Consider the following 57,671-nt stretch of genomic DNA (forward strand, 5'->3'; position numbering starts at 1 on the left):
TGATCCACTTGCCGTTTTTGTTCATCCACCCCGGCGTGACGACCTGAATTTCCGTAACGACAAACTCGCTGGTTTGTTGGGAAAGTATTTCTTCGAGCATATCGATGTCACTAATCATCATGGTGCGTGGCCACACCTTGCCATCCAAGCACTCTTCAAGAACGACGTGATACCAAGGATGAGCCAAGTGGCGTTCAAATATCCGCCAGTTTGAATACCCATCCCCAAAGATATTAGGGGTGCCCTCGGCAAAGGCTTCATGACTTCTAAACATTTCACATTCCCGTGGATCTACAGACCGCAATTGCAGCTGACATCATTGATAAAGAGACAGTATCGCGGCGAGACTGGCTGACTTTTCGTCGCCGTCTCCCATCAAAACGTACACAGTGTTTTTGGTTTCAAAGAGAAAGCCATCTTGGAATGAAATGGCCATGGTGCTGCGCACCCAATTTCCGAAATCGAAGCGTCCTCGGCTGTCCAGGATGACTTTTTCGGCGAAAACGAAGAGCGGCAGGTGACCATGAACGTGGATTTTGGTGAGATCCCCATCGCTCGCTATCGCGCGCACGATTGTCCACTGCTGGACGCTGCAAAAGCCTTTGTTGGGGAAGCGTGCATGGACGATACGTATTAACGCCTCTTGGTTTTCACCGGATCCAGATCGTGGTTCTTTTGGGGTGGAGATGAACTCGCTGGCTGCTTGGATTTCTTCGAATTCCATGCTTCATTCCCGTCAATACATGTCATATGTTTGAGCGCATCACCGCTAAGAACGCTTACGGAAGCGACGCGACCTCGGGCATTGCCTTCTCATGATCGAGGAAACCAACCAACCCATAACGAGGATTATATGACGTGTTATGGGTCGACGCAATGTGGCTTTATCCTCTGTTTTGTAGAGGATCATAAATGTCTCTCACCGAAGCATTTGCGGCCGTTGTTCGGGCCTTGAGACAGAAATCAGGAATGTCCCAGGACGATCTATCTTTGCTTGATCGCTCTTATCTGAGTCGCGTAGAGCGCGGCAAGGGGAACGTTTCGATCGAAATGCTCTTCAAAATTTCAAAAATGCTGGACGCTGAGCCCACTGTCCTAATGCTCCTAACAACCTCTTTGCTTTCTGAGGAGTCGACAGATGTGGCATTGGAGCGAATCTCGGGGAAGTTAGAGGCTCTAAAAGAGACTGGTGTGATCGAGCTGATCTCCAGCGGTGGTAGACCACGCCAACATGGACGACCTTCCAACCTCGCTGCGAGTGAAAGACTAAAACTTGCTCCACAGCTGAAGCAAAAAGGCCTATCTAATTCAGAAATAGCTCGAGAATTGGACGTTTCTAAATCAACGGTACAAAGATTTCTAGCCAAGACTCCTCATTAACGGTAGACACTGAAGCTACAGAGTAAGCGAACGGTGAACACACCTACCGACCTCCCAAATTAAGGGCGATGGTGTCCGCCTATTTTGATCTGACCCCGAAATGTTGGACACCATGGCCTTCAGCAGCACTGCGAGGAAGATGTGTTTGCCGGACGGTTACGCTTCTGGCCCTTGAGGAGATTCCCTATGCATTCGGCGGGATCAGGCAGCCGCAGTCAGTCCGGCAATAAGCTCCTCCGGAGTAACGATCTTTACGTTGTATTTTTGCGCGTAAAGCGTGCGATTTGAGGGGTGCAAGATCGAGCTAGTACCCGCCCCTACACCTGCGTCGTTTGTGCAGAAGTACTCGAAACCGTAACCGTAAGTCGCAGCCAGTGCATCACCATCCATCCATTCGGCGACTCCTTTTGCGAGTTTCTTTTCAGCAATCGGATCGCCTTGGATCGCGGGTACTAAGCCGTTCTGCGGATCATCAAGCATCGCCATCAGTGCCTCCTTGCCGCAACCAAGGGATTCGATGTATCTCACGCACTCGAAGCTCCTATCAAGACGGTCTTGAAGCTCCAGGAGCTCTGATGCCTTGTGTTGGTTTGCCAATGGATGCCTTGGGGCTCCAATGCGAGGGAGGTGGACGAAGCGAAAGCCAAGCGCTGCTGCCTTCTCAACAGTCGCCTCAAGATACTCCGGGATATCTGAAGCAGGAGTACCCCGAGATTGGCTTTCTACCTCCTCGTCGACGGTCATCGTAATAGAAGGCCGGTAACCCTGGAGGTAGGCTTTCCGCGCCTTCTTTGGAATTGCCTCCAAGTTCACGATCCCCTCGAAGAAAAAAGGCGTGATCGCTTGGGTGGTGATCTGGGTGTAGAGGGCCTGGACAGCCGGGGACGCGACTGCTCGCTTGGCTTCGTCCGCGATCTGTTCCCAGACGTTGGAGTCAAAAACAACGGGGGTGCTCATGATGCTTCATTCCTTGGGGCGGGAGGGCGAGAGCTTTCTATGGGGGCATCACATCAACTATCAAGCTTGCTTCAGCTGTGTTTTTTGAAGCTGCAGGCAAGTGCCTCGCCGGTTCTGCATCGCCTTCCTGGGCACATATCCGCGAACGGCGCAGCCTCAGCGCTCGCCGCTCATACAGGAATCTGACCAAGGTTGTCTTCAACAACTCGGGTAGTGAAGCGGTGCACCTGGCATGCCGCATTGCCCGCGCCTACAAAGGCAAAGGCAAAGGCAAGATCGCCATGGTGGCGGCTGGCTTCGTTGGCTGGTTCGACGACGTCGCGCTCGGCAACGTGTCGGCGCACGAAGCAGCCTTCAAAGACGGTGAGCGTCCAACCACCCCACGTAGACCATTGCGAAGGGCTTTAAATAGCCCGGCGCATCATACCGCAAGATTAAACCCGCTTCAGAAATGGCCATAGTGGCCGACAAATTGCTATCCACTTTGACTCCGTACAATCGGGGGAGGCAGGAAGATGATATTGAACCGGAGAGAAAACATGGACTTTGTTGAAAACCCAGATCACTACACAAAAGATTTTATAGCTCACCAACGGCATCTTCGAGAACTTGGAGAGCTCCAAAGGAAAATCTCTGAGACTCTTTATGAAGTCAATCTCGATGAAAAAGGCGATTTCAAGCTAAGCACGAAAGTTTGCTGCTATAAGGTGGCGAATGTGGTGACAGACTTAAACAACGGAATTCTACAAAGTTTGAAAATCAAAAGTTATAGCGCAGCTGAAGCTTTATCAAGGACATCCTTAGAAAACTCAATCAACTTAATGCTGTTTAGTGATGACAAATCATCGGCGCGACCTAAGAGCTTTTTGCTGGGATACCTCAACAAAACATTAGATAACGCACGAAAATGGCATAAATACGGAGTGAACAACGATCACCCAGACTCAGCTAAACGAGGGCTAGAACTGGAGAAATCATTCTTAGTCCTAAAATCCATGTTCGGCGACCTAGAACAAGGCACCAAGGGCTGGCCCGACGCTTACAGCCGTTTTGAACAAGCCGGCCACGCCCTTTTTTATCATGTGCTATTCTCAAGCGCCTCCGACTCTACGCACGGCTTTGGCAGCGATGTATTCAATCAGCTTCTAGGCGAACTCGTACCTTGCCAAGATGACGAAAAACTAGCCTACTTCAAAAGAACAAAAGCTGAAAAAATCTCTTTCGCTTATTACTTGGCTACTAACGCGGTACTTTTTAATTGCGCAGCCGCATCGCGTATAGCTGCACGCGCAGAGGATCTCGCTGCCTTTGATAAATTTGTGATTATCGCAAGTGCATTGGAAAGCATGCTTTCAGAGCATGAGCATCTTGCTATCACTTGCCTGGACAGTCTTGCGCAAGCTAGGAAGCGCCTAGAAGAGATCAAGAACAGCGAAAGCGCATAAGCCAGCGATATCGCTCATGCCCATACGTTGCAGGATCAGGTTCGAATTCCCGATAAGCCGAGCCACCACGCAAACGGAAAATTTCTGGAGAGAAATCTTCATGATCGAAATCTCAAGGAAGTTGGAATAGCTAAATGTATATATTTAAGTATTACAGACCTAACCTGTACTTTGACAAGGCTATAAGATATAACGAGCTTTATTTTGCGGCCAATCATGAGCTAAATGACCCGAATGATCTGAAGGCTATATATTATTTTGAAGACAACCCAGAGCTTTGGGGTAGATTATTACAGCTACCAGGAGTCAGCAGTCCTTGGAACTTGTCAGAAATAATAAATGCGGACTGCCGGCTTCTTGCTGGCAGTCTCAACGATATTTTCAAAGGCAAGGAAATAAACTCCATTGATAGTTTCGGCTCTCTAAAAGTGGTGCTTGATCTCTGCAGCGGACAGATTATTGCTGCATTTGAAAGGGCATTGCTTAAAAAGGAGAATGAATCGAATAGCCCAGCTGTTAGGGCGGATCAATGTAAACTCATAATGACAGAGCTTTTGAGCAGGTCTATCAATCACGAGTTCTATAGTGTTTCGTTTTCGAAAGATGCTCTTAGCTCAATGATGTGGGCCCACTACGCAGAGGGCTTCAAGGGGTGTGTAGTTATCTACGCCTCGAAAAACCATGGATTTTCATTAGCTCAAAACCCTTTCTCCAAAAACGAGGATAGATATAAGTTGGCGCCTGTTGAATATATGGATTCTGATAAAAGAATCCCTATCTTAGAATGCGTAACATCTGGGAAAAATAAGACCATAGCAACTTTTCTGCAGAAAAATTCTTTCTGGAAATATGAGAATGAACTGAGGTCTTTTACATTTAAAAATTTAAACACCAATATGATGGCGATGGCTTCTCATGCTGCGCAAAAGCTAAAAACGACAGAGCGTAAGCGAATTCTATATCATGATGCCAGCCTTATAGCTGGAGTGATATTCGGCCCCAGAGTTAAGGAGGAGTATCAGAAAGGGGTCGAGTTTGTACTTCATGATAATCGCTATCATAGAGGACGGGAGCCATTCTTTTCGCTGAACACTGTTTTGAATGACAGCGGAAATATTGAGATTAGTAAAGCATCCAAATTTTCATGTGTAGGTGAAAATCCTATGTACTCACCATTCGAAGGTGAAAAGCTAAAAGAGTTATTGCACCATCTCAACATATTTAGCAGTTCTCGCTAACATCGGCGCTCAAACAATAAATCCATGCCGGATAAAGCCAAGGGCGCTGAAACTTTAAGCGCTAATGCATTTAGGCTTACTGCGCCCGTTCTTTGAGTTTCAGGAGTAACACAGCAGCAGAGGTTATGATCACGACGCTGTTTGGCTGGTGGCATTGGGCCGTGAGTCCGTGTCGAATGCAATTTTTCCACATAACTGAAGTGGTATTTGCACGATGATGAATAGCTAGTTCTATCACTTCACCCTGTTTTACCGCGGCCAGCGCAAAGTAGGCGCCAAGCATTGGTGTAGGGTCATGTACGATTTCCTCCCTTCATCTTCAGTGTCATGCTAAGACTTTGGACGGGGGGAACGTCGATAAGCTCAGTCTCCTGTTACGCTTAGATACCTGCTTCAAGTTGCCCTAGGATAAACCTAAACCTAAGCCTACGCAGGAGCTCGTCATAGGTCACGATGTCTGCGATGTGCTTGTAGTGTCGGCGAGTGACTTCGAGATCACGCAGCTGCGCGCTCGTAAGACCTTTCTCCCGCCCCATGATGATCACGCCACAAGGGTTCGTGATCTTGATCTGGAAATCTGGCGGTAGCTTGTCACCAATGTGCTTCCGCAGTGCCGCCTCTCCTCTCGCCCCCCACCGGTTAAGATGGCGTAGATATTTCTCAATCTGCATGACGGTGCCAGAGAGGTCTCGCGAAGCGATGTGGTTGTCCCGGTAGGTCGTCGACGTTATCAGACCTCTGGCGAACGACCTCTTGATCTCTATTACATCAACGTTTCCAGAGGCATCGACCAACAGAAAATCGAGGAATCGTTTGGTTTCACTATCAGTATCTGGTATTTCGACTTCGGGGAAGGCCGCAATGTATTTGGGGTTCAGTAGGCATACAATCTGAAGAATTTCTTTTTGCCATGCCGCTTCAGAATATCCATCTTCGCTGTCACGCATTTTTTGGAGTTGTTCTAGTAGAAACGCATACTTGGGAATCTCCGCCTGGCGCACTGGTTTGATTAGATCCTTAGCCTTGGCGAGCACACGCTTGTTTACGTAAGCATTGAGCTTGGCTACTGCATCTACCTTGGCGTCCGAGTACAGTCGGATCGCCTGCGAGAAAATGTAAACCATGAGCCTCCCTAGAGGCCCTGGGTTTACATAATTTATGGTATAGCGGGTGTAAACTCCTGCCTGGCTTACTGGAGAGGCCTGACTGCAGGGCTTTCCGGATGATCCGAGTGTGTTTACACACCTCCCCTAGCGGCAGAGCCAGCAAACACTACGCATGCTTGATTCCCCGTACCTGATCTACCCCACGGTTGGCCAACTGGTCAGCGCGCTCGTTGCCAGGATGGCCAATGTGTCCGCGCACCCACTGCCACTTCACGGTATGACGGTTGACCTGCTCATCGAGCAGCTTCCACAGATCGGCGTTCTTCACCGGTTCCTTGGAAGCCGTTTTCCATCCGCGTTTTTTCCAGTTGACCATCCATTCGGTGATGCCTTTCATCACGTACTGGGAGTCGGTCACCAGCAACACTTCACACGGACGCTTGAGCTCTTCAAGCCCGCGAATGGCGGCCATCAGTTCCATGCGGTTATTGGTGGTATTGGCTTCGCCGCCCCAGAGCTCTTTTTCAACGCCCTGACAGACCAGCAAGGCCCCCCAGCCACCCGGGCCAGGATTACCCTTGCAGGCACCATCGGTGAACATTTCAACGCTATCGATCATTACAAACTATCCAGAAAAGGCTGCTTATGGCCTGACCATCAGCAATGGTCAGTACCTGAGCCGGGCTAACCCGGCCCAACATAAATTAAGATTCGGTGTGGGGCCGATTAACCTTGGCCATCTGCAGGGGAATCAGCTTGCCCATCGGTTCCCGACGCAAAGGATTGACCGGGCGCAAGCCCACCACCATTTTGCGTGCGACCAGTACATAGAAGCCGCCACCGGCCAATTGCCAGCTGCCAGCCTTGCGCTCCCAGCCTGAAAAACGGCTCTGCCACGCTTTGGATGCAAGCGGCGGACGATAGCATCCGAAGCGGCGTTTCTCCAGCGCAAAGCCCAGTAGATTCAGCCAGTCGGCGACGCGTGAAGGTGAAATGCAACGCGCCTTGCGCAGGGCATCCTTGGCGAACACATGGCGTAATCCCCAACTGCTCCAGGGGTTGATCCCGACAATCAACAAATGCCCGCCGGGCCGCACGCTGCTGGCTGCTTCGCGCAACAAACCATGGGGCGAGAGGCAAAAATCCAGGCCGTGCTGCAGCACCACCACATCCGCTGCGTGCTCACACAACGGCCAGGCCTGCTCTTCACAAATGATTTCAACCCCCGGCAGAGGCGCTCCAAGACGCACACTGCGGCGTACTTGCGCAGCCTGAGGCGGGGGTTCGGCGCCAGGGCCGTAATGCACCAGATAGCCGCCGAAAAAGCGTCCCAGCTCGTCCTCAAGCACACGCTGCTCATCTTCGAGCAACAACTGCCCAAGGGGCCCGGACAGCCATTCGCGCGCAGAACTGATCAGCGCCAGCCACTCAGGGTCTGCCTGAGCCAATGCTTTATCGATCATCGCTCCTCCAACTCGCCATCTACCTATCACAAGTCCTAAGATGCGCCATTGTTTCGCACTTGGGAATTGCACCATGTTACAGATCGACGCCCTGCCCGCCTTCAACGACAACTACATCTGGCTGTTACAGGACACCATACAAAAGCGCTGCGCCGTGGTCGATCCGGGTGATGCCGCGCCTGTTATGGACTGGCTGGCCCGGCACCCGGACTGGGTACTGAGCGACATTCTGGTCACCCATCACCACTTCGATCATGTGGGGGGTGTTGCGCAATTGCACGAGCACACTGGCGCCAAGGTCTGGGGCCCGGCACTTGAGACCATCCCGGCCCGACAAGTGGCACTCAACGACGGCGACCGTATCGACGTGCTGGGCCTTGAGTTCCTGGTATCGCTGGTACCCGGCCACACGCTCGGGCACATCGCCTACTATCACGGCGACCCGGCCGGACCCGTGCTGTTTTGCGGCGATACCCTGTTCGCCGCCGGATGTGGCCGACTGTTTGAAGGCACTCCCGAACAAATGCACCATTCCTTGAGCCGCCTGGCTGCGCTGCCTGCAAACACCGCTGTGTATTGCACCCACGAATACACCCTGAGCAATTTACGCTTCGCCCAAGCGGTCGAACCCGCCAATGCGGATATTGCCGCGCGAGTCGAACAAGTCACGCAATGGCGTGCCGAAGGTCGTATCAGCTTGCCATCATCCATAGGCCTCGAATTACTCACAAATCCCTTTTTAAGGGTTAATGAAACATCTGTTAAAGAAAAAGCTGACGAGTGGAACTCCCTCGACAACGACTCGCCCAGTGCTGTCTTTGCCAGTCTGCGCAGCTGGAAAGACACGTTCTAAAACGGGCTGCGGTTGGCACAAAAATTCTGAACAGTTGACCGCACCCCCCCTGCTTTCTAGAATCCCCCGACATTTTTTCCTGAAACTATCCCTCAGCCAATGTCGTCATTTAAAGGTTACTCCATCAATTCAGACGCATTGACGCGCTTGGTTAAAGCCATCGCGGTGGCTGTGTCCGCCACTCTCGCGGGCTGCCAATCCATGGATCATTCGGCGCAAACCACCGAACGGGCCAGCCTTAAAATCGCCAAACGCATCCCTCAAGAGCCGCTCTGGCTCAGCGAAAAGCCTAGCCCCGTTGCCCCGCAAGATGTCTGGGAGCGGATGCGCCAGGGCTTCAAGTTGCAGGACGGCCAGAACGTTAACCCCCGCATTGAACAACAGCGCTTGTGGTTCGCCAGCAACCCGTCATTCCTCGAAAACGCGGGTGAGCGCGGCAGCCTTTACATCCACTACATCGTGGAACGCCTTGAAGAGCGCAACATGCCGCTGGAACTGGCCCTGTTGCCAGCCATCGAAAGCGCCTACAACCCAATGGCGTATTCACACGCCAATGCGGTCGGCCTCTGGCAATTTATTCCTTCGACAGGCCGCTATTTCAATTTGCGTCAAACCCGTGCCTACGATGGCCGCCGTGACATCACCGCTTCGACCCTGGCAGCCCTGAACTACCTGAACCGCCTGCACGACATGTTCAACGGTGACTGGCTGCTGGCGCTGGCGGCTTATAACGCCGGCGAAGGCACCGTAAGCCGGGCCATTGAGCGCAATGAAAAGCTCGGCTTGCCGACCGACTACTGGAACCTGCCACTGCCGCAGGAAACCAAAGACTACGTCCCGAAACTGCTGGCCCTGTCCCAGGTGGTGCTGGCCCCTGAAGCCTACGGCATCAACCTGAACCCGATCGCCAACGAACCCTACTTCGAAATGGTCGAAATCAAACAGTCCATGGATTTGTCCCGCGTGGCAGCCCTGGCCGAGATCGACGAAGACGAGATGTTCCAGCTGAACCCGGCTTACAAGCAGCGTGCCACCACCGACGGTCCGCAACACCTGCTTGTACCCACCTCCAAAGCGCAATTGCTGACCGCCAGCCTTTCCAACCTCAAGCCTGAAGAACTCGTTAGCCTGCGCCCTAAAAAGCCTGTATTTGACACCATTGCGAGCACCAAGCCCGCACAGCTGAACCGCAAGTACCGGGTTAAAAGTGGCGACAACCTGACGTTGATCGCCAAGGCCAACAAGGTTGATGTCAAAGACTTGCAGCACTGGAACAAACTGAGCGGCAATAACCTCAAGGCCGGCCAGATCCTGGTCATGCAGGACTCGCGCAAACCTTCTGGCAGAAAACCTACGCAATACAAGGTCCAGAAAGGCGATTCGCTGTACATGGTTGCCAAGCGTTTCAACGTTGAAATGCAACATCTCAAGCGCTGGAATCCAAACAGCGCTAAAGCCCTCAAACCCGGGCAGATGCTGACAGTCTCCAAACCGCGTTAAGCACAAGGCTGGCCCTGTTGCGGGCAAGTTGTTTCCTACACAAAAGTAGGGCACAACTTGCCCGCAGTGCTTTCCAGAGTGGCCTTTTTCCTACAGATACAAGCTGTTACTGTACGGAAACCTAAGCCCAATGCCTGGATCGGATCTCTGACTTGATGCGTCCCCTCCTCACGCTATTTATGAGCCTGGCCTTGAGCTCCCCCGCAAGCGCATCCCTGAGCGAAAGCCACGGTTATGCGCAGTTCGGCACACTCAAGTACCCGGCCACGTTCACCCACTTCGATTGGGTAAACCCTGACGCGCCTAAAGGCGGGACCTTGAAGGTCATGGCCTTCGGTACCTTTGACACCCTCAACCCCTATACCTTCAAAGGCACCAGCCCGGTATCGACGCCTAATTTTTTGCAATACGGGGTCAATGAGCTCAACGAAACCCTGATGGCCGGCACTGGCCAGTACGCGCCATCCGGCGATGAGCCAACATCCAGTTATGGCTTGATCGCACAATCAGTGGAATACAACGAAGACCGCAGCTGGGTCGTATTTAACCTACGACCAGAAGCCCGTTTTCACGATGGAAAGCCGATCACTGCCTACGACGTTGCGTTCTCTTACAACCTGTTGCTCAAAGAGGGCCATCCGCAGTACCGGACCAATCTCCAGGAAGTCCAGCGGGTCGACATACTGGGGCCCAAACGCATTCGCTTTGTGTTCAAGCGCGCGAACAACCCCTTGCTGATTTTGCGTCTGGGCGAGTTGCCAGTCCTGCCCCAACACTACTGGGCAAAGCGCGATTTCAAAGCCACGACCTTTGAACCACCTCTGGGCAGCGGACCCTATCGCATCACTAAAGTTACCCCCGGTCGGCAACTGGTCTTCGAGCATGTGAAAAACTGGTGGGGGGCCAACTTGCCGGTCAATCGCGGCAAATACAATTTCGACCGGGTTGAAGTGGAGTTCTACCGCGACAGCGGCGTCGCTTTCGAAGCCTTCAAAGCCCGTGAATTCGACATCTATATCGAACACCAGGCCAAGAACTGGGCCAATGGCTATAACTTCCCCGCGGTCCGCCGGGGAGATGTAGTCAAGGCTGAAATCACGCACCAGATTCCGACTCAAACCCAGGGGCTGTTCATGAACAGCCGCCGCGCCAGCTTTGAGCAGGACAAAGTTCGTGAAGCCCTGGGGTTGATGTTCGACTTTGAATGGACCAATCGAACGCTGTTCAACGGTGCCTACAAGCGCGCGTCGAGTTTTTATCCCAACAGCGAGTTTTCGGCCAGTGGCATTCCCCAAGGGCATGAATGGCTGATGCTTTCGCCCTGGCGTAATCAACTGCCGCCCGAACTGTTCAGCCAGGCCTTTGCCCTGCCTCAAACCGACGGCCGCGGCATCCCCCGTGAAACCATGCGCCAGGCGCTGGGCTTACTGGCCGAAAGCGGCTGGAAGCTGTCCGGGCAACGCCTGCTCAACAGCGAAGGCAAGCCGCTGCGCTTCGAGATATTGCTGGTCAACCCCAACCTTGAGCGCATCCTGCAACCCTATGTGGAAAACCTCGCCAGCATCGGCATCGACGCCCGACTGCGCACAGTAGATCGCGCGCAATACAAACAACGGCTGGATCAGTTCGACTTCGACATGATCCTGATGACCCTCGACCAGACCCTTAGCCCAGGCCTTGAGCAGTGGCAGTACTTCCACTCCAGTCAGGTCAACGTCAAGGGCAGCAAAAACTATGCAGGCGTTGCCAGCCCGATAGTGGATCAATTGCTCGAACGCTTGCTGGCCGCCCAAAACCGTGACGAGCAATTGTCGGCCGGGAGAGCGCTTGACCGCGTACTGCTGTGGCAGCACTACATCATTCCTAACTGGTATCTGAACTATCACCGCCTGGCGTACCGCAACCGGTTCGCCTTTGTGACTACGCCGCCCTACACCCTGGGCCTTAGCGCGTGGTGGCTTAAGCCTACGGAGAAAAAACAATGATGCCTTTGCGTACGTTGCTCAACCCCATCGCTGGCTTACTGTTGACCGGCTTTGCCTGCGTGGCGCTGGCAGCCCCTCAACACGCGTTGACCCTCTATGACGAGCCGCCGAAATACCCGGCCAATTTCAAGCATGTCGATTACGTCAACCCGGACGCGCCCAAGGGCGGGACGTTTCGCAAATCCTCGCTTGGCAGCTTTGACAGCCTCAACCCTTTTATCAATAAAGGCGTTCCGGCCGACGATATAGATCTGACCTTCGATACCCTGGCCCGGCAGACCCTGGATGAACCCTTCACTTCCTACGGCCTGATCGCCGAGAAAATCGAAAAAGCCCCCGACAACAGCTGGGTGCGCTTTTACCTGCGACCCCAGGCAAAATTCAGTGATGGTCATCCGATTCGTGCCGAAGACGTTGTGTTCAGCTTCGATACCCTGATGAAAAACGGCTCACCGCTGTACAAGGGCTATTACAGCGATGTCGACCAGGCCATCGCGGAAAACCCGCTGCAGGTGAAATTCACCTTCAAGCACAACAAGAATCGCGAGCTGCCACTCATTCTTGGCCAACTCCCGGTTCTGCCCAAGCATTGGTGGGAAACACGAGAATTCGGCAAGGGCAATCTGGAAGTACCTCCCGGGAGCGGGCCTTACACCATCACCGAAATCAAGCCCGGGCGCTCAATCCGTTACGAACGCAACAAGGACTACTGGGGCAAGGACCTGCCGATCAACAAGGGGCTGTACAACTTCGACACCATTACCGTCGATTACTTTCGTGATAACAGCGTAGCGTTCGAAGCGCTCAAGGCCGGGCAATTTGATTACTGGCTGGAAATCAGCGCCAAGAACTGGGCCGGTGCCTACAACGCTCCCGCGTTCACCCAGGGCCGCTTGAAAAAAGAAGAAATCCGCAATCACAACCCGACAGGCATGCAGGGTTTTATCTTCAACCTGCGTAAGCCCATGTTCCAGGATGTTCGGGTGCGCGAAGCCATAAGCCTGCTGTTTGACTTCGAGTGGGCCAACAAGCAACTGTTCAGCGGCGCTTATGCACGCACCGGCAGTTATTTCGAAAACTCGGAAATGGCCGCCAAAGCACCGCCCACCGAAGAAGAACTGGCCATTCTGGAGCCTTTGCGCGGCAAGGTTCCTGACCAGGTGTTCACTGAAGTCTTCAAGCCCAATGTCACTGACGCCAGCGGCATGATTCGCGAGCAGCAACGCCGCGCGTATCAGCTGCTGCAAGAAGCAGGCTGGCGCATCGTCGACGACAAGATGGTCGATGCACAGGGCAAGCCGGTCACAATCGAGTTTCTGCTGGCACAGACCGAATTCGAGCGCATTCTCCTGCCTTTCAAGCGCAACCTCAGCGACCTGGGTATCGACTTGCAGATCCGCCGGGTTGATACCTCCCAGTACCTGAACCGTCTGCGCTCGCGGGATTACGACATGATTGTGGGCAGCTTCCCCCAGTCCAGCTCACCTGGCAGCGAACAGCGCGAATACTGGGAATCGCTCAGTATCGATAAGCCCGGCAGCCGTAACTTCATAGGCCTCAAAGACCCGGCCATCGATCAACTGACCGAGGGCCTGATCAATGCCGAGTCCCGCCAGAGCCTGATCAACTATGCCCGGGCCCTGGATCGTGTCTTGCAATGGGGCTACTACGTCATCCCGAACTGGCACATCAAAACCTGGCGCGTTGCGTACTCAAGTCATATCGGCCACCCCGAAGTGACGCCAAAATATGACATTGGCACGGCAACCTGGTGGGCAAAACCTGACACCAAACCTGCAACTGCGACTAAACCTACAAGCGCGAGCCTGGAGCCTTAAATGCTGGCTTATATATTCAGGCGGCTGCTGCTGATTATTCCGACGCTATTCGGAATCCTGCTGATTAACTTCGTCATCATCCAGGCCGCGCCCGGCGGCCCGGTTGAACAGATGATCGCCAAGCTGGAAGGTTTTGATGGCGCCACCAGCCGTATTGCGGGAGGTGGCTCGGAGGTGTCGGTGGCCGGCTCCAACTATCGTGGCGCCCAAGGGCTGGACCCGGAGTTGATCAAGGAAATCGAAAAGATGTACGGCTTCGACAAGTCGGCGCCGGAACGCTTGTGGATCATGATCAAGAACTACGCACAACTGGACTTCGGCGAGAGCTTTTTCCGAGACGCCAAGGTCATTGACCTGATCAAGGAGAAGATGCCTGTTTCAATCTCGCTGGGGTTATGGAGCACCCTGATCATGTATCTGGTGTCGATTCCGTTGGGGATCGCCAAGGCTACGCGGCATGGAAGTCATTTCGACGTCTGGACCAGTTCATTGATCATTGTGGGCTATGCGATTCCCGCCTTTCTGTTTGCCATCCTGCTGATCGTGCTGTTTGCCGGGGGCAGCTACTTTGACTGGTTCCCGTTACGCGGCCTGACTTCCAACAACTTCGATGAGCTGAGCGTGGGCGCCAAGATCCTCGATTACTTCTGGCACCTGGCGTTGCCGGTCACCGCGCTGGTGATTGGCAACTTTGCCACCATGACCTTACTGACCAAAAACAGCTTTCTCGATGAGATCAACAAGCAGTACGTGGTCACCGCCAAAGCCAAGGGTCTGACGAACCATCGCGTGCTCTATGGTCATGTGTTCCGCAATGCCATGCTGCTGGTGATCGCAGGTTTCCCGTCGGCGTTTATCGGGATTTTCTTTACCGGCGCCTTGCTGGTTGAAGTGATTTTCTCCCTGGATGGCCTGGGCCTGATGAGCTTCGAGGCGGCCATCAATCGCGATTACCCCGTGGTCTTCGGCACCCTGTTTATTTTCACGCTGGTCGGGCTGGTGGTGAAGCTGATCGGTGACCTCTCATACACCCTGGTTGATCCGCGTATCGACTTTGAAAGCAGGGAGCATTGAGATGAAATTATCGCCTCTGAATCGACGCCGCTTTGCGCGCTTCAAAGCCAATAAACGTGGCTGGTGGTCACTGTGGGTTTTTCTGGTGCTGTTCGGGCTCAGCCTGAACGCCGAATTGATCGCCAATGACAAACCACTGGTTATCAATTACGACGGGGAACTGTATTTCCCGGCGCTCAAGCGCTACCCGGAGACTGACTTTGGCGGTGAGTTCCCCCTCGAGGCCAATTACAAAAGCCCGTATATCCGTGAACTGCTGGCCAAGAAAGACGCCTGGGTGCTGTGGCCGCTCATCCCGTACAGCTATCAGAGCATTAACTACGACCTGAAAGTGCCCGCTCCAGCGCCGCCCTCAGCGGAAAACTGGCTAGGCACCGATGACCAGGGGCGCGATGTACTGGCCCGAGTGATTTACGGCTTTCGGATTTCGGTGCTGTTCGCTCTGACCCTGACCGTCTTGAGCTCAATCATTGGCGTGATCGCCGGAGCACTTCAGGGCTTTTATGGCGGCTGGGTCGACCTTGCCGGTCAGCGCTTTCTGGAAATATGGTCAGGCTTGCCCGTGCTCTACCTGCTGATCATTCTCGCAAGCTTTGTGCAGCCCAACTTCTGGTGGTTGCTGGGAATCATGCTCCTGTTCTCCTGGATGAGCCTGGTCGACGTAGTACGCGCCGAATTCCTCCGTGGGCGGAATCTGGAATATGTGCGCGCCGCACGCGCCCTTGGCATGCAGGACATGGCCATCATGTACCGCCACATTCTGCCCAACGCCATGGTATCCACCATGACGTTCATGCCGTTTATCCTGACCGGCGCCATTGGCACCCTCACCGCGCTGGACTTTTTGGGTTTCGGCCTGCCGCCAGGCGCTCCGTCACTCGGCGAACTGGTCGCTCAGGGCAAATCCAACCTGCAAGCACCCTGGCTGGGCATCAGTGCATTCGCGGTGCTGGCCATTATGCTCAGCCTGCTGGTGTTTATCGGCGAGTCCGCTCGCGATGCCTTCGACCCGAGGAAATGAGATGACACAAGACAATCTGATCGAAGTGCGCGATCTCTCCGTCGAGTTCATCGCCGGTGAAACACCGCAGCGTGTGGTGCAAGGCATCAACTTTGATATCAAGCGCGGGGAAACCCTGGCCCTGGTCGGCGAGAGCGGGTCCGGGAAGTCAGTGACCGCGCATTCGATCCTCAGGTTATTGCCCTACCCGCTCGCCCGTCACCCCAGCGGCAGCATTGCCTATGGCGGGCAGGACTTGCTGAGCCTGGACGAGAAAAAGCTGCGCCATATTCGTGGCAATCGCATTGCGATGATTTTTCAGGAGCCCATGACCTCACTGAACCCGCTGCACAGTATTGAAAAACAAATCAATGAGGTGCTGGGCATTCACAAAGGGCTTACCGGCAAGGCGGCCACACAGCGCACGCTGGAGCTTCTGGACCTGGTTGGCATCCCTGTGCCTCACAAGCGCCTGAAGGCCCTCCCACACGAGCTCTCAGGCGGCCAGAGACAGCGTGTAATGATTGCGATGGCCCTGGCCAATGAGCCAGAGCTGTTGATTGCCGATGAACCCACCACGGCGCTGGACGTCACGGTGCAGCTTAAAATTCTCGATTTGCTCAAGGATCTGCAAGCCCGCCTGGGTATGTCGCTGTTACTGATCAGTCACGATTTGAACCTTGTTCGACGAATTGCGCACCGAGTATGTGTCATGCAGCGCGGTTTAATCGTCGAACAAGCATCGTGCGAGCAGCTGTTCCGTTCGCCGCAACATCCTTACACCCGGGAACTGCTCAGTGCAGAACCCAGTGGAGGCCCGGCCAACACGGTTGCGGGCCCGCCATTGCTGCAAGTCGAGGACCTGAAAGTCTGGTTCCCGATCAAAAAAGGGCTGTTGCGTAAGACCGTCGATCACGTCAAAGCAGTGGACGGAATCAACTTCAGCCTGCCACAGGGCCAGACCCTGGGCATTGTGGGTGAAAGTGGATCGGGCAAGTCGACCCTGGGTCTGGCGATTTTGCGTTTGATTGCCAGCAAGGGTTCGATCCGTTTTGAGGGCAAACGGCTAGACTGTTTGTCGCAGAAAGAAGTCCGGCCGCTGCGACGGGAAATGCAGGTGGTGTTCCAGGATCCGTTTGGCAGTCTCAGCCCTCGCATGAGCGTCAGCGAGATTGTCGGCGAAGGGTTGCGCATTCACCGTATGGGCACGGATGCAGAGCAGGAAATTGCAATTATTGAAGCCTTGCGAGAAGTAGGTCTGGATCCGGAAACCCGGCACCGTTACCCTCACGAGTTTTCAGGCGGACAACGGCAACGAATCGCCATTGCCCGCGCCCTGGTTTTGAAGCCGGAGCTGATTTTACTGGACGAACCAACCTCAGCGCTGGATCGGACAGTACAACGCCAGGTCGTGGAGCTGCTGCGATCACTTCAAACCAGGCACAACCTGACGTATTTGTTTATCAGCCATGACCTGGCTGTCGTCAAAGCGCTGAGCCACCAGTTGATGGTGGTCAAGCATGGCCAAGTGGTCGAACAGGGTGATGCGCAAAGTATCTTTGCCTCACCGCAACATCCATATACACAACAGCTGCTGGAAGCCGCCTTTTTGGCACCAGTGGCTGTCGATTAACCTGATAGAGGAACAACACATGGGTTTTCTCACCGGTAAGCGCGTACTGATCGTTGGTGTCGCTAGCAAATTGTCCATCGCTTCTGGCATTGCTGCCGCCATGCATCGTGAAGGCGCCGAACTGGCTTTCACTTATCAGAACGAAAAGCTGAAAGGTCGTGTTGAAGAATTCGCAGCAGGTTGGGGTTCAAACCCTGAACTGTGCTTCCCTTGCGACGTTGCCAGCGATGAAGAAATCGCCAAGGTCTTCGAAGACCTGAGCAAGAAGTGGGACGGTCTGGACTGCATCGTTCACTCCGTAGGTTTCGCTCCTGGCGACCAGCTGGATGGCGACTTCACTGACGCTACCACCCGTGAAGGCTTCCGCATCGCTCACGACATCAGCGCCTACAGCTTCGTGGCCCTGGCCAAAGCCGGTCGTCCGATGATGAAAGGCCGCAACGGCAGCCTGCTGACCCTGTCTTACCTGGGTGCAGAACGCACCATGCCTAACTACAACGTGATGGGCATGGCCAAGGCCAGCCTGGAAGCGGGCGTACGTTACCTGGCAGGCAGCCTGGGCCCTGAGGGCACTCGCGTTAACTGCGTATCGGCAGGCCCGATCCGCACCCTGGCAGCGTCGGGTATCAAGAACTTCCGCAAAATGCTGGCGGCCAACGAAGCGCAGACTCCTCTGCGTCGTAACGTCACCATCGACGAGGTCGGCAATGCCGGCGCCTTCCTGTGCTCCGACCTGGCGTCGGGCATCAGCGGTGAAATCATGTACGTAGACGGCGGCTTCAACACCACCGCTATGGGCAGCCTCGAAGAGTAAAACCTTCGCTGTAGCCGCCAATCAAAACGCCCGGTGCATTGAATGCACCGGGCGTTTTTTTGCACTGCGATTGCCTTTGGAAGCGGGCTTGCTCGCGATAGCATCAACACAGTCTGCCTGATACATCGCGCCGCTTGATCGCGAGCAACCCGCTCTCCCACTGAAAACAGGCAAAAAAAATGGCCGCTCAATGAGCGGCCATTTTCAGTGAAGCGGGAGAACCCTTAGTAGCGCTCAACCTTGGCTTCGTTTTCCAACTGCTTACGGTAGGCAGCAAAGTCCTGCTGGCCAACACGTGAAGCGAGGAAGCGACGGTACGAGGCCTTCTCTTCTTCCGTCGGCGCTACCGCGTCGTTGACGCCATTCAGGCGCAATACAACGACACTGCCATCAGCCAAGGTCACACTGCCAAATGTCGGCTTGTCCTTGGATACAGGCTTGGGCATGCGGAACACAGCTTGCAGCACGGCCGGATCAATACCTTCCTGACCACGGGCAACTGCTTCCTGGACCTTCCACGACTGACCATCAATTGGCTGATTCAACGGCAGTTTGCCATCGCGCAGTTCCTTGATGATTTCTTCAGCGCGGGTTTTGGCCGCTGCACTTGCGTGCTCTTTGACCAGTTGTGCCCGGATGCTCGAGGCAACAGCTTCCAGCGGCAACTGCTCCGGCTTGCGGTGCTCCTTGACGCGCAACACGACTACGGTCTCAGGATCGAGCTCGATAGCTGTGCTGTTAGCACCTTCATCCATCACTTCGGTGCTGAATGCGGCTTGAATCACAGCGCGGTTGGCTGCGATACCTTCACCACCCTCACGACCAAATGGCGCAGAGGTATGCACGGTCAGTTTCAGCTCTTGAGCAGGCTGAACCAGATCGGACGCTTCAAATGCAGAGTCTTCCAATTGCTTGGTTGCATCCACAAAGCGGCGTTCGACCTGCTGGGTTTTCAGGTCATGGGTCAGCTTGTCTTTCAGGCTGGCAAAGCTCGGCACTTCAGGTGCTTCGACGCCCAGCAACTTGATCAGGTGGTAACCGTAGGTGGTCCGCACCGGCTCCGAAACCTGGTCCTGCTTCAACGCATAGACTGCAGTTTCGAACACAGGGTCGTAGACACCTTGCCCTGCAAAGCCCAAGTCACCGCCATTGGCAGCCGAGCCCGGATCCTGGGAAAACTCTTTGGCCAAAGCCTCGAAGCTTTCACCTTTGGCCAGACGCTGCTGAATCTCGGCGATCTTGGCTTTGGCCTGCTCGTCGCTGACCTTGTCGTTGACTTCAATCAGGATATGCGCAGCCCGGCGTTGTTCAGCCAGGTTAGCGATTTCCTTTTGATACAAGGCTTGCAGTTCATCGTCTTTCACGGCCACCTGGTCAAAGAAAGAAGATTTCTTCAACTCGATATAGTCGATCACGACCTGATCAGGAGTCATGAACTCCTTGGCGTGCTCGTCGTAGTAAGCCTTGACTTCGTCATCGCTCAGCTTCACCGCAGCCGGGTCGGCCTTGATGTTCACAGAAGCGAAATCGCGGGTCTGCTTTTCGAGACGGGCAAAAGCATTGACCTGCTCATCGGTCACAAATCCACTGCCTGCCAAACCGGCACGCAACTGACCAATCAACATTTCCTGGCCCAGCATGTCGCGGAACTGAAGACGGCCGTAACCCAGTTGACGAATCACCTGATCGAAACGCTCAGGGCTGAATTTGCCATCTTCCTGAAATTCAGGGGTTTGCAGAATGACTTGATCCAGAGCGGCCTCAGAGAACGAAAACTTCGCGTCTTTAGCGCCTTGCAGCAACAGCTTGCGATCAATCAACCCTTTGAGGGCCGCTTCACGCAGCATTTTTTCATCCAGCAACGAAGAGTCAAAATCCTTGCCCAGCTGCTGCAGCAACTGACGACGTTGCATGTCGACGGCCTGGCTCAGCTCAACTTGAGTGACTTCTTCACCGTTAACCTTGGCGGCATCCTGGCTGGTAGAGGTGGCTTGAAAAATGGCATCGAAACCAGTCAACGCCATTAACGCGACGATGACACCGATGATGGTCTTGGCAATCCAGCCTTGTGAATTGTCCCTGATATTTTGCAGCATGCTTCCCCCAGAAACGGTCTTGCATAATGAGCAACCGTGGAGCGTGGGTAGAGTCCGGATAGAAGAAAGGCGCATCCGAGGATGCGCCTTCTCGTAACTGGCGGAGCGGACCGGGCTCGAACCCGCGACCCCCGGCGTGACACGACGATGTAGCCACCGACTGCACTACCGCTCCGCTGCCAAGCCTGGCGTGCGCCTGACCCGGTTGGGTAAAAAGTGTTACAGAAACTTAGTTAACCGCTTCTTTCAGTGCTTTACCGGCTTTGAAGCCTGGTTTTTTAGCAGCAGGAATTTCCAGCGTTTTACCGGTCTGTGGGTTACGACCAATACGAGCAGGACGATCGGTTACAGAGAAAGTACCAAAACCAACCAGTACCACAGAGTCGCCAGCCTTAAGAGCGCCAGTGACGGATTCGATTACTGCGTCCAGCGCACGGCCAGCTGCAGCTTTCGGGATATCAGCAGATGCAGCGATAGCATCAATCAGTTCCGACTTGTTCACTCTAAGTCCCCTTATATCTATCTGAGTATGTTTCTAAAGTTTTTTGGTAAAAGCAAAACGACTGCTGAAGCACTTACGGACACTTATAGAGCCGCTTTATAACAAGGGCTCTAAAAAGCGTCAAGAAAGCCCATCAGGCGAATCCGTATTAATGCGTGCTAATTCTTTCCTTAGAGTCAGACTCTCGTTTCTCGTCCTTGGCAACAATCTCGGGAGCCACATCCGGCAAGGGCTCCGGGGCGTATTGCAGCGCAATTTGCAGGACCTCGTCAATCCATTTAACGGGTTTAATCTGAAGATCCTGTTTGATGTTGTCAGGAATTTCCTTCAAATCACGAACGTTTTCTTCAGGGATAATTACAGTTTTGATGCCACCACGGTGTGCAGCAAGTAATTTTTCCTTCAGACCACCAATCGCGAGTACCTGACCACGAAGGGTAATTTCACCGGTCATGGCAACATCGGCGCGTACCGGAATCAGGGTCAATGCCGAGACCAGAGCAGTACACATCCCCACACCAGCACTAGGGCCATCCTTAGGCGTCGCGCCTTCCGGCATGTGAATGTGAATATCGCGTTTTTCGTGGAAATCCAACGGGATACCCAAGCTCTTGGCACGGCTTCGGACCACCGTCAACGCAGCGGTGATTGACTCTACCATCACGTCACCCAGCGAACCGGTCTTGATCAACTGGCCCTTTCCGGGCACTACGGCCGCTTCAATGGTCAGCAATTCGCCACCCACCTGAGTCCATGCCAGACCGGTCACTTGACCGATTTGATCCTGAACCTCGGCCAAGCCGTAGCTGAATTTTCTTACGCCTAAAAAGTGCTCAAGCAGCTCTGGGGTCACGGTAACAGCAAAGCGTTTTTCCATCGCATGCTCTTTGACCGCCTTGCGGCAAATCTTCGCAATCTGGCGCTCAAGGCCACGTACACCGGCTTCGCGGGTGTAGTAACGGATGATGTCCCGGATTGCTTCGTTGTCAAATGCTAGCTCGCCCTTCTTCAAGCCATTGGCTTCGATTTGCTTTGGAGCCAGGTATTTGACAGCGATATTGATTTTTTCGTCTTCGGTGTAGCCAGGCAGACGAATGACTTCCATCCTGTCCAGCAACGCTGGCGGGATGTTCATCGAGTTGGAGGTGCACAGGAACATCACATCGGACAGGTCGTAATCGACCTCGAGGTAATGGTCATTGAAATTGTGGTTCTGCTCGGGATCAAGCACTTCAAGCAATGCCGAAGCCGGATCGCCGCGCATGTCACTGCCCATCTTGTCGATTTCATCAAGAAGGAACAGCGGGTTGCGCACTCCAACCTTGGTCATCTTTTGAATCAATCTTCCTGGCATCGAGCCTATGTAAGTACGACGATGACCACGAATTTCTGCTTCATCTCGCACGCCACCCAAGGCCATACGTACGAATTTACGGTTTGTTGCGTGGGCAATGGACTCGGCGAGCGAGGTTTTACCTACGCCCGGAGGACCGACCAAGCACAGAACTGGGCCACGAATTTTCTTCACGCGCTTTTGCACAGCGAGATATTCGAGGATTCGTTCTTTGACTTCATCCAGACCGTAGTGGTCTGCGTCCAGAATGTCTTCAGCGCGCTTGAGATCCAGACGCACCTTGCTCTGCGCCTTCCACGGCACCTGCACCAGCCAGTCGATGTAGGAGCGCACTACAGTGGCTTCTGCAGACATTGGCGACATTTGCTTGAGCTTGTTCAGCTCTGCCTGGGCCTTGGCCATTGCGTCTTTAGGCAAGCCCGCAGCGTCGATGCGTTTTTTCAGCTCTTCGATTTCGTTGTGACCTTCGTCACCATCGCCCAGCTCCTTCTGAATGGCCTTCATCTGCTCATTCAGGTAGTACTCGCGCTGGCTGCGCTCCATTTGCTTTTTGACACGGCCACGAATGCGCTTTTCCACTTGCAGCAGGTCGATCTCGGCATCCAGCAGTGCCAGAACGTGCTCAACCCGGGCCTGCAAGTCAATGATTTCGAGGATTTCCTGCTTCTGCTCGATTTTCAGCGCCATGTGCGCGGCCATCGTATCGACCAGGCGGCTTGGCTCATCAATGCTGTTAAGCGAAGACAGAACCTCGGCCGGGACTTTTTTGCCCAGCTGCACGTATTGCTCGAACTGCGAAAGCAGACTGCGAACGAAGACCTCGGATTCACGATCCGGGGCAGCCACTTCATCAATCAAGGAGACTTCGGCACTCAGATAACCATCTGCCTGGCCAAAACGCTCAACTGCACCGCGCTGCTCCCCCTCGACCAGCACTTTGACCGTACCGTCCGGGAGCTTGAGCAGTTGCAGGACAGTTGCAATGGTGCCGACGCGATAGAGCGCATCTTCGCCCGGATCGTCGTCAGCCGGATTCTTTTGAGCCAACAGCAGAATCTGCTTGTCGCCCGTCATCGCAGCCTCAAGGGCCTCGATCGACTTCTCGCGTCCCACGAACAGTGGGATCACCATGTGCGGATATACAACAACATCACGCAACGGCAGGAGAGGCAATTCGATGGTTGTCTTCATGATTTCGCCTCTACGGCGGCCAAAAGGCCGTAATCAGATGGATGTAAGCTTGAAGCCAAGATGGGGGCAGTCTTGAAAAAAAACAAGCGTTGAACGACAGGAAAAACAAAGGGGCCCGAAGGCCCCTTCTTTAACACGCAAGGTGTAATGCCCGGCATTACGTTTACGCGTCAGGTGCAACCTTGGCAGTCGCTTCGTTGTTTTCATAGATCAACAACGGCTTGGACTTGCCTTCTATAACGCTTTCGTCGATCACAACTTTACTCACCTCGGATTGCGAGGGGATTTCGTACATTGTGTCGAGCAGCACGCCTTCAAGAATCGAACGCAGGCCACGAGCGCCAGTTTTACGCTCCAGAGCACGCTTGGCTACGGCCTTCAAGGCGTCAGCACGGAACTCGAGATCAACACCTTCCATCTCGAACAGCTTCGCGTACTGCTTGGTCAACGCATTTTTAGGCTCGGTCAAAATCTGCATCAAAGCAGTTTCGTCCAGCTCATCAAGCGTCGCCAGAACAGGCAGACGACCCACGAACTCGGGGATCAGACCAAACTTGACCAAATCATCAGGTTCGACTTCACGCAGGGATTCGCCAACCTTCTTGCCCTCTTCCTTGCTGCGTACTTCAGCGCTGAAGCCGATGCCGCCGCGAGTCGAGCGGGCCTGCACAACCTTCTCCAGGCCCGAGAACGCACCACCACAGATAAACAGAATGTTGCGGGTATCAACCTGCAAGAACTCCTGCTGTGGGTGCTTGCGACCACCTTGAGGCGGAACGGAAGCCACGGTGCCCTCGATAAGCTTGAGCAAAGCCTGCTGCACACCTTCACCGGAAACATCACGGGTAATCGAAGGGTTGTCAGATTTGCGCGAAATCTTGTCGATTTCATCGATGTAGACAATACCCATCTGGGCTTTCTCTACGTCGTAATCGCATTTCTGCAGCAGCTTCTGAATGATGTTCTCAACGTCTTCACCCACGTAACCAGCTTCAGTCAGCGTGGTCGCGTCAGCAATAGTGAAAGGCACATTCAGCAGACGAGCCAGGGTTTCTGCCAGCAAGGTCTTACCCGAGCCGGTTGGGCCGATCAGCAAAATGTTGCTCTTGCCGAGTTCGACGTCGTCGTTCTTTTTGTCACGCTGGTTAAGGCGCTTGTAGTGGTTGTACACCGCTACAGCCAAAACCTTTTTGGCACGTTCCTGACCAATGACGTATTGATCAAGGATGCCGCTGATTTCTTTTGGCGAAGGTAATTTATGCGCGCTGCTCTCGGCCTGGGCTTCCTGCACCTCCTCACGGATGATGTCATTGCACAGGTCAACGCATTCGTCGCAGATAAAGACCGAGGGGCCGGCAATCAATTTGCGCACTTCATGCTGGCTTTTGCCACAGAAGGAGCAATAGAGCAATTTGCCGTTGTCCTCGCCGTTGCGGGTGTCAGTCATTCGATCGATCCAAATCCGATAGGCTTGCAACACAAGATGAAGGCAACTGCGGGCTTTTTCAAGCCCGCAGGTGGTCGGTTAACCCAACCACCCACATTTGAGCTGCTTAAGCGGGCATTTGACGCTTGCTGAACACAGAGTCGATCAAACCGTATTCGGTTGCACGCTCGGCGCTCATGAAGTTGTCACGCTCAGTGTCACGCTCGATGGTTTCGAGGGTCTGGCCCGTGTGGTGAGCCAGCAGCGAGTTCAAACGATGACGGATGTTGAGGATTTCCTTGGCATGAATGTCGATATCCGACGCCTGCCCCTGGAAACCGCCCAGTGGCTGGTGAATCATCATGCGCGAGTTAGGCAGGCAGTGACGCTTGCCCGGTGCGCCACCGGCCAACAGGAAGGCACCCATGCTGCACGCCTGACCGATACAGATAGTCGACACGTCAGGCTTGATGAATTGCATGGTGTCGTAGATCGACATGCCTGCAGTCACCGAACCGCCTGGGGAGTTGATGTAAAGATGGATGTCCTTGTCCGGGTTCTCGGCTTCAAGGAAAAGCAGCTGCGCCGCAACCAGGTTGGCCATGTAATCTTCTACAGGGCCGACCAGGAAGATGATTCGTTCCTTGAGCAGGCGCGAGTAGATGTCATAGGCGCGCTCGCCACGGGCGGACTGCTCGACAACCATCGGGACCAGGCCGCCAGCGGCGTGGATATCAGAGTTCTGCTGAATATAAGAATTGCGGGACATGTCCGGCAGTCACTCCCAAATAGTCTTGTCTGGATACGCATAAGCCAGCTCGAGGCTGGCTTATGGTTGTGTTTTCTAACGAGTCAGAAATCAGTCGGCTTGTGGAGCTTCCACCGGCTTGACAGCTTCTTCGTAAGAGACCGCTTTATCGGTCACCTTAGCCTTCTGCAGAACAGTATCCACAACTTGCTCTTCCAGCACAACCGAACGAACCTCGTTCAATTGAGCGTCGTTTTTGTAGTACCAAGCTACAACCTGCTCTGGCTCCTGGTATGCGGAAGCCATTTCCTGAATCATTTCGCGAACGCGATCTTCGTCAGGCTTGAGGTCGAACTGCTTGACCACTTCAGCTACGATCAGACCCAGAACTACGCGACGGCTGGCTTGCTCTTCGAACAGCTCAGCTGGCAGTTGATCAGGCTTGATGTTGCCGCCGAACTGCTGAACTGCCTGCACACGCAGACGATCAACTTCGTTGGACAGCAGGGATTTAGGCACTTCGATCGGGTTGGCAGCCAACAGACCGTCCATTACCTGATTCTTGACCTTGGACTTGATAGCCTGACGCAGTTCACGCTCCATGTTCTTGCGAACTTCGGCACGGAAACCTTCCAGACCCGTTTCCTTGATACCGAATTGAGCGAAGAACTCTTCGTTCAGCTCAGGCAGCTTAGGCTCGGAAACAGTGTTCACAGTCACGGTGAACTCAGCTTCTTTGCCGGCCAGGTCCAGATTCTGGTAGTCAGCAGGGAAAGTCAGCTTCAGAACGCGCTCTTCGCCAGCTTTAGCGCCAACCAGGCCTTCTTCGAAGCCAGGAATCATGCGGCCCGAACCCAGAACCAACTGAGTACCAGTAGCGGAACCGCCAGCGAATACTTCGCCATCAACCTTGCCAACGAAATCGATGTTCAGCTGGTCATCGTTCTGGGCAGCACGGTCAGTCACTTCAAAACGGGTGTTCTGCTTGCGCAGCACGTCCAGCATTTTGTCCAGGTCGGCATCAGCCACTTCGGCGCTCAGGCGCTCGATAGCGATAGTGTCCAGACCGGTTACTTCGAATTCAGGGAACACTTCGAAAGTAGCAACGTATTCCAGATCCTTGCCTTTTTCGAAGACTTTAGGCTCAACCGAAGGTGCGCCAGCCGGGTTCAGCTTCTGCTCAACCACTGCTTCGTAGAAGGAAGCCTGAATCACATTGCCCAGAGCTTCTTGACGCGCATCAGCTTCGTAACGCTGACGGATCACGCTCATTGGCACCTTGCCTGGACGGAAGCCCGGGATCTTGGCCTTTTGGGCAGTCTGTTGCAGACGCTTGTTGACTTCAGCCTCAATACGCTCTGATGGCACGCCAATGGTCATGCGACGCTCAAGAGCGGAAGTATTTTCAACAGAAACTTGCATGGATATTCCTCGTTGCACAGACATTAGCCGGCCGTTTCCGACCCCATAATCAAGGGCAAGCATTCTAGTGGGTCAAACTCAAGAAGTCACCCTACCGCAAACACCCTGAGAAACGGCCGACAGAAATTAAGTAAAAGCAGCCATTCGCCTCGCCTTCTATATAGATAGAAGCGTGTACCGATTATTTGGCGATAACAGGTAGCCTTTGGAGCCACCCAATCTGCGCGCATTGTCACACAAATCGTAAAGGACGCTAAGCATGCGACAAATGAGGCGCCGAGAGACACCCATATGTCCGTTTTTTCAAACTGCAGATACAAAAAAACGCCAGACTATTAATCTGGCGTTTTTTTAAATATGGGGTGGACGAAGGGGATCGAACCCTCGACAACGGGAGTCACAATCCCGTGCTCTACCAACTGAGCTACGCCCACCATAGTGCGCTTAAAACCCTGCTTGCCTGATGCAAAAAGCAGTTAAAACAAAAGAAAAAAGCCGCTACAAGCGGCTTTGTTCAAATTTGGTGCGGACGGAGAGACTCGAACTCTCACACCTTGCGGCGCTGGAACCTAAATCCAGTGTGTCTACCAATTCCACCACATCCGCAATTCAAACTTTTGAAGCAAAGACGCCAGATTATTAATCTGGCGGCCTTCTAAATATGGGGTGGACGAAGGGGATCGAACCCTCGACAACGGGAGTCACAATCCCGTGCTCTACCAACTGAGCTACGCCCACCATATTGCCTGTACCGCTTACTTGTGCCAAAGCTGCCTAATGGCGCACCCGGCAGGACTCGAACCTGCGACCATCCGCTTAGAAGGCGGATGCTCTATCCAGCTGAGCTACGGGCGCCTTGTTAGCCTGTATTCTTTGACGACTACAAACCAAGTGCTTTCAGTATCACCAAGCTGGACAACAACTTCGCTCTACCTTCTTAACCAGTGCTAGGCTGTGCCCGACAAGTGCGACGAATGTTATAGGCGAGCCTTAAAGTCGTCAACTCTTTTTTGAAAAAAGTTTAGAAATATAAAGGAGTTAGGGCAATAAACAGACCAGGCGCCTTTGCCCTCGCGCCACGGCATGCGAGAATGCACGTCCTTTTTCCACCCTTTACGATGGTTAATCACGCGTAATGACTGCACAACTAATCGACGGTAAAGCGATTGCCGCCAGCCTGCGCCAGCAGATTGCCAAACGTGTCGCCGAGCGTCACGAGCAAGGCCTGCGCACCCCTGGTCTGGCAGTGATTCTGGTCGGCAGCGATCCTGCTTCCCAGGTTTATGTTTCGCACAAGCGTAAAGACTGCGAAGAGGTAGGCTTTCTTTCCCAAGCCTATGATCTGCCTTCTGACACCACCCAGCAGGACTTGACCGACCTGATCGACCGTCTCAATGACGACGCGAACATCGACGGCATCCTGCTGCAACTGCCTCTGCCTGCCCACCTGGATGCTTCCAAACTACTGGAACGCATACGCCCGGACAAAGACGTCGACGGTTTCCACCCTTACAACGTCGGCCGCCTGGCCCAACGCATCCCGCTGCTGCGTCCATGCACGCCGAAAGGCATCATGGCCCTGCTGGAAAGCACCGGCCAGGATCTGTACGGAATGGACGCAGTGATTGTCGGAGCCTCGAACATCGTTGGCCGGCCAATGGCCATGGAGCTGCTGCTGGCTGGCTGCACCGTGACCGTGACCCACCGCTTTACCAAGGATCTGGCCGGCCATGTTGGCCGTGCCGATCTGGTGGTCGTGGCTGCCGGCAAACCAGGCCTGGTCAAAGGCGAGTGGATCAAGGAAGGCGCAATCGTAATCGACGTCGGCATCAACCGTCAGGCTGATGGCAAGCTGGTCGGCGACGTGGTGTACGAGACCGCCCTGCCCCGCGCCGGCTGGATCACTCCAGTTCCAGGCGGCGTAGGCCCGATGACTCGTGCCTGCCTGCTTGAAAACACCCTGTACGCTGCTGAAACATTGCACGGCTAAACGTTCAAGCGGCTACAAACACAACGGCACCTTCGGGTGCCGTTGTTATTGGCGCCGCCAAAAGCCGGACAAACAAAAGCCCGCACTTGGCGGGCCTTTATTCATACAACGAGCAACCTAGTCAGCCAAGCGCCAGGTCGTCCCGCCCTTACCGTCTTCCAGCACAACTCCCATCGCGGCGAGTTGATCACGAATTCGATCAGACTCTGCCCAGTCCTTGCCGGCACGGGCCGCCAGACGCGCTTCGATCAACGCATCTACCTGAGCCGCATCGATCTTGCCTTCAGCACCCGCCTGCAGAAAGTCATCCGCCTCAAGCTGCAACACACCCAACACATCGGCCAGTTGCTTAAGACGCGCCGCCAAGCCGGCAGCTGCCTGCAGGTCGGTTTCGCGCAAACGGTTGATCTCACGAACCATCTCGAACAGCACCGCACAGGCTTCAGGCGTACCGAAGTCGTCGTTCATGACCTGGGTAAAACGCTCAACAAACGCCTCACCACCGACCGGAGCAACCTTGGGCAGGCCTTTAAGTGCGTTATAGAAGCGATCCAGGGCCGCTTTCGCATCCTTGAGATTGTCTTCGGAGTAGTTGATCGAGCTACGGTAATGGCTTGAGACCAACAGGTAACGCACAACTTCTGGATGATATTTCTCCAGAACGTCGCGAATGGTGAAGAAGTTGTTCAAGGACTTGGACATCTTCTCGCCATTGATGCGAATCATCCCGCAGTGCATCCAGGCATTGGCGTAGGTCTTGCCGGTTGCCGCTTCGCTTTGGGCGATTTCGTTTTCATGGTGCGGAAACTCAAGATCGCTCCCGCCACCATGAATATCGAAGGTCTCACCCAGGCAGCAGGTAGACATCACCGAGCATTCGATGTGCCAGCCCGGACGACCAGGACCCCACGGTGACTCCCAGCTCGGCTCTCCTGGCTTGACGCCTTTCCAGAGCACGAAGTCCAGCGGATCATCCTTGGCCTCGTCGACTTCGATGCGAGCGCCAATGCGCAGATCTTCGATCTTTTTGCGCGACAGCTTGCCGTAGCCCATGAACTTGGCAACACGGTAGTACACGTCACCATTGCCCGGAGCATAGGCGTAGCCCTTGTCGATCAAGGTCTGGATCATTGCGTGCATGCCAGGGATATGGTCCGTGGCACGAGGTTCCATATCCGGCTTGAGGATATTGAGCCGCGCTTCGTCTTCATGCATCGCCGCGATCATGCGCTCGGTCAGCGCCTCGAAAGGCTCGCCGTTCTCCCGGGCACGATTGATGATCTTGTCTTCGATGTCCGTGATGTTTCGCACGTAAGTCAGGTTGTAGCCGCTGAAACGCAACCAGCGGGTCACCAGATCGAACGCAATCATGCTGCGGCCATGACCAATGTGGCAGTAGTCGTACACGGTCATGCCGCACACGTACATGCGCACATTGTTACCGTCCAGCGGCTTGAATACTTCTTTGCTCTTGGTGAGCGTGTTGTAGATCGTAAGCACGGCTTTTTCCTTCAAAACTTGATCACTGGCCCCACGAATCACGCAAGGTCACGGTACGGTTGAATACCGGGTGACCGGGTTTCGAGTCCTTGATATCCGCGCAGAAGTAACCTTCGCGCTCGAACTGGAAACGGTCTTCCGGCTGTGCATTACCCAGCGAGGGCTCAGCACGACAACCGGTAAGAACCTGCAGCGAGTCAGGGTTGATGTTTTCCAGGAAACCGGCGCCATCCTCGGCCTTTTCAGGGTTCGGCGAGCGGAAAAGACGGTCATACAAACGCACTTCGCATTCGACGCTGGCAGCAGCCGGCACCCAATGCACAACACCTTTGACCTTGCGACCTTCAGGGTTTTTACCCAGGGTTTCAGGATCGTACGAGCAATGCAGTTCGACGATGTTGCCATCGGCGTCCTTGATCGCTTCGTCAGCACGAATCACATAGCTGCCGCGCAAACGCACTTCGCCCGCAGGCTCAAGACGCTTGTAGCCTTTTGGCGGCTCTTCCATGAAGTCGTCACGGTCGATGTAGATTTCACGGGCGAACGGCAATACCCGAACCCCCATGTCTTCTTTCGGGTGACAAGGCAGTTCAAGGTTTTCGACCTTGTCTTGCGGGTAGTTGGTGATGATGACTTTCAGCGGGCGCAGTACGCACATGGCACGGGGTGCGCTGTGGTCCAGATCGTCACGAATGCTGAATTCCAGCATGCCGAAGTCAACCACGCCGTCAGAACGGTTGGTGCCGACCATGTCGCAGAAGTTACGGATCGACTTGGGCGTGTAGCCACGGCGACGGAAACCCGACAGCGTGGACATGCGCGGGTCATCCCAGCCATTGACGTGCTTTTCGTCAACCAACTGCTTGAGCTTGCGCTTGCTGGTGATGGTGTAGTTCAGGTTAAGACGGCTGAATTCGTACTGACGCGGGCGCGCAGGCACTGGCAGGCTGTCGAGGAACCACTCATACAACGGGCGATGGCTTTCGAATTCCAGGGTGCAAATCGAATGGGTGATCCCTTCGATGGCGTCCGACTGACCGTGCGTGAAGTCATAGTTCGGGTAGATGCACCACTTGTCACCGGTCTGGTGATGGTGGGCGTGGCGGATGCGGTACATGATCGGGTCGCGCAGGTTCATGTTCGGCGAGGCCATGTCGATCTTGGCCCGCAGTACGCACTTGCCGTCCTCGAATTCACCGGCCGTCATGCGGGCGAACAGATCAAGGTTCTCTTCGACACTGCGGTCGCGGAACGGGCTGTTCTTGCCAGGCTCGGTCAGGCTGCCGCGGTATTCCTTGGCCTGTTCGGGTGTCAGGTCGCAAACGTAGGCCTTACCCTCTTTGATCAGGTAAATCGCCCACTCGTGCAACTGGTCGAAATACTGGGAGGCATAACGCACTTCGCCAGACCACTCAAAGCCCAGCCATTTGACGTCGCTTTCAATGGCGTCGATGTATTCCTGGTCTTCCTTGGCCGGGTTGGTGTCGTCAAAACGCAAATGCGTAACGCCACCGAACTCCTGAGCCAACCCAAAGTTCACACAAATGGATTTGGCGTGACCGATGTGCAGATAGCCATTTGGCTCTGGCGGGAAGCGGGTCACGATCTGTGTGCATTTACCCGAGTCAAGGTCCGCCTGAACGATTGGACGCAGGAAATTGGCCGGGACAGCAGGGCCAGCCTTTGGATTCAGAGTGGGGTCGACAGTGGGCTTGCTCATAGGATCCTTGAACGTAACAGGGTGCGCGGCCTGGGTCGGCCGACTAAATCAAAGCGCCTATCATAGCCGATGCCGCCAAGTCACTGACAGAGCAGGTGCTCAATCAAAGCGATTGAAATGCCGGCTTTTAGTCCCCATATGGGAAAAACACCATCGAAATGCCGTGCGGGCACGCTAAACTCCGCCCGCGGCTGTATCTACCCAGCCAGCCTGGGGGATTGAGGTGCGTGTCACCGCGCCCAGGCCCGACGAATTCTCTGATAGAGCGATAACGACCATGACCAAAGTAAAACTGAGCACCAACCACGGCGACATCGTGATCGAACTGAACGCTGAAAAAGCACCGATCACCGTTGCCAACTTCATCGAATACGTTAAAGCCGGCCACTACGAAAACACTGTTTTCCACCGTGTAATCGGTAACTTCATGGTCCAGGGCGGCGGTTTCGAGCCAGGCATGAAAGAAAAGAAAGACAAGCGCCCAAGCATCCAGAACGAAGCTGACAACGGCCTGCCAAACGAGAAGTACACCGTGGCCATGGCTCGCACCATGGAGCCGCATTCGGCTTCCGCCCAGTTCTTCATCAACGTGGCTGACAACAGCTTCCTGAACCACAGCGGCAAAACCGCTCAAGGTTGGGGCTATGCCGTATTCGGTAAAGTCGTTGAAGGCCAGGATGTTGTAGACAAGATCAAAGGTGTTGCCACGACTTCCAAAGCCGGTCACCAAGACGTGCCTAAAGAAGACGTGATCGTCGAGAAAGCAGAGATCATTGAGTGATACTGCTGATTTCAGATTTGCATCTGGAAGAGGAGCGCCCGGACATAACCCGGGCGTTTCTGGATTTCCTGACCGGGCGTGCCCGCTCGGCTCAGGCGCTCTACATCCTGGGTGATTTTTTCGAAGCCTGGATTGGCGACGATGCGATGACGCCCTACCAGCGCTCGATCTGTGAAGCGCTGCGAACATTGAGCGATACCGGCACCAAGATTTTTCTGATGCACGGCAACCGCGATTTCTTGCTTGGCCAGGCCTTTTGTAAAGCGGCTGGCTGCACCCTGATCAAAGACCCCAGTGTTGTGGACTTTTATGGCGAGCCGGTGTTGTTGATGCACGGCGACAGCCTGTGCACTCGCGACGAAGCCTACATGCGCCTGCGACGCTACCTGCGCAACCCCATCACTCTGTGGATTCTGCGCCACCTGCCCTTGGGCACGCGGCATAAACTGGCGCGCAAACTGCGCAGCGAAAGCCGTGCCCAGACCCGCATGAAAGCCAATGACATCGTCGACGTGACCCCCGAGGAAGTGCCCCGGATCATGGCTGACTTTGGCGTACGCACCTTGATTCACGGCCATACCCACCGTCCCGCGATCCACAAACTGCTGGTTGCAGATCACGCCGCCAAACGCATTGTTCTCGGCGACTGGGACCGTCAAGGCTGGGTACTGCAAGTGGATGAGCACGGCATGCAACTGATGCCGTTTGATTTCGCCCCGCCACCACAATTGCAACACGGTCCGCCTGACAAGACCCTCTGAGCCAATCGCGAGCAAGCCCGCTCCCACAGGGCTTGCAATATCCACTAGCACCTTGTGGGAGCGGGCTTGCTCGCGACGGACATCACCGCACGCACTTAATGCCCGCTGGTCGCCGGCCCCGCTTTGGCGGCAAACGGTGGCTTGGCCAGCCATACCAACAAAATCAACCCCATAAACAGCCAGCCCATCATGGTGAAGTAGTCCACGGTGGAAAACATATACGCCTGACTGGTCAGAATCTTATCCATCTGAGCGTAGGCTGGCGTACTGGCACCCCCCAGGCTTTCCAGGGTATGGCGTGTCACCGGGTCATAGGCGCTGATGCTTTCACTCATGTAGGCATGATGCTGATCCGCCCTGCGAATCCAGATCCATGTGGTCAAGGAGGCCGCAAAACTACCCCCCAGGGTCCGCAAGAACGTTGCGAGCCCAGCGCCATCGGCGATCTGATGCGGCGGTAAATCTGACATCAAAATGGTCAGCGTCGGCATAAAGAACAAGGCCACGCCAATCCCCATAAATAGCTGCACCATCGCGATATGCTGGAAATCCACCTCATTGGTGAAGTCTGCACGCATAAAGCAACTCAGGCCGATGGCCAGAAACGCCAGGCCAGCCAGCAAGCGCAAATCGAATTTATGCGCGTACTTGCCCACAAACGGCGACATCAACACCGGCAAGATCCCGATCGGTGCCACAGCCAAACCCGCCCAGGTCGCGGTGTAGCCCATCTGCGTCTGCAGCCATTGCGGCAAAATCAAATTGATACCGAAGAACCCGGCATACCCCAACACCAGCACAATGGTGCCGATGCGAAAGTTACGATGGGCAAACAGGCGCAAGTTGACGATCGGATGCTTGTCGGTCATTTCCCAAATGATGAAAGCCGCCAGTGCCACCACCGACAATGCGCTGCCCAAAAGGATGAAGTTGGACTCGAACCAGTCCAGATCATTGCCCTTGTCGAGTACGATCTGCAGCGCGCCTACACCAATGATCAGGGTAATCAACCCCACATAGTCCATCGGCTGACGGGTGATCACCACGGGGCGCGACTTCAGTTGCTGGCGAACTACCATCACCGCGAAGATACCGATCGGGATATTGATGAAGAAGATCCAGGGCCAGCTGTAACTGTCTGTGATCCAGCCACCCAGAATGGGGCCCGCAATGGGCGCAACCACCGTGACCATCGCCAGCAATGCCAATGCCATCCCCCGTTTCGCAGGTGGATACACCGCAATCAACAGGGTTTGTGTCATGGGATACAGCGGCCCGGCCACCAACCCTTGCAGCACCCGAAACCCGACCAGTTCAGGCATCGAGGTCGAAATACCGCACAAGAACGAGGCCAGCACGAACAGGATTGTGGCCCACAAAAACAGCTTCACTTCGCCAAAACGGCGACTCAGCCAGCCTGTCAGGGGCAAGGCAATCGCGTTACTGACCGCAAATGAAGTAATCACCCACGTGCCCTGCTCAGAACTCACCCCAAGGTTGCCGGAGATGGTGGGCAAGGCGACGTTGGCGATGGTCGTATCGAGCACCTGCATAAAGGTTGCCAGCGACAGACCAATAGTGGCCATTACCAAGCTGGGAGGGGTAAAAGACGCGTTTGTACTCATCGCAAATCCTTTAAAGCCGGGGATGCAGCCTCGCCGGTGCGGCGAGGCTCATGGATTGGCGAATCAGCGTTGGGCGGCCATATCGCCTGTTGCAGCGCTGTTGCTGTCAATCAAACGCGTAATCAGGGCTTCGGCCTCGGCCAATTGCTGCGCATAGACATGGGTGGTGAACGAGGCTTTTTGCGGCGGCTGCTGGGCCAGCACCGGGCCGCTCTGATCACGCAGGTTCACATCAACCGTTGTCGACAAACCAACACGCAGCGGATGTGCAGCCAGCTCATCGGCATTGATGTGGATACGCACCGGCACACGCTGCACGATCTTGATCCAGTTACCCGTGGCATTTTGCGCAGGCAGCAGGGCAAATGCGCTGCCCGTCCCGGCACCGATGCTGTCGATGGTGCCGCTGTATTTCACGCTGCTGCCATAGATATCCGATTCAATGTCCACCGGCTGACCGATGCGCATCTTGTGCAACTGGGTTTCCTTGAAGTTGGCATCAATCCACAGCTGATTCAGTGGAATGACCGCCATCAACGCGGTGCCCGGCTGAACCCGCTGACCCAACTGAACAGTGCGCTTGGCCACATATCCGGTGACCGGAGCAATCAGGGTGGAGCGGGCGTTTGCCAGGTAAGCCTGACGCAACTGCGCTGCAGCAGCTTTCACATCCGGGTGGTTGGCCACCGAGGTGTTATCGACCAGCGCAAGGGTGGTATCGAGTTTTTGTTCGGCATTGCGCAAGGCGCTTTGCGCTGAAGACAGGTCATCCCGGGCATGGGACAGCTCTTCTTGGGAAATTGCCCCGCCAGCCGCCAGACTTTTCCGGCGGTTGTAGTTGTCCTGGTTCTTTTGCACTTCGACTTTCTGAGCAGCCACCTGGGCCTTCATGCCCTTCACGTCACTGAACAGACCACGAACCTGACGCACGGTACGCGCCAGGTTGGCCTCGGCGCTTTGCAGGCCCACCTGCGCATCGCTCGGATCGAAATTAATCAGCACCTGGCCCTCATGAACCAGATCGCCATCATCCGCACCAATACTCACCACCGTACCGGTGACAAGAGGCGTGATTTCAACCACGTTGCCATTTACATAGGCATCGTCGGTGCTTTCATTCCAGCGACCATAAAACTCTTCCCAGCCCCAGACACCCAGGCCTGCCAGGATGACCAGAATCGCCAGGCCACTGAGCAAGAGCTTGCGCTTGCGCTGATTACCCGCGTCCTGGGTGTTTTGCGTTTCATTCGGTGTTTGCACAGTAGCCATGACGAGTACCTAAATAATTCTGCCAACAAGGACTTGAGAGGGAGCGGCCTCGGCCGTATTGCCGGGCTCAAATCCACCGCCCAGGGCTTGCATCAGTTGTATCGAAAGGTCGATCTGCTCTGCATTCAGGTCCGCCAGCTGACGCTGGGCCAGCAGCAGTTGCTGCTCAATGCTGAGCACGTCCAGGTAGTTACCGACACCGGAGCCGTAGCGCTGCAACACGGTATTGAACGAATCCTGAGCGATATCGGTTGCCCGCTGCTGGGCGTTGATTTGCTGCCCCACGGCACTCAGTTGAGCCAGGGTGTTACTGACATCGCCCAAGGCGCCCACGAGTATCTTGTTGTACTGCGCGACAGCCAGATCGTAATTGGCATCTTCGGCATCCAGCCCGGCGCGCAAACGCCCGCCATCAAAGATCGGCAGCGAAATGGCCGGGGCAATATTGAGAAAGCGACTGGCAGACCCGAACAACGCATCCCCCAACAGCGACTGAGTGCCTGCCGCCGCACTCAAGTTGAGATTGGGATAAAAGCGCGTCTTGGCCGCCGCAATATTTTTGCTTGCCGCCTCTACTCGCCAGCGCGCCGCCACCAGATCCGGGCGACGACCCAACAGCTCAGCCGGCAGGGTGCTCGGCAACGCCACGGCGCTCGGCGCCAGAATCTTCGGCCGAGCAATATCAACTCCGCGATCTGGCCCCTTGCCCAGCAATACCGCCAGCGCGATGCGTGCACTTTTGAGTTGTTTTTCAGCGCTGATCAACTGCTCCTGAGAACTGGCCTCAAGGCTTTCGGTTTGCTGAAACTGGTAGTGGCTGTCGATGCCGGCTTGCAGACGACGCTTGCTCAGGTCGAGCAATTTGCCGGTACGCTCCAGGTCGTCCTTGGCCAGATCACGGACGATAAAGGCATGCCCGAGGCTGCTGTAACCCCGCGCCACATCAGCGGCCAGGGTCAGGCTTGCGGCCTGGCTGTCGACTTCAGCCGCGCGGGCTTCGCCCAACGCTGCCTCCCAGGCATCACGCTGGCCGCCCCACAGATCGAACGTGTAATTAAACGTCAGACTGGCATCGCGCAAAGTGTCGTATCGACCACCCTGCCCGGTCGGATCTTGAGAACGCGACAAGCGCGAACGCGAGACATCGGCTTCGGCATCCAGGGTCGGCATCCGTGCGGCATTGGCCGCACCGGCCGCAGCAGTCGCCTGATGCGCACGAGCACTGGCTATTTGCATGTCCGGGCTGTCGCGCAAGGCTTCTTGAATCAGGCCATCCAGTTGCCCGTCTCCCAAACGTTTCCACCAGTCTTTTTCTGGCCAGGCTGCGGGTGTAACCGCAATGCCGTTGAGGGACTGGGCGGCCTTGAGGTTTTTCGCCTCCTGACTTACGCCCACGGTGTTCAGACCGCTGTAGCTGGCGCAACCCGCCAGTACCATCGACGTAAAAACCAGGCTCAGGCCTGTACGCAGCGTTATATGGCTCATTTTTCACCTAAACGCATGACAGTGATCGGATCACCCGCTGCCAGCAGTATTTTCTTGAGGATCTGTTCCAGGCTTTGCAGCTCTTGCGGGCTAATGGCGCTTGCCAGTTGATTCATCGCGTCAGCGCCAATCTGCGGCAATTGGCTGGCCAGCGCCTGCCCGTCGTCGGTCAACACCAGCCGCACCTGCCGCCGATCGGCTTCGGAACGCTGGCGCATCAACAGATTTTTTTGCTCGAGACGGTCAAGCATGCGGGTCATAGAGCCACTGTCCAGAGACAGGTGGCGGCAGAGTTCGGCCGGGGTATCGACGTCGTACTGGGCCATGATGATCAGAACCTTGAACTGCGCCGCCGTGATGCCGTAAGGCTCCATATGGCGGTCGATGATCCGGTCCTTGAGCATGGCCGTGCGCCCCAGGAGCATGCCCAGGGTGCAATTTTGGAAGTTATCGGGATGGAAATGCTTCATCAGGGCACCAGGAAGCTGCCTAGGCAGTAATGTTTCTAAATATTACTGTCTAGGCAGCTAATGTCAAGCCGATAATTAGGCAGCTATCTATCTAGCTGTAAGCATTCACCTTTTCTGTAGTCGCTGCCGAGGAACGAGGCTGCGATCGATTGCGCAGCAATTGTAAATCCTGATGTTTAGGTCTAACTGACACGCCACAGTGACTGGATTAATAACGGCTGTGATCGGGATACCGCATCATCCCGATCACAGCCGTCGTTCCTAGGCAGCGACTACAGGACTCATGCTTGGCTTGGCACACCACTGTGGAAGCGGAATTCAACATCCGGGGACTCGATCAACTCCTGCTCCGCCGCCCTCACCCGCTCGATGACCTGGGCAATATCCTTGGCGTCGCCATACTGATAGGCCAGTTTCAGGTAGCCCTGAAAATGCCGGGCCTCGCTCTTGAGCAAACCAAAGTAGAACTTGCCGAGTTCTTCGTCCAAATGCGGCACCAGTGCTTCGAAACGCTCGCAACTGCGTGCTTCGATAAACGCACCCACGACCAACGTATCCACCAGCTTGACCGGCTCATGGTTGCGCACCACTTTGCGCAACCCCGAGGCATAACGCCCGGCCGACAGCTGACGCAGCTCGATCTTGCGCTTTTTCATCAGGCGCATGACTTGCTCGTGATGCACCAGCTCTTCACGGGCCAGACGCGACATCATGTTGATCAGGTCGACATGGGAGTGGTACTTGGCAATCAGGCTGAGGGCCGTGCTGGCAGCCTTGAACTCACAGTTTTTGTGATCGATCAGCAAGGTTTCCTGATCGGCCAATGCCGCTGCGATCCAGCCGTCAGGCGTGCGGCAGCCCAGGAACTCATGAATTTCAGGAAGAATCACGCGCACGCTCCCGACCATTGGGGGTTGCACAGCAGACGGGCAGTGTTTTGAAAAATCGCTGACATGAGGCTCACAAAGACTGGATTGAGGCGAGCCGGGGATTATACGGGCCACGGAGCGCAGCACCAACGGCGCAACTTGATATGCATCAACACAGGCACAACGACTGAGCAACTATAGTGATTACACGCCGCTTTTATTACTTGTGGAGTTACCGGTCATGCACAGCATTAACAGCCTGTTGGTCGTCATCGAGCCCCATCTGATGGAAAGTCTCGCCCTCAAGCGTGCCAAACACATCGCCAGCCACACAAAAGCGCATTTGCACCTGTTGATCTGCGATAAAAAGCATGACCACTCAGCCCTGCTGAGCGTGCTTGAAAGCAGCCTGAAAAGTGAGGCCTACAGCGTCACCAGCGAGCAGGCCTGGCACGAAAGCCAGCACGCCACCATCATCAAGGTGCAGCAAGCCCACAACTGTGGGCTGGTGATCAAGCAACACGTACCCGACAACCCGCTGAAAAAAGTGCTGCTGACCCCCGAAGACTGGAAACTGCTGCGCTATTGCCCAAGCCCGGTATTGTTGGCCAAGACCGCTGAATCCTGGGAACACGGGGTCATATTGGCCGCCGTCGACGTGGGCAACAACGACCCTGAGCACATGGCCCTGCACTCAAGCATCGTTGACCACGGTTTTCGGATCGCCAGCATGGCCCATGCACAGTTTCATGTCGTCAGCGCGCACCCCGCCCCCATGCTCGCCGCTGTCGACGCAGCCTACCCGCTGGACACTCAACTGCAAGAAACCTACCGGGCAGAGTGCCGGGTGTTTCAGCAACAGTGTGAAATTGACGACAGCCGCCTGCATATCGAGGAAGGCCCGGCAGACGTGATCATCCCTCGGGTCGCCAAGGCCCTGGGTGCAGTGGTAACGGTCATGGGCACAGTGGCGCGCACCGGGTTCTCGGGGGCATTGATCGGCAATACGGCCGAGGTGGTGATCGACAAGCTGGAAAGCGACATTCTGGTGCTCAAGCCCGAGGACATGATCGAGCACCTGGAAGAACTGGCGAATAAAGGCTGATCGGCTGGCGACCTATTCGCCAAACGCCTCTTTCAGAAAACCCGGAGCTATATAGCGCTGATAATGCGCTTCAGACAGGAGGAAAAATTCCCGATCAATGGCGTCACGCAACTCGGGCAGCGCCCAGCCACGAAACTCCGGCAGCAGCACCATGCCATAGAGCTCCAACTGATTGATCACCCGCGCACCGCGGGCAATCAGCTGGTAGGCCCAGCAGTATTCGGACTGGTTGGGTACAAAGCGGATCTTGCGTGCCACCAGTTGGTCACGCAGCGTAGCCCGGTCGAACACCTCGACCTTGCCAGCCATCACCTGCACCAAAAGCTGCTCAAGACGACGCCACACAGCGCGTTTTTCTTCCTCGTTGTAACCGTTCCAATTGATCACTTCATGGTGAAAACGCTTGCAACCACGGCACACGAGGTCGCCGTAGACCGTTGAGCAAAGGCCTATGCAGGGGGTCTTGATGGTTTGATTGGACATGGCGAAATAGAGCACTGCAGAACGAAACAGGTGGCCATGTTAGCCCTTTGTCTAACGCAGATCACCCCTCAACCTTCAGGGGCTAACTTACCTTTAACAAGTTTTTACCGTAGAATCGGTCTGCCTTTTAAGGCGCCAATGTCCGTTAGAAGCTGTTTTCAAAGCGTCACGAGCACAGTTGATCCCGAAGAACGGTGTTGGTGAAGGGTATTTGCACTGCAGATACCCGCACCAACATTCATCATCTCCCCCGTTCGGAAGGCGTAAAACTTTGAAAACAGCTTCTGTTGGGAATCCTTGCAACTCTGGCTAAGCGGCTCAAAAAGCCCCCATGCGCATGAGTGCTCGGCATTCCTGGATGAGCGTCCCGGACACCCATTTGGGACCAATGATGAGGGTAATAACTGTGCTTGAAGCCTACCGCAAACATATCGAAGAGCGCGCAGCACTGGGTATCGTTCCCCAGCCGCTAAACGCCGAACAAACCGCATCTCTGGTTGAGCTGCTGAAAAACCCGCCAGCTGGCGAAGAAGAATTCCTCGTTGACCTGATCACCAACCGCATTCCGCCGGGTGTTGATGAAGCGGCCTATGTAAAAGCAGGCTTCCTGTCCGCCATCGCCAAAGGTGAAGCGACTTCCCCACTGATCAGCAAAAAGCGCGCTGTAGAACTGCTTGGCACCATGCAAGGCGGCTACAACATCGTGACGCTGGTCGAGATGCTGGATGACGCAGAGCTGGCACCGGTTGCCGCCGAGCAACTCAAGCACACCCTGCTGATGTTTGACGCCTTCCACGACGTCGCTGAAAAAGCCAAAAACGGCAATGCCCACGCTAAAGCCGTGGTGCAATCCTGGGCTGACGGCGAGTGGTTCAAGAACCGCCCTGTACTGGCTGACAAAATCAGCCTGCGCGTGTTCAAGGTCACTGGCGAAACCAACACCGACGACCTGTCGCCTGCACCGGACGCCTGGTCGCGCCCTGACATCCCGCTGCACGCCCTGGCCATGCTGAAAATGGCTCGCGACGGCATCGTGCCGGACGTTCAAGGCTCCATCGGTCCGATGAAGCAAATCGAAGAAATGCGCAACGCAGGCTTCCCTATTGCCTACGTCGGCGACGTGGTCGGTACCGGTTCGTCGCGTAAATCGGCCACCAACTCCGTACTGTGGTTCTTCGGCGACGACGTTCCTTACGTACCGAACAAGCGTGCCGGTGGTTTCTGCTTCGGCAGCAAAATCGCTCCGATCTTCTACAACACCATGGAAGATGCTGGCGCACTGCCAATCGAGTTCGATGTTTCCAACATCAACATGGGCGACGTGATCGACCTGTACCCGCACGCTGGCAAAGTCTGCAAGCACGGTACCGACGAAGTCATCACTACCTTCGAAATGAAGACCCCGGTTCTGTTGGACGAAGTTCGCGCTGGCGGCCGTATCCCACTGATCATTGGCCGCGGCCTGACCGAGAAGGCTCGCGCTGAACTGGGCCTGGCTCCATCCGACCTGTTCAAAAAGCCTGAAGCACCTATCGAAAGCACCAAGGGTTTCACCCTGGCGCAGAAAATGGTCGGCAAGGCTTGCGGCGTGACCGGCGTTCGTCCGGGCACTTACTGCGAACCGAAGATGACCACCGTAGGTTCTCAGGACACCACCGGTCCAATGACCCGTGACGAACTGAAAGACCTGGCGTGCCTGGGCTTCTCCGCTGATCTGGTAATGCAGTCGTTCTGCCATACCGCGGCCTATCCTAAGCCGATCGACGTCACCACCCACCACACCCTGCCTGATTTCATCATGACCCGCGGCGGTGTTTCCCTGCGTCCGGGCGACGGCATCATCCACAGCTGGCTGAACCGCATGCTGCTGCCGGATACCGTCGGCACAGGTGGTGACTCCCACACCCGCTTCCCGATGGGCATCTCGTTCCCGGCCGGTTCCGGCCTGGTAGCGTTCGCCGCAGCCACTGGCGTAATGCCACTGGACATGCCGGAGTCGGTTCTGGTTCGCTTCAAAGGCGAAATGCAACCGGGCATCACCTTGCGTGACCTGGTACACGCCATCCCTTACGTCGCCATCCAGAAAGGCCTGCTGACGGTAGAGAAGAAAGGCAAGATCAACGAATTCTCGGGTCGTATCCTGGAAATCGAAGGTCTGGACAACCTGAGCATCGAGCAGGCATTCGAACTGTCCGACGCCTCGGCAGAGCGTTCGGCTGCTGGCTGCACCATCAAGCTGTCCAAAGAGTCCATCACCGAATACCTGAACTCCAACATCACCCTGCTGCGCTGGATGATCGGTGAAGGTTACGGCGACGCTCGTACCCTTGAGCGTCGTGCTCAAGCGATGGAAGCCTGGGTAGCCAACCCTGAGCTGATGGAAGCCGATGCTGACGCCGAATACGCGCACATCATCGAAATCGATCTGGCTGACATCAAAGAGCCTGTGCTCTGCGCGCCAAACGACCCGGATGACGCCCGCCTGCTGTCCACCGTTGCCGGTGAGAAGATCGACGAAGTGTTCATCGGTTCGTGCATGACCAACATCGGCCACTTCCGCGCTGCGGGCAAGTTGCTGGACAAGGTCAAAGGTCAGCTGCCAACTCGTCTGTGGCTGTCGCCGCCGACCAAAATGGACGCTCACCAGCTGACCGAAGAAGGCTACTACGGCATCTACGGCAAAGCTGGCGCACGCATGGAAATGCCGGGCTGCTCCCTGTGCATGGGTAACCAGGCACGTGTAGAGCCGAACTCGACTGTTGTGTCGACTTCGACCCGTAACTTCCCGAACCGTCTGGGTGACGGCGCGAACGTCTACCTGGCTTCGGCCGAGTTGGCGTCGGTTGCCTCGATCCTGGGTCGCCTGCCTTCCGTTGAGGAATACATGGCCTACGCTGCAGAGATCAACACCATGGCAGCGGACGTATACCGCTACCTGAGCTTTGATCAGATCGCCGAATTCCGTGAAGCGGCTGCAAATGCCAACATTCCGGTTATTCAAGCGTAAGCTGATGCAGTAACAAAAAAGCCCCGACTCTCACTGCAGAGCCGGGGCTTTTTCATGTCCGCGATTCAGGTGTTTACAGCAGTGGAGCCACAACTTGCTGCTCCCGTGGCCAGGCATCCAGCACGGCCTTGAACAGCGTCGCCAGCGGGATTGCAAAGAACACCCCCCAGAAACCCCACAACCCGCCAAACAACAGCACCGCACAAATGATTGCCACCGGGTGCAGGCTCACGGCCTCGGAGAACAGCAGCGGTACGAGTACGTTGCCGTCCAGGGTCTGGATGATCCCGTAGACCGCCATCAGATAGATAAACTGATCACTCCAGCCCCACTGAAACAACGCGATCAACAGCACCGGCACCGTCACCACCACGGCCCCCACATAGGGCACCACCACCGAAATCCCCACCAGCAACGCCAGCAAGGCCGAATAATTAAGGCCCATGGTGACAAATGCGATATACGTCACGCCGCCGCAAATAATGATCTCGATGACCTTGCCGCGAATGTAGTTCGCGATCTGGCGGTTCATTTCTTGCGCCACACGGGTAATCAACGCCCGCTCGCGAGGCAGATAACCACGCACCCAACGACCGATCAGCGCCCGGTCCTTTAGGAAGAAAAACACCAGGATCGGCACCAGCACCAGATAAATCATGATGTTGACCAACAGCGGCAGACTGGACAGTGAAAAGGTCAGCGCCAGTTGCCCGAACTTGCCGATTTCACCCCGGGCCACTTCGATGGCTTGCAGCACCTGCTCATCCGAAACCAGATGCGGATAGCGCTCGGGCAACAGCAGCAACAGCGACTGCCATTTTGCGAGCATGCCCGGCAGCTCATTGAACAGCGTGATCAGTTGATGCCAAAGCAAAGGCACCACCACCACAAGAAACACCAGCAACAACCCCATAAACAATGCAAACACCAACCCGACCGCTGCGGCGGCGGGCACTCTCAGGCGCTCCAGAGCAACCACCAGGCCCTGCATCAGATACGCCAGCACCATGCCCGCCAACACGGGCGCCAACATGCCGCCCAATGTCAGCACAGCGGTAAATGCCAGCACCAGCAAGACCGCCAGTACAACCGCTTCCTCATCAGAGAAATAGCGCTGAACCCAACCACGTAGAACCTTGAACATCAATATTCCTTAGACCGGGACTCAGGCCTTGCGTAGCCAGTAGCGATAGGTGCCCGCATTTTCTTCTTCACGCAGCAGTTCATGCCCTGCCAAGCGCGCGAAGGTACGAAAGTCACGCTGTGAACCCCCATCCGTGGCGATGACCTTAAGGACCTGACCACTGCTCATTTTGTTCAACGCCATCTTGGCCTTGAGCAATGGCAACGGACAATCAAGGCCCGCTGCGTCCAGTTCGGCATCATGGGCCAACGCATCAGTCATTACGTACTTCTCCAGATAGGGCATTTTTTATGCCGGCTAGAATACCCCAAGCAGAGCCGCCACTGGTCGCCAGCCGAGTGTCCAGCTACAGTAAGCGCTTTACCGACCAGAGCTCTGTGCATGACTTTTCTGCGCCCTACCCTGTTGACGCTCGCTTGCCTGCTCGCCTCGCCGAGCTTCGCCGACGATTTACCGTCTCTGGGTGACGCCAGTTCATCGATCGTCTCGCCACAACAAGAGTACCAACTGGGCCGTGCCTGGTTGAGCATGCTGCGCGGACAGGTGTCGCAGCTCAACGATCCGCAACTCAAGGATTACGTCGAAACCAGCGTCTACAAACTGGTTGAAACCAGCCAGGTACAGGATCGCCGGCTGGAATTCATTCTGATCAACAGCCCGCAGCTCAACGCCTTCGCCGCTCCCGGCGGGATCATCGGGGTCAACGGCGGCCTGTTCCTCAACGCCCAGACCGAAGGTGAGTACGCCTCGGTAATGGCCCACGAACTTGCTCACTTGTCACAGCGTCACTTCGCTCGCGGCGTAGAGGCCCAGCAGCGCATGCAGTTGCCGATGATGGCTGCGCTGCTCGCCGGGATCATCGTTGCGGCCTCGGGCGCGGGCGACGCGGGCATAGCGGCCATCGCCGGGACACAGGCTGCGGCCATGCAGGAACAGCGGCGCTTCTCGCGACAGAATGAGCAGGAAGCTGACCGGATCGGCATTCTCAACCTGGAGAAAGCAGGCTACGACCCGCGTTCAATGCCGACCATGTTCGAACGCCTGATGCGCCAATACCGCTTTGACGGCAGGCCACCCGAGTTTTTGCTGACTCACCCGGTCACCGAGTCGCGTATCGCCGACACCCGCAACCGCGCCGAACAGGCCAGAGTGGGCGGCACCGAAGACAGCTTGCGCTATCAACTGATCCGCGCCCGGGTGCAACTCAACTACGAAGAAACCCCGGGCCTGGCGGCCAAGCGCTTTCGCCAGCAACTGGATGAGAACCCGAAAAACGACGTAGCCCGCTATGGCCTGGCCATTGCCTACATCAAAGGCAGCCAGTTCAACGAAGCCCGCGATACGCTCAAACCGCTACTGGAAAAGTCGCCGAACGACATCACCTACAACCTGGCGCAAATCGAGCTGGACATGGACAGCAATCGCCTGGCCGAAGCCCAGCAGCGAATCGACAGAATGCGCACCCTGTATCCGGGCAACTACCCGCTCAATCAGGCGCGTGTTGATCTGTTGCTCAAGCAAAATAACCCCAAGGAAGCCGACAAAGCCCTTGAAGCCTTGCTCAAAAGCCGCCCCGATGACCCGGATGTCTGGTACTCGGTTGCAGAAACTCGAGGCTTGTCAGGCAACATCATCGGCCTGCATCAGGCCCGTGCGGAATACTTTGCGCTGGTGGGGGATTTCCGACAGGCCATCCAGCAACTGGACTTTGCCCAGAAGCTCACCAACAACTTCCAGCTGTCGGCCCGCCTGGATGCCCGCAAGCGGGAACTGATGGATCAGGAGCGGGCGCTCAAAGATATGATGAACTGACAAAAGCCTCACTGACTCTGTGGGAGCGGGCATGCTCGCGATAGCCTCGACGCGGTAAGCCCGCATCCACGAGCAAGTGAAATCGCCGCACCGCCACTCCCACAGATAGTAGGGCTAGCTACTCAGGCATTCCCCGCCAGTTTCAAACGCGCAGCCTGGGTGAAGTCCAGCATGCGCTTGAGCGGGCGAATGGCATGGGGCACCAGTGCCGGGTCGACAAAAATCTCGTTGGTACCCTGCTGCAAACACTCCAGGGTGCGTTCCAGGGTATTCATGGCCATCCACGGGCAATGTGCGCAACTGCGGCACGCCGCACCGTTACCCGCAGTGGGTGCCTCGATAAAGACCTTGTCCGGGCACAGCTGCTGCATCTTGTAAAAAATGCCGCGGTCGGTGGCCACGATAAAGGTCTTGTTGGGCAGGTTCTGCGCCGCAGCAATCAGTTGACTGGTGGAGCCCACGGCATCCGCCAGATCGATCACCGACTCCGGCGACTCCGGGTGAACCAGAATTGCCGCGTCCGGATACAACGCCTTCATGTCTTCGAGCTGCTTGGACTTGAACTCTTCGTGAACGATGCACGCACCGTCCCACAGCAGCATGTCGGCACCGGTCTGGCGCTGGATGTAGCGGCCCAGATGCTTGTCCGGCCCCCAGATAATGGTTTCGCCGTTATCCATCAGGCTTTCGACGATTTCCAGCGCGCAGCTTGATGTCACCACCCAGTCAGCCCGGGCCTTGACCGCCGCGGACGTGTTGGCATACACCACCACCGTGCGCTCGGGATGCTTGTCGCAAAAGGCCGAGAACTCTTCAACCGGGCAGCCCAGGTCAAGAGAACACGTGGCCTCCAGCGTTGGCATCAACACGCGTTTTTCAGGGGTCAGGATTTTCGCCGTCTCGCCCATGAAGCGCACACCGGCCACCAGAATGGTTTTGGCCGGGTGGGCCGCACCAAAGCGGGCCATCTCCAGGGAGTCGGACACACAGCCACCGGTTTCTTCGGCCAGGGCCTGAATCACCGGATCACAGTAGAAATGCGCCACCAGCACCGCGTCGCGGGCTTTAAGCTCAGCCGCGATCTGCGCACGAAGGCTGAGGGCTTGTGCCTCCGTCAGCGGTTTTGGCTGCTTGGCATCAAGGTGGGCTTGAACCAGAAGTCGTTCAGAAATTTGCGTCATGTTCGCAAGACCTGCAAGCGCGTTGCGCGAAAGTCGAGTGTACCACCAGCTCCGGACCGTCAAGTCCCGCTGGGAGAATGTGTGTATCAGGCACGGACAAGCACTGAAGCGCGATAAGGCTACAGAATATCCTTGGGATTCAAAAGTTTAATGTTGCGCGGGCGACGGCGGGCAAGTGATCGAGCGTTTTTTCGGAAAAAGGAGCGCTGCGCGCGCCCCTCCCTTAGATCTTTCCGAAAACCTTGAACACGCTAATGATCGCAGGCCCGATGGCAACCAGAAAAAAGCTGGGCCACAGGCAAAAGATCAGCGGAAAGACCAGCTTTGTACCGACCTTGGCAGCTTTTTCCTCAGCCAGTTGCGTACGCCGATCGCGGAATTCTTCGGCATATATCCGCAAGGTGGTCCCCACACTAGTGCCGAAGCGGATGCTCTGCGCCAGCAAGCTCACCAGCCCGCGAATGTCTTCCAGCCCGGTACGCTCGGCCAGGTGCTTGAGGGCCTCAGTGCTTGGAACACCCGCACGCACTTCGGCGTTGACCAGTGCCAGCTCAAGGGCAAGATCGGGCTGGCTGACGGCCATTTCCTCGGAGACCCGCTCGATTGCCTGGGGCAAGGCGAGCCCCGACTCCACGCACACCACCATGAGGTCCAGCGCATCCGGGAAAGCAATCAGCAGCCGCGACATGCGTGCCTGCTTGCGTGCGCCCACATAGACCGCCGGAACCAGCCACCCCACGCCAAGCGCCAACATCAACAGGCCAACGCCCAGTAGCAGCGACATGTTGGCAATAAACGGCAACGCCACAAGCGTAATACCTGTCAGCAGCAAGGGCAGCAGCAGCCGAATCGCCCAGTACACTTGCACCGCAGACGGCGAGCGATAACCGGCATGGGTCAACAGGGTGCGGGTGGCCGATGAGCGCCGGGTTTCACCGGCACTGAAGCGCTGCCCCACCTGCTCAAGCATCATTTGCAGATTGCTCGGTGGCGCCCGACGGTCTGTGCCATGACCCCGCTTGATCAACATCAAGCGGCGCTGCACCGGGCTTTGCAGCCCCCTGACCAGCATCACCAGTGTCGCCACCACCAGCACCACACTCAGCCCGATAAGCCCGGCAAACAACAGCCGGGTCAGTTGCTCGTCACCCACCAGCCGGTTGATCAGTTCCAGTAAATAGTTCATGCCCATGCCCTCCGGGATACCCCGTATTCACACCTGGATCCGGATGATTTTGCGGATCCAGAAAATCCCGATCAGCATGGCCACAAACGCCCCCATGATCAGCTTCTGCCCCAAGGGTTCCTTGAACAGCAAGGGCATATAGGTCGGGCTCGAAATCAAGATGGCCAGCGCCAGGACAAAGGGCATCGATACCAGTATCCAGCCGGACATCCGCCCCTCGGCCGAGAGTGTCTTGACCTTGCGATGGAAGCGAAAACGCCCGCGAATCAGGCTGCTCAAACGGGTCAGTACTTCGGTAAGGTTGCCACCGGTTTCACGGTGGATCAGTACCGTGGTCACCAGCATCATCACCGTCATGCTGGGCACACGCTCCAGCAGGCCCAGCATGGCCCGACGCACGTCATTGCCATAGTTGATATCGGCGAAAGCCAGACCAAACTCGTAAGCCACCGGCCCGTGATGTTCATCAGCAACCAGTTGCAGGGTTTCGTTGAACGGATGGCCGGCACGCAGGGCGCGGCACATGGCATCCAGGGCATCGGGCAAACCCTCCTCGAACTGGGCGAAGCGTTTGGTACGGTCGTGGGATATTTTCCATATTGGCAACCAGAAACTGACCAGCGCAGCCGGTACTGCCACCCACCACAGCTGCAGAAACGACCACAGCACAAGCCCCACCGCTGTCGCCAGCACCAGCCCCAGCAACAGGACCCGATAAGCCCGATACTCATGACCGGCCTGCTCGATCATCTGGGCCAGGGTTTCCATCATCGGCAACTGCTCCAGGCGAGCCTCGAGGGGCGGCAGGCGACGCAGGTATTTCTGGCGCAGTATCGACTGCATGTTGGGCAAGTTATTGGCCCGTTCCAGCAAGTTAAGACGGCCACGAATGCGCTTGCGCACCTGGTTGGCCTCACCGAACACCGGAATCGTCAGCCCCTGACTGAGCAGGAACATGGCAGAGAACACCATGCCCAGAAACGCCAGGATAAATTCACCAGGAATCTGGTTCATCACTACCCCTCCATCCAGTCCGGCCGGAACAGGCTGAGCGGCAGCTCAATGCCCCGTTTGGCCAGCACATCACGAAATGCCGGCACCATCCCGGTTGAGCGAAACTCGCCCAAAACCTCCCCTTTCTCGCCCATGCCGCTGCGCACAAAGGCGAAGATCTCGGTCATGGTGATGACATCACCTTCCATGCCATTGATTTCCTGCACGCTGACCAGACGTCGCGTACCGTCCTCCTGACGTTCCAGCTGGATGACCACGCCGATGGCCGAAGCGATCTGCTGACGCATGGCCTTGATCGGAAAAGTGGCTCCGCTCATGGACACCATATTCTCGATCCGCCCCAATGCATCGCGGGCAGTGTTGGCGTGAATGGTGGTCAACGAACCATCGTGCCCCGTGTTCATCGCCGTCAACATATCCAGGGCCTCGGCGCCACGCACTTCCCCAATAACGATCCGGTCCGGGCGCATCCGCAGACTGTTACGCACCAATTCACGCTGGCCCACTTCACCACGGCCCTCGATATTCGATGGACGGGTTTCCAGACGCACCACATGGGGTTGCTGCAGTTGCAACTCGGCAGAGTCTTCGATGGTGACGATCCGCTCGTTGTGCGGGATAAAACTGGACAGCACATTGAGCATGGTGGTCTTGCCGCTACCGGTGCCCCCGGAGATCAGTACATTGAGCCGTCCGCGCACGATCGCCTTGAGCATCAGGGCGATCGCTGGCGTCAGGGTGCCCATTTGCACCAGGCTCTGGGTATTGAGCAAATCCACGGCAAAGCGACGGATCGACATGCTCGGCCCGTCGATGGCCAGCGGCGGGATGATCGCGTTGACCCGCGAGCCGTCCTTGAGCCGCGCGTCCACCAGCGGCGAGGACTCATCAATGCGCCGCCCCAAACTGGACACGATACGGTCGATGATATTGAGCAGATGCTGGTCGTCGCGAAAGCGCACATCGGTTCTCTGCAACTTGCCAAAGCGCTCGACATATACCGAGTTGAATCCATTGACCAGAATGTCGGACACGCTGTTGTCACCGAGCAACGGTTCAAGCGGCCCGAGCCCCAGTACCTCATCGGTGATTTGCTTGATAATCAACTGGCGGCTGCTGGCACTGACCGGCGCCGAATACTCGTCCAGCAGGCGCAGACTGATTTCGCGGATCTGGCGTCCGGCGTCGGCCAGCTCCAGGGTATCGAGCAAGGACAGGTCCATGACCTTGAGCAACTGCTGGTAGATTTTCTCCCGCCACTCGGCTTCCATCGAGCTGAGTTTGGTGCGGGTTTCGTACACCACATCCGGTGCACTGGCCTCCCAGGCCATCAATACACTGGCGCAGTCGGCACCCTCGATGGGCATCACCACAGTATCTACCGGAGCCAGCTTGCCGGCTCGCTGACGCAGGCGGTTACGAAAGTCGCTGAGCATGGCTTATCCTCCGAACAGACGGTTGAACGTACGTTTTAGCAAGCCCGCTTCATTGGCCTCGACCCCGATCAGGTTGTGGCTCAACTCGCGCAGGCTCGAAGTGATACCGGCACGCGGCGCATGCAGTTCCAGTGGCACCCCGGTGTTCTGGCTTTCACTGACCACCGCATAGTCATTGGGTAATTTTTGCAGGTCAGCGCAACGCAACGCATCGCTGATGTCCTTGGGTTTGAACGGCGAAGCCTTGTCAAAGCGATTGATCACCACGTGCAGGCGATTGCTCTGCACGCCCAGATCGTCGCGCAGGATGCGCACAAGGCGATTGGCGTCCTGCAGATGGCTCAGGCTCTGTTGCAGCACGATATAGACCCGATCCGACTGCTCCAGGGTGATGCCGGTGAGGTGATCGATATGGCGCGGCAAATCCACCACCACCCAGTCGTAGGTGTTGCGCGCCAGCCGCAACAGACTGTCCAGTTGCTCCAGGTGTATATCCTGAGACAGGCACAGTTCATCGGCGCGCCCGCCCAGCACATGCAAGGCAGGACTGAAATGGCTGCAAAAACCGCGCAATGCGACGCTATCCAGGGAATCGATCTGTTGCAGCACATCGGTATGACTGTGGGTCGGCAGCACATCGAGGCTATGGGCCAGGCTGCCGAACTGCAGGTCCAGGTCCAGCAACAGGGTTCTGCCGCCGTGAACGCTCAGTTGATGAGCCAGATTACAGGCCAGCATCGAGGCCCCCGATCCGCCCTTGGCATTCATCACCGCCACCAGTTTGCCCTTGGCCCCACGATCGGAGTGCAGTTCCATTTGCATGCGATCGAGTGCCGACTGCAAATCCTCTGCTGACACAGGCTCAGGCAAAAAATCACGGGCTCCGGCCTGCATGGCCAGACGCATGCCTTCGTGCTCTTCCAGAGGCCCGCACACCAGCAGTGGCGGACGCTCTTTGAGCGGGTGCTGCAACAGCGCCGCCAACTCCTCACGCCATAAATGGCTGACGCGCAACAGCAGGAAATCAGGCATCTGCTCCAGCCCGTACAACGGATCGGTATGGCCATTGCTCACCAACCGGATATTCACCTGCAGGCTGGGTATGCCCTGGCTCAAGGCTTTGAGATGGTTCAACGCCGCCCCGTCTCGCCCACTGATCAACAAGCGCATTGCCTGGCGATCTGTCGACGCAGCCGCCGTCACTTCTCGCACGCTCAACATGGCGTAATCCCCGGTGTAACCGTTGCATCAGGTTGACGACCAAGACTCTCGCGAGGTGCCGTCGACCTGAACGTGGGCAGAATGAACACCCCTCTGAATCCGGGGATCAACAGGTTGAAACTGAAATTGGTGACCTGTAGCTGCACATAACGAATGGCCGCAAAACCGGTGGCACTCACCAGGTCATTGGGGCTGGCGATCACAGCACCGTTGGCATCCATATAGATCAAGTTCAGGTTGGCCGTGCTCAGGCTGGCAATCAGGCTGCTCGGCCCGGCATTGCTGGCGGTGTTGAACATCGCGCGACGCAGGATGACCGGGTCCTGGATATTGCACACCGCCGCCAGACGCGCACCACGACGCACCGACTCACTGAGTACGTTGACCGTGAAATACAACCGGCCCATTTCCAGCGCACCAAACAGCAAGGTGAACAACACCAGAGCCGTGATGGCGAACTCGACGATGTACACGCCGCCCATGCGTTTGCTGTTCATCACAAGGCCCTCATGACAACCGTAGAAGTCAGCAGCAGGCCCAGCGGCACGCTGCTGCCATACAGGGCCGGGATTGAGCTGCCGATCACCGGGACAAAGGTGTAGGCAATGCTGACCCGGACATGGTCAGTGCCCACCGCACTCACCGTGACATTGCCCGTGGTGAGGCCCGGTGCTGCCGCCGGGTAGCCATTGGGGTTGGCCGGTATGCCATAGACGGCAACATTCTGGGTCTGGGTGATCAGCGCGGCACTCAGCTGGACCGTACCCAGGGTTGAATTCCATGCCTGGCTGGCCACATACCGCCCGGCATCACGACTGGCCTGCTGCAAGCTGTTGTACTGGAACAGCATGCGACCGAACTCGGCGAAGGTGAGCATCAGTAAAACCAGCAGCGGCAGCGTCAGCGCCAACTCGACCATTGCCAGGCCACGTTGAGCACGTACCGACTTGAATCCACAGCGTCCCATAAGACCTCCTAGGAGTCGGTGCTCGGCGTCTGGTTATTGTCGATGTAGGTTTTGTACAACTGAATGATCTGTGGACCGACACTACCCGCCGGATTAGGCCCGGGTACGTTGTCGCCTTCGCACACACTGACGAACTGGCCAAAAATCTGCGCCGAATTGCCTTGCTGGGCTTCGGGCTGCAGCACGAAATAGCAACCAAAGCCCAGTACCGGTATCGATGACACGCCGTCGTTCTTGCCCGAGCAATCGCCGATCACGATTTTGATGATGCGCCGTTCAAATACGCCATTGCTCTGACAATTACCCCCGCCGCCCACACAGGCAGCCGAGTCCTGTGCCCAATTGTTGTAGTCGTACAAGGCACCACTGGAAGTGGACAGGTTGCCGTTGCTGGAAGTGACCGTTTGACCGTTGTACTGAATCGGCGCGGGGGAGCCGGCGTAGGTAAACGACTTGGAATTGACGGTAGTGACCAGGTCCGGCGGGTAATCCGAAGCGCTCAGCCCCCCTTTGTATTCGTTAAAACGCGTATTGAGACCCTGCGCCGAAGGCCCAACGGTGTTGCCCGGTTTGGTCTGGACTGTCGAGCCGACGACATTGCACTGATTGATTCCGCCCGCCAATCCCTCCCTGACCGTCTTGCCACCCGAGCCAAAATCCAGCAGTTGAAAGTTGCCCGGGCCAATGGCAGAGCTGTTATTGGCTGCGGTTTTGAGCACTTGCAAATCACCGAACCTGAAGCCCCAGAACATTCCCGCAGTCGGGTTGTTTTGCGCCGGATCGCCGCATACCAGCAGCGGCGTCAGATCACACGGAGCGCTGGTCGGGCTGGGGCCGGCGGTGGCAACCGCCGCGACTGACTTGCTGGTGGCGTTGCCATTATCCAGGGCCTGAAACACACCCCAGAAAAAACTGCTCAGGGGGTAATTGGTCACCGTGACCCGGACAAAAGTCGCATTGGCAGGGCCAGGAAAAGAAAACGGTCCATAAACGGTGGTTGCCAGCTCCACCTTGGCAAAGCCTGCTGCATTGGCAGCAATCGCCGTGGCCAGTTCCTGGTTGCCCGCCGCATTGGCGTTCAGGGTCAGGGTGTTGAGTGCAGCGGTTTGAGTCAGGCTCGCAGACCCGGTCGCACCTACCACCATGCTCAGCGTTTTGGCCCCGCTCAGTGCTGCGGCATCCACTGCATTTTGCAGGCGAGTCTTGTTCAGCAGCATATGGCTGCCGTCCAGCGCCAGGGCCCCCATCAGCAAGAGCGAAGCCATGGCAATCACGACCAGAACAAGCATGGCTCCACGCTGTTGTTGTGCAAACGCGATGCGAGGCTGTTGGATACACGCGTTCATGATGTTCCACCTTCACATTTTCACCGGGCTGCAGGCCGACCCCTACAGCGCTTTTTCTACTGTTGCTGTGACGCCGCGAATCACGATCACGCTGGCGTTGTTGGCAGGTACACGACGACGTACCACCGGCTTGGCAATCACGCTCGGCAACGCGGGTGCTGCCACTGCAACGGGCTCGGCCATGACCGGTTCCTTGTGGTTATCCAGCGGATTGCGCAAGGCCAATTGCACCTTGCCTGCCGCCATCCCCTTGACCAGCACTTCCGCCTGGTCAGGCGTCACTTCCACGGTGACCGCACGCACCACCACCGGTTGGGTCTTGTCGGTACTGGCTGTCTGGTCCACCGCCAGAACCCGCAGATCTTCCAGAATGGTCTTGGACTCGGCATCACCCGCGTTGCCTGTCTGCCTGGTGGCCAGCACATCGACCCGATTACCCGGCAACAGGAACCCACCGACGCCAACCACATCATCGACACGTACCGATATGGCACGCTTGCTGGGTTCGATCAGTGACGCCAGGGTGCTGCCGCCCATGTGCTCGGCCAGACGTGCGCCACGCAGGATGTCGCCACGCAGCAGGGAGAAAGTGGCGATCTTGCCAACTACTTTTTCAGTCGAATCGAATGCGTCATCCGGTGCGGCATCCTTGGGCATACGCACTACTGTCACCTGCTGCGGCTCGATCATTTGCCCGAAAGCAATTTCTACCGTGGCGATCACCACGTTTTGCTGGTTATCGTCGGGGCTGGTATTGAGCCTTGCCGTCAGCCAGTTGTTGGCCATCCATGTCGCGCCCAGCCCCAGAATCACGGACAGGACAATCAAAGTAAGCGTGCGCGAGTTCATGACAATGACTCCTTACCCAAGAAAATCGAGTTGGACGAAATAGTTGTGCCACGCCCACTCAAGTTCCTGAGCAGTCAGTGGTCCTGACCCTTCCAGATAACGCTGGCGATCACACGCCATATTCAAGAGATCCCGTGGATGGCAAGGCACCAGGGGCATGTTTTCGGCGCCATAGAGTTCGCGCAGCACATAACTGAGCAACACAGGGTCATGAGCAATACCCAGCCGTTGCGTTTCTTGAACCCAGATACGTTCGTATTCGCCAGGCTTGAGGTAGCCAAATTGCAGCTTGTAGCCAATGCGCCGCAAAAACGCCTCATCGGCCAGCTCCAGCGGGTTGAGGTTGGTGGAAAACACCAGGATCAGGTCAAACGGCAGTTCGCAGTGACGCCCACCCCCCAGGTTGAGGAAATCGCGGCGCTCCTCCATCGGCACAATCCAGCGATTCAACAACACGTCCGGCGTCATGCGCTGGCGCCCAAGATCGTCGATGATCAGCAAGCCGTTGCTGGCCTTCAGTTGCAACGGTGCCTGGTACTGGCGGGCAAACGGGTCGTAGCGAACGTCCAGTTGCTCCATCGTCAGCTCGCCACCGGTGATGACAATCGGCCGTTCACAACGCAGCAGCCGACGATCGATGCCTTCACTGAGCATCAAGGTGTTGGGTTGTTCGTCATCGTCCAGGCGCTTGTGCACCTGGGGGTCGAAAATCTCGATCACCGCTTCGTTGATAGCGATTGCATGGGGCACCCATATCGCCTCGGCAAACAGCCGTATCAAACGGCTGCTGACATAGGTCTTGCCGGTGCCCGCAGGTCCGTAAATCATGATGGCGCGCCCGGAATTCAGGGCAACGCCCAATTGATCGAGCATGCTTTGCGCGAGCACCATCGAACCGAAGCAGTGATGCATGTCATGGGCACTGATACGACCATGATGAATGGTCTGCAACTTGAGCAGTGTTCGATAAGCGCTCACCGGATAAGGCGCAGCACCTATATAGCCACTGCGGGCCAGGGCATCGCGGGCACTGTTGCGACCGCGTTCGGTCAAGCCGTAGCGCAGGGTCTGGCCCCCTGCCTGGCCGAGCACTTCGACACGGCGATCCTTGCGCAGGAATGTCAGGACTTCTTCCAGAACTGCACCGGTCAGGGCCAGACGTACCGTCAGTTGCACCATGTCCAGCACCCCGGCATCGTGCAAGTGCTTGCACACCAGATCACCGAGAAAGTTGTCCGCCAGTCCGGTCTCAAGGATCGTGCGTGGCTGTGGCGCCAGTTGCTGTACCGCCTCGCGCTCAGCGAGAGAAACACGGTTGCTGCTGATGGCGTACATGGTGTTCTCCTGAACTAATGGCTTAAAGGCAGCCAGAAGACGCTGATCAAGGTGCCCAGCAAAACGGCGATCGAATAAGGGAAGGGCTTG

Annotated in this window: 50 protein-coding genes, 4 tRNA genes and 1 pseudogene (1 of these 55 running past the window's edge); 18 read left to right on the forward strand and 37 right to left on the reverse strand. The window is 56.0% G+C overall.

The features are described from left to right. Window positions 1–274, reverse strand: a pseudogene (locus AACY07_RS00005) (hypothetical protein); the annotation flags it as partial. A 42-nt stretch (window positions 275–316) separates the two neighbouring features. Further along, window positions 317–724: a DUF6957 family protein gene (locus AACY07_RS00010; RefSeq protein WP_339472988.1), complete on the reverse strand. Its 408-nt coding sequence runs from the start codon at window positions 722–724 to the stop codon at window positions 317–319. Window positions 725–912: 188 nt separating this feature from the next. Between AACY07_RS00010 and AACY07_RS00015 the strand changes: the two genes are divergently transcribed. Continuing rightward, the gene (locus AACY07_RS00015; RefSeq protein ID WP_339472989.1) at window positions 913–1,380 is read left to right on the forward strand and encodes a helix-turn-helix domain-containing protein; all 468 of its coding nucleotides are present in this window, start codon (window positions 913–915) and stop codon (window positions 1,378–1,380) included. A gap of 201 nt (window positions 1,381–1,581) precedes the next feature. Here AACY07_RS00015 and AACY07_RS00020 read toward each other — a convergent pair whose 3' ends face one another. Next, window positions 1,582–2,337 (reverse strand): hypothetical protein, encoded by a 756-nt coding sequence (locus tag AACY07_RS00020; RefSeq protein ID WP_339472990.1) that lies wholly within the window; start codon window positions 2,335–2,337, stop codon window positions 1,582–1,584. Between the two features lie 77 nt (window positions 2,338–2,414). Here AACY07_RS00020 and AACY07_RS00025 point away from each other — a divergent pair, with 77 nt between their 5' ends. The 3 genes from AACY07_RS00025 (at window position 2,415) to AACY07_RS00035 (ending at window position 5,020) form a co-directional block, all read left to right on the forward strand. Further along, a complete protein-coding gene (locus AACY07_RS00025; RefSeq protein ID WP_339472991.1) occupies window positions 2,415–2,798 on the forward strand; it encodes a hypothetical protein in 384 nt (127 codons plus the stop codon). A gap of 78 nt (window positions 2,799–2,876) precedes the next feature. Next, window positions 2,877–3,782 carry a DUF5677 domain-containing protein gene (locus AACY07_RS00030; RefSeq protein ID WP_339472992.1) on the forward strand — a complete coding sequence of 302 codons (906 nt, stop codon included), beginning with the start codon at window positions 2,877–2,879 and terminating at the stop codon, window positions 3,780–3,782. A 134-nt stretch (window positions 3,783–3,916) separates the two neighbouring features. Continuing rightward, a complete protein-coding gene (locus tag AACY07_RS00035; RefSeq protein ID WP_339472993.1) occupies window positions 3,917–5,020 on the forward strand; it encodes a DUF2971 domain-containing protein in 1,104 nt (367 codons plus the stop codon). 380 nt (window positions 5,021–5,400) lie between these two features. Here AACY07_RS00035 and AACY07_RS00040 read toward each other — a convergent pair whose 3' ends face one another. The 3 genes from AACY07_RS00040 to AACY07_RS00050 all read right to left on the reverse strand — a co-directional run bounded on the left by AACY07_RS00040 (window position 5,401) and on the right by AACY07_RS00050 (window position 7,589). After that, window positions 5,401–6,144, reverse strand: a complete 744-nt coding sequence (locus tag AACY07_RS00040) for a Shedu immune nuclease family protein (protein ID WP_339472995.1) — start codon at window positions 6,142–6,144, stop codon at window positions 5,401–5,403. Between the two features lie 148 nt (window positions 6,145–6,292). Beyond that, entirely contained in the window at window positions 6,293–6,745 is a 453-nt protein-coding gene (gene rnhA / locus AACY07_RS00045) for a ribonuclease HI (protein WP_133077944.1), read from the reverse strand. An 85-nt stretch (window positions 6,746–6,830) separates the two neighbouring features. Next, complete coding sequence (locus AACY07_RS00050) at window positions 6,831–7,589, reverse strand: methyltransferase domain-containing protein (protein WP_339472996.1); 759 nt, start codon at window positions 7,587–7,589, stop codon at window positions 6,831–6,833. A gap of 73 nt (window positions 7,590–7,662) precedes the next feature. Here AACY07_RS00050 and gloB point away from each other — a divergent pair, with 73 nt between their 5' ends. From gloB to fabI, 8 genes are all read left to right on the forward strand, one after another. Next, on the forward strand, window positions 7,663–8,442 hold the full coding sequence (gene gloB / locus AACY07_RS00055) for a hydroxyacylglutathione hydrolase (protein ID WP_339472997.1): 780 nt from the start codon (window positions 7,663–7,665) through the stop codon (window positions 8,440–8,442). A 99-nt stretch (window positions 8,443–8,541) separates the two neighbouring features. Beyond that, window positions 8,542–9,942: a lytic transglycosylase domain-containing protein gene (locus tag AACY07_RS00060; RefSeq protein WP_219262082.1), complete on the forward strand. Its 1,401-nt coding sequence runs from the start codon at window positions 8,542–8,544 to the stop codon at window positions 9,940–9,942. A gap of 155 nt (window positions 9,943–10,097) precedes the next feature. Further along, window positions 10,098–11,927, forward strand: a complete 1,830-nt coding sequence (locus tag AACY07_RS00065; RefSeq protein WP_339472998.1) for an extracellular solute-binding protein — start codon at window positions 10,098–10,100, stop codon at window positions 11,925–11,927. Then, on the forward strand, window positions 11,924–13,765 hold the full coding sequence (locus AACY07_RS00070; protein ID WP_339472999.1) for an extracellular solute-binding protein: 1,842 nt from the start codon (window positions 11,924–11,926) through the stop codon (window positions 13,763–13,765). Before AACY07_RS00065 ends, AACY07_RS00070 begins: the two co-directional genes overlap by 4 nt. Beyond that, window positions 13,766–14,839, forward strand: a complete 1,074-nt coding sequence (locus AACY07_RS00075) for a microcin C ABC transporter permease YejB (protein WP_133077950.1) — start codon at window positions 13,766–13,768, stop codon at window positions 14,837–14,839. Window position 14,840: 1 nt separating this feature from the next. Beyond that, entirely contained in the window at window positions 14,841–15,860 is a 1,020-nt protein-coding gene (locus AACY07_RS00080; protein ID WP_133077951.1) for an ABC transporter permease, read from the forward strand. A 1-nt stretch (window position 15,861) separates the two neighbouring features. After that, on the forward strand, window positions 15,862–17,472 hold the full coding sequence (locus AACY07_RS00085) for an ABC transporter ATP-binding protein (protein ID WP_339473000.1): 1,611 nt from the start codon (window positions 15,862–15,864) through the stop codon (window positions 17,470–17,472). A 19-nt stretch (window positions 17,473–17,491) separates the two neighbouring features. Beyond that, the gene (fabI, locus tag AACY07_RS00090; protein WP_016782317.1) at window positions 17,492–18,286 is read left to right on the forward strand and encodes an enoyl-ACP reductase FabI; all 795 of its coding nucleotides are present in this window, start codon (window positions 17,492–17,494) and stop codon (window positions 18,284–18,286) included. Between the two features lie 224 nt (window positions 18,287–18,510). Here fabI and AACY07_RS00095 read toward each other — a convergent pair whose 3' ends face one another. From AACY07_RS00095 to AACY07_RS00140, 10 genes are all read right to left on the reverse strand, one after another. Continuing rightward, window positions 18,511–20,382: a SurA N-terminal domain-containing protein gene (locus AACY07_RS00095; RefSeq protein WP_133077953.1), complete on the reverse strand. Its 1,872-nt coding sequence runs from the start codon at window positions 20,380–20,382 to the stop codon at window positions 18,511–18,513. A 229-nt stretch (window positions 20,383–20,611) separates the two neighbouring features. After that, a complete protein-coding gene (locus tag AACY07_RS00100) occupies window positions 20,612–20,884 on the reverse strand; it encodes an HU family DNA-binding protein (RefSeq protein ID WP_016782315.1) in 273 nt (90 codons plus the stop codon). Window positions 20,885–21,032: 148 nt separating this feature from the next. Then, on the reverse strand, window positions 21,033–23,429 hold the full coding sequence (gene lon / locus AACY07_RS00105; RefSeq protein ID WP_133077954.1) for an endopeptidase La: 2,397 nt from the start codon (window positions 23,427–23,429) through the stop codon (window positions 21,033–21,035). Window positions 23,430–23,592: 163 nt separating this feature from the next. Next, window positions 23,593–24,876, reverse strand: a complete 1,284-nt coding sequence (clpX, locus tag AACY07_RS00110; protein WP_046809721.1) for an ATP-dependent Clp protease ATP-binding subunit ClpX — start codon at window positions 24,874–24,876, stop codon at window positions 23,593–23,595. Between the two features lie 106 nt (window positions 24,877–24,982). After that, window positions 24,983–25,624, reverse strand: coding sequence for an ATP-dependent Clp endopeptidase proteolytic subunit ClpP (clpP, locus tag AACY07_RS00115; protein ID WP_016782312.1), 642 nt, complete (start codon window positions 25,622–25,624; stop codon window positions 24,983–24,985). Between the two features lie 90 nt (window positions 25,625–25,714). Continuing rightward, a complete protein-coding gene (gene tig, locus AACY07_RS00120) occupies window positions 25,715–27,025 on the reverse strand; it encodes a trigger factor (RefSeq protein WP_133077955.1) in 1,311 nt (436 codons plus the stop codon). A 358-nt stretch (window positions 27,026–27,383) separates the two neighbouring features. Next, window positions 27,384–27,459, reverse strand: a tRNA-His gene (locus AACY07_RS00125). 87 nt (window positions 27,460–27,546) lie between these two features. After that, window positions 27,547–27,631 (reverse strand) — tRNA-Leu (locus tag AACY07_RS00130). 56 nt (window positions 27,632–27,687) lie between these two features. Beyond that, window positions 27,688–27,763, reverse strand: a tRNA-His gene (locus AACY07_RS00135). Window positions 27,764–27,803: 40 nt separating this feature from the next. Continuing rightward, window positions 27,804–27,880 (reverse strand) — tRNA-Arg (locus AACY07_RS00140). A 280-nt stretch (window positions 27,881–28,160) separates the two neighbouring features. Here AACY07_RS00140 and folD point away from each other — a divergent pair. Then, entirely contained in the window at window positions 28,161–29,015 is an 855-nt protein-coding gene (gene folD / locus AACY07_RS00145; protein WP_235574359.1) for a bifunctional methylenetetrahydrofolate dehydrogenase/methenyltetrahydrofolate cyclohydrolase FolD, read from the forward strand. Window positions 29,016–29,132: 117 nt separating this feature from the next. Here the strand turns inward: folD and cysS are convergent, their stop codons facing one another. Both cysS and AACY07_RS00155 read right to left on the reverse strand, forming a co-directional pair. Continuing rightward, window positions 29,133–30,515 carry a cysteine--tRNA ligase gene (cysS, locus tag AACY07_RS00150; protein WP_133077957.1) on the reverse strand — a complete coding sequence of 461 codons (1,383 nt, stop codon included), beginning with the start codon at window positions 30,513–30,515 and terminating at the stop codon, window positions 29,133–29,135. Window positions 30,516–30,537: 22 nt separating this feature from the next. Next, the gene (locus AACY07_RS00155) at window positions 30,538–32,235 is read right to left on the reverse strand and encodes a glutamine--tRNA ligase/YqeY domain fusion protein (protein ID WP_133077958.1); all 1,698 of its coding nucleotides are present in this window, start codon (window positions 32,233–32,235) and stop codon (window positions 30,538–30,540) included. Between the two features lie 277 nt (window positions 32,236–32,512). Here AACY07_RS00155 and AACY07_RS00160 point away from each other — a divergent pair, with 277 nt between their 5' ends. After that, entirely contained in the window at window positions 32,513–33,016 is a 504-nt protein-coding gene (locus AACY07_RS00160) for a peptidylprolyl isomerase (protein ID WP_019823171.1), read from the forward strand. Further along, window positions 33,013–33,777 (forward strand): UDP-2,3-diacylglucosamine diphosphatase, encoded by a 765-nt coding sequence (gene lpxH / locus AACY07_RS00165; protein ID WP_339473001.1) that lies wholly within the window; start codon window positions 33,013–33,015, stop codon window positions 33,775–33,777. Before AACY07_RS00160 ends, lpxH begins: the two co-directional genes overlap by 4 nt. A gap of 95 nt (window positions 33,778–33,872) precedes the next feature. Here the strand turns inward: lpxH and AACY07_RS00170 are convergent, their stop codons facing one another. The 5 genes from AACY07_RS00170 to AACY07_RS00190 form a co-directional block, all read right to left on the reverse strand. After that, window positions 33,873–35,402, reverse strand: coding sequence for a DHA2 family efflux MFS transporter permease subunit (locus AACY07_RS00170; RefSeq protein WP_133077960.1), 1,530 nt, complete (start codon window positions 35,400–35,402; stop codon window positions 33,873–33,875). A gap of 63 nt (window positions 35,403–35,465) precedes the next feature. After that, entirely contained in the window at window positions 35,466–36,671 is a 1,206-nt protein-coding gene (locus AACY07_RS00175; protein ID WP_339473002.1) for an efflux RND transporter periplasmic adaptor subunit, read from the reverse strand. Window positions 36,672–36,680: 9 nt separating this feature from the next. Further along, window positions 36,681–38,156: an efflux transporter outer membrane subunit gene (locus AACY07_RS00180; protein ID WP_339473003.1), complete on the reverse strand. Its 1,476-nt coding sequence runs from the start codon at window positions 38,154–38,156 to the stop codon at window positions 36,681–36,683. Next, window positions 38,153–38,626 carry a MarR family winged helix-turn-helix transcriptional regulator gene (locus AACY07_RS00185; RefSeq protein ID WP_133077963.1) on the reverse strand — a complete coding sequence of 158 codons (474 nt, stop codon included), beginning with the start codon at window positions 38,624–38,626 and terminating at the stop codon, window positions 38,153–38,155. Before AACY07_RS00185 ends, AACY07_RS00180 begins: the two co-directional genes overlap by 4 nt. A 281-nt stretch (window positions 38,627–38,907) precedes the next feature. Beyond that, window positions 38,908–39,516, reverse strand: coding sequence for a tRNA-(ms[2]io[6]A)-hydroxylase (locus AACY07_RS00190; protein WP_339473004.1), 609 nt, complete (start codon window positions 39,514–39,516; stop codon window positions 38,908–38,910). A gap of 220 nt (window positions 39,517–39,736) precedes the next feature. On the opposite strand from AACY07_RS00190, the gene AACY07_RS00195 reads away from it, so the two are divergent. Then, the gene (locus AACY07_RS00195) at window positions 39,737–40,600 is read left to right on the forward strand and encodes a universal stress protein (RefSeq protein WP_133077965.1); all 864 of its coding nucleotides are present in this window, start codon (window positions 39,737–39,739) and stop codon (window positions 40,598–40,600) included. Between the two features lie 12 nt (window positions 40,601–40,612). Here the strand turns inward: AACY07_RS00195 and AACY07_RS00200 are convergent, their stop codons facing one another. Further along, on the reverse strand, window positions 40,613–41,083 hold the full coding sequence (locus tag AACY07_RS00200) for a DUF1289 domain-containing protein (RefSeq protein ID WP_019823181.1): 471 nt from the start codon (window positions 41,081–41,083) through the stop codon (window positions 40,613–40,615). A 406-nt stretch (window positions 41,084–41,489) separates the two neighbouring features. Here AACY07_RS00200 and acnB point away from each other — a divergent pair, with 406 nt between their 5' ends. Then, window positions 41,490–44,090, forward strand: a complete 2,601-nt coding sequence (gene acnB / locus AACY07_RS00205; protein WP_339473423.1) for a bifunctional aconitate hydratase 2/2-methylisocitrate dehydratase — start codon at window positions 41,490–41,492, stop codon at window positions 44,088–44,090. A gap of 73 nt (window positions 44,091–44,163) precedes the next feature. Here the strand turns inward: acnB and AACY07_RS00210 are convergent, their stop codons facing one another. Both AACY07_RS00210 and AACY07_RS00215 read right to left on the reverse strand, forming a co-directional pair. Then, window positions 44,164–45,234: an AI-2E family transporter gene (locus AACY07_RS00210; RefSeq protein WP_133077966.1), complete on the reverse strand. Its 1,071-nt coding sequence runs from the start codon at window positions 45,232–45,234 to the stop codon at window positions 44,164–44,166. A 21-nt stretch (window positions 45,235–45,255) separates the two neighbouring features. Beyond that, window positions 45,256–45,495, reverse strand: a complete 240-nt coding sequence (locus AACY07_RS00215; RefSeq protein ID WP_133077967.1) for a sulfurtransferase TusA family protein — start codon at window positions 45,493–45,495, stop codon at window positions 45,256–45,258. A gap of 120 nt (window positions 45,496–45,615) precedes the next feature. Here AACY07_RS00215 and AACY07_RS00220 point away from each other — a divergent pair, with 120 nt between their 5' ends. Next, a complete protein-coding gene (locus AACY07_RS00220; protein ID WP_133077968.1) occupies window positions 45,616–47,046 on the forward strand; it encodes a M48 family metalloprotease in 1,431 nt (476 codons plus the stop codon). 122 nt (window positions 47,047–47,168) lie between these two features. Here the strand turns inward: AACY07_RS00220 and nadA are convergent, their stop codons facing one another. From nadA to AACY07_RS00275, 11 genes are all read right to left on the reverse strand, one after another. Continuing rightward, entirely contained in the window at window positions 47,169–48,227 is a 1,059-nt protein-coding gene (gene nadA / locus AACY07_RS00225; RefSeq protein ID WP_016782293.1) for a quinolinate synthase NadA, read from the reverse strand. A 223-nt stretch (window positions 48,228–48,450) separates the two neighbouring features. Further along, window positions 48,451–49,413 carry a type II secretion system F family protein gene (locus AACY07_RS00230; protein WP_339473005.1) on the reverse strand — a complete coding sequence of 321 codons (963 nt, stop codon included), beginning with the start codon at window positions 49,411–49,413 and terminating at the stop codon, window positions 48,451–48,453. A gap of 27 nt (window positions 49,414–49,440) precedes the next feature. Next, window positions 49,441–50,427 (reverse strand): type II secretion system F family protein, encoded by a 987-nt coding sequence (locus AACY07_RS00235; RefSeq protein ID WP_133077970.1) that lies wholly within the window; start codon window positions 50,425–50,427, stop codon window positions 49,441–49,443. Between the two features lie 2 nt (window positions 50,428–50,429). Then, entirely contained in the window at window positions 50,430–51,863 is a 1,434-nt protein-coding gene (locus AACY07_RS00240; protein ID WP_339473006.1) for a CpaF family protein, read from the reverse strand. A 3-nt stretch (window positions 51,864–51,866) separates the two neighbouring features. Continuing rightward, a complete protein-coding gene (locus tag AACY07_RS00245; protein WP_339473007.1) occupies window positions 51,867–53,084 on the reverse strand; it encodes an AAA family ATPase in 1,218 nt (405 codons plus the stop codon). Further along, entirely contained in the window at window positions 53,078–53,581 is a 504-nt protein-coding gene (locus AACY07_RS00250; RefSeq protein WP_339473008.1) for a TadE/TadG family type IV pilus assembly protein, read from the reverse strand. The genes AACY07_RS00245 and AACY07_RS00250 overlap by 7 nt, the downstream gene beginning before the upstream one ends. Further along, complete coding sequence (locus AACY07_RS00255; RefSeq protein WP_339473009.1) at window positions 53,581–54,051, reverse strand: TadE/TadG family type IV pilus assembly protein; 471 nt, start codon at window positions 54,049–54,051, stop codon at window positions 53,581–53,583. The genes AACY07_RS00250 and AACY07_RS00255 overlap by 1 nt, the downstream gene beginning before the upstream one ends. A gap of 8 nt (window positions 54,052–54,059) precedes the next feature. Next, on the reverse strand, window positions 54,060–55,397 hold the full coding sequence (locus AACY07_RS00260; protein WP_339473010.1) for a TadE/TadG family type IV pilus assembly protein: 1,338 nt from the start codon (window positions 55,395–55,397) through the stop codon (window positions 54,060–54,062). 42 nt (window positions 55,398–55,439) lie between these two features. After that, window positions 55,440–56,246 carry a Flp pilus assembly protein CpaB gene (gene cpaB / locus AACY07_RS00265; protein ID WP_339473011.1) on the reverse strand — a complete coding sequence of 269 codons (807 nt, stop codon included), beginning with the start codon at window positions 56,244–56,246 and terminating at the stop codon, window positions 55,440–55,442. A gap of 12 nt (window positions 56,247–56,258) precedes the next feature. Continuing rightward, the gene (locus tag AACY07_RS00270) at window positions 56,259–57,581 is read right to left on the reverse strand and encodes an AAA family ATPase (protein WP_133077977.1); all 1,323 of its coding nucleotides are present in this window, start codon (window positions 57,579–57,581) and stop codon (window positions 56,259–56,261) included. A gap of 14 nt (window positions 57,582–57,595) precedes the next feature. After that, on the reverse strand, window positions 57,596–57,671 hold the 3' portion of the coding sequence (locus tag AACY07_RS00275; protein WP_339473012.1) for an A24 family peptidase. 443 nt of this gene lie beyond the right edge of the window; 76 of the gene's 519 nt are visible here — the last part of the coding sequence; its start codon lies off the right edge, out of view; its stop codon occupies window positions 57,596–57,598.

It is taken from the genome of Pseudomonas sp. RL_5y_Pfl2_69 (genome assembly GCF_963970465.1).
In the GTDB taxonomy this organism is placed as follows: domain Bacteria; phylum Pseudomonadota; class Gammaproteobacteria; order Pseudomonadales; family Pseudomonadaceae; genus Aquipseudomonas.

What these genes read in the sequence shown, in the direction of transcription:
- AACY07_RS00270 (WP_133077977.1), bottom strand. Translation starts at nt 57,581, where the DNA reads ATGTACGCCATCAGCAGCAACCGTGTTTCTCTCGCTGAGCGCGAGGCG.
- AACY07_RS00240 (WP_339473006.1), bottom strand. Translation starts at nt 51,863, where the DNA reads ATGCTCAGCGACTTTCGTAACCGCCTGCGTCAGCGAGCCGGCAAGCTG.
- cpaB (WP_339473011.1), bottom strand. Translation starts at nt 56,246, where the DNA reads ATGAACTCGCGCACGCTTACTTTGATTGTCCTGTCCGTGATTCTGGGG.
- AACY07_RS00200 (WP_019823181.1), bottom strand. Translation starts at nt 41,083, where the DNA reads ATGTCCAATCAAACCATCAAGACCCCCTGCATAGGCCTTTGCTCAACG.
- lon (WP_133077954.1), bottom strand. Translation starts at nt 23,429, where the DNA reads ATGAAGACAACCATCGAATTGCCTCTCCTGCCGTTGCGTGATGTTGTT.
- AACY07_RS00245 (WP_339473007.1), bottom strand. Translation starts at nt 53,084, where the DNA reads ATGTTGAGCGTGCGAGAAGTGACGGCGGCTGCGTCGACAGATCGCCAG.
- AACY07_RS00085 (WP_339473000.1), top strand. Translation starts at nt 15,862, where the DNA reads ATGACACAAGACAATCTGATCGAAGTGCGCGATCTCTCCGTCGAGTTC.
- AACY07_RS00215 (WP_133077967.1), bottom strand. Translation starts at nt 45,495, where the DNA reads ATGACTGATGCGTTGGCCCATGATGCCGAACTGGACGCAGCGGGCCTT.
- AACY07_RS00060 (WP_219262082.1), top strand. Translation starts at nt 8,542, where the DNA reads ATGTCGTCATTTAAAGGTTACTCCATCAATTCAGACGCATTGACGCGC.
- clpP (WP_016782312.1), bottom strand. Translation starts at nt 25,624, where the DNA reads ATGTCCCGCAATTCTTATATTCAGCAGAACTCTGATATCCACGCCGCT.
- AACY07_RS00070 (WP_339472999.1), top strand. Translation starts at nt 11,924, where the DNA reads ATGATGCCTTTGCGTACGTTGCTCAACCCCATCGCTGGCTTACTGTTG.
- clpX (WP_046809721.1), bottom strand. Translation starts at nt 24,876, where the DNA reads ATGACTGACACCCGCAACGGCGAGGACAACGGCAAATTGCTCTATTGC.
- AACY07_RS00010 (WP_339472988.1), bottom strand. Translation starts at nt 724, where the DNA reads ATGGAATTCGAAGAAATCCAAGCAGCCAGCGAGTTCATCTCCACCCCA.
- tig (WP_133077955.1), bottom strand. Translation starts at nt 27,025, where the DNA reads ATGCAAGTTTCTGTTGAAAATACTTCCGCTCTTGAGCGTCGCATGACC.
- AACY07_RS00235 (WP_133077970.1), bottom strand. Translation starts at nt 50,427, where the DNA reads ATGAACCAGATTCCTGGTGAATTTATCCTGGCGTTTCTGGGCATGGTG.
- AACY07_RS00185 (WP_133077963.1), bottom strand. Translation starts at nt 38,626, where the DNA reads ATGAAGCATTTCCATCCCGATAACTTCCAAAATTGCACCCTGGGCATG.
- fabI (WP_016782317.1), top strand. Translation starts at nt 17,492, where the DNA reads ATGGGTTTTCTCACCGGTAAGCGCGTACTGATCGTTGGTGTCGCTAGC.
- rnhA (WP_133077944.1), bottom strand. Translation starts at nt 6,745, where the DNA reads ATGATCGATAGCGTTGAAATGTTCACCGATGGTGCCTGCAAGGGTAAT.
- AACY07_RS00260 (WP_339473010.1), bottom strand. Translation starts at nt 55,397, where the DNA reads ATGAACGCGTGTATCCAACAGCCTCGCATCGCGTTTGCACAACAACAG.
- AACY07_RS00065 (WP_339472998.1), top strand. Translation starts at nt 10,098, where the DNA reads ATGCGTCCCCTCCTCACGCTATTTATGAGCCTGGCCTTGAGCTCCCCC.
- AACY07_RS00020 (WP_339472990.1), bottom strand. Translation starts at nt 2,337, where the DNA reads ATGAGCACCCCCGTTGTTTTTGACTCCAACGTCTGGGAACAGATCGCG.
- AACY07_RS00180 (WP_339473003.1), bottom strand. Translation starts at nt 38,156, where the DNA reads ATGAGCCATATAACGCTGCGTACAGGCCTGAGCCTGGTTTTTACGTCG.
- AACY07_RS00255 (WP_339473009.1), bottom strand. Translation starts at nt 54,051, where the DNA reads ATGGGACGCTGTGGATTCAAGTCGGTACGTGCTCAACGTGGCCTGGCA.
- folD (WP_235574359.1), top strand. Translation starts at nt 28,161, where the DNA reads ATGACTGCACAACTAATCGACGGTAAAGCGATTGCCGCCAGCCTGCGC.
- AACY07_RS00220 (WP_133077968.1), top strand. Translation starts at nt 45,616, where the DNA reads ATGACTTTTCTGCGCCCTACCCTGTTGACGCTCGCTTGCCTGCTCGCC.
- AACY07_RS00160 (WP_019823171.1), top strand. Translation starts at nt 32,513, where the DNA reads ATGACCAAAGTAAAACTGAGCACCAACCACGGCGACATCGTGATCGAA.
- AACY07_RS00040 (WP_339472995.1), bottom strand. Translation starts at nt 6,144, where the DNA reads ATGGTTTACATTTTCTCGCAGGCGATCCGACTGTACTCGGACGCCAAG.
- AACY07_RS00080 (WP_133077951.1), top strand. Translation starts at nt 14,841, where the DNA reads ATGAAATTATCGCCTCTGAATCGACGCCGCTTTGCGCGCTTCAAAGCC.
- gloB (WP_339472997.1), top strand. Translation starts at nt 7,663, where the DNA reads ATGTTACAGATCGACGCCCTGCCCGCCTTCAACGACAACTACATCTGG.
- AACY07_RS00075 (WP_133077950.1), top strand. Translation starts at nt 13,766, where the DNA reads ATGCTGGCTTATATATTCAGGCGGCTGCTGCTGATTATTCCGACGCTA.
- AACY07_RS00155 (WP_133077958.1), bottom strand. Translation starts at nt 32,235, where the DNA reads ATGAGCAAGCCCACTGTCGACCCCACTCTGAATCCAAAGGCTGGCCCT.
- AACY07_RS00250 (WP_339473008.1), bottom strand. Translation starts at nt 53,581, where the DNA reads ATGAACAGCAAACGCATGGGCGGCGTGTACATCGTCGAGTTCGCCATC.
- AACY07_RS00095 (WP_133077953.1), bottom strand. Translation starts at nt 20,382, where the DNA reads ATGCTGCAAAATATCAGGGACAATTCACAAGGCTGGATTGCCAAGACC.
- AACY07_RS00230 (WP_339473005.1), bottom strand. Translation starts at nt 49,413, where the DNA reads ATGAACTATTTACTGGAACTGATCAACCGGCTGGTGGGTGACGAGCAA.
- AACY07_RS00035 (WP_339472993.1), top strand. Translation starts at nt 3,917, where the DNA reads ATGTATATATTTAAGTATTACAGACCTAACCTGTACTTTGACAAGGCT.
- nadA (WP_016782293.1), bottom strand. Translation starts at nt 48,227, where the DNA reads ATGACGCAAATTTCTGAACGACTTCTGGTTCAAGCCCACCTTGATGCC.
- AACY07_RS00015 (WP_339472989.1), top strand. Translation starts at nt 913, where the DNA reads ATGTCTCTCACCGAAGCATTTGCGGCCGTTGTTCGGGCCTTGAGACAG.
- AACY07_RS00170 (WP_133077960.1), bottom strand. Translation starts at nt 35,402, where the DNA reads ATGAGTACAAACGCGTCTTTTACCCCTCCCAGCTTGGTAATGGCCACT.
- AACY07_RS00030 (WP_339472992.1), top strand. Translation starts at nt 2,877, where the DNA reads ATGGACTTTGTTGAAAACCCAGATCACTACACAAAAGATTTTATAGCT.
- AACY07_RS00050 (WP_339472996.1), bottom strand. Translation starts at nt 7,589, where the DNA reads ATGATCGATAAAGCATTGGCTCAGGCAGACCCTGAGTGGCTGGCGCTG.
- AACY07_RS00210 (WP_133077966.1), bottom strand. Translation starts at nt 45,234, where the DNA reads ATGTTCAAGGTTCTACGTGGTTGGGTTCAGCGCTATTTCTCTGATGAG.
- AACY07_RS00195 (WP_133077965.1), top strand. Translation starts at nt 39,737, where the DNA reads ATGCACAGCATTAACAGCCTGTTGGTCGTCATCGAGCCCCATCTGATG.
- AACY07_RS00175 (WP_339473002.1), bottom strand. Translation starts at nt 36,671, where the DNA reads ATGGCTACTGTGCAAACACCGAATGAAACGCAAAACACCCAGGACGCG.